The following is a 57671-nucleotide window of genomic DNA, read 5'->3' on the forward strand; positions in this document are numbered from 1 at the left end:
TGAGCACATATGCGGACTTTGGCGCTGTTCGACAGGCGATGCGTTATGGAGCGAGCGATTATTTAATTAAGCCTGTCAAAAGAGAGGACGTCCAGCGGGCATTGGAGCGTGCAGAGCGCTCGGTCCATTATTTCTGTTCTGCGCATCAGAAGTTGGCGGGAGTGCAGATCTTTTTTACCCGATTGGAGCGCATGACTCCGAGCGAGCTTCTGAAGGAGCAGCATGAACTGATTCAATCCTTGCTGCTGTCGCAGGGCGATGCGCACGGGATGCATATGGATGGCTTGCGATTCTTCGCAGATAAGTGGCGGCAAATGCTCGGCGCCTCCGCGTTGCCTGTCTGTACGAGTCCGTGGCCAGACACCGACCATGACAGAGCGGCATTTGTTTCGCAGCTGGCTGAAGTGTGGATCGCACATACATATACTTCCGCGTTGGGGAACCGAAACGTAAAGCTTCTTTTTAAGATGGCTTGCGATTACATTCACGAGAACTACCGCAAGGAAATAACGCTGCCTGACATGAGCAGGCGATTCGGGATGAGTGATTCGTATTTCAGCACCCAGTTCAAACGGTGGACAGGATATTCCTTCGTGCAATATGTGAACCGGATTCGCATCCAGAAGGCGAAGGAGCTGCTGTTGGAGCCGGACCTGAAAATATATGAAGTGGCTTATGAGGTGGGCTATACGACGCTGCAGTATTTCAACCGCGTATTCAAGCAGTCGGTATCTGTCAGTCCGATCGAATATCGGAGGATGCTGGGCATGTGAAGAGGTTCTTGAAAAGTTCCCTTTGATCACGAAATATCTTGCAGTGCGGCTTTATCTGATCTTTATATTTTTTGTTAAGAGAAAAATCGGCGAAGAAATCGAAAATCCGTTTCATTACATCTCGCAATCTCGCATCTATACTAGTATTTGTCAGCAGAAAGGAGTGTTGACAGTTGCAGGTATGAAGCTGGTCATCCCGATAGCATATCGGCACGGCTTGCTGCATACACATAGCATCTTAAGAGAGCTCTCTGAAATTTAATTTTAGGAGGAATCGATTACGGATGAAATGGAAACGTCAAAGGCCGGCCTTTATTTTATCTCTGTGTATGATATGGTCGCTGTTGGCTCCGGCTGGACAGGCTGTTGCGGCAGATTTGCCGCAGCCTGTGTTCGGACAAGTGCTGGATAAGCGAAGCATGGAGATCGGTCCCGGGGCGAACTACACGTGGTACAGCATGAACCTGCCGCAGGGATTGCAGAAGGTTCACTTTTTGGAATTCAACCCGAAAAATCAGGCCTTGGATATGCAGCCAGGCATGACTGACGGAAAAGTATACGGCATGCAAGGCGTTACGAAAATGGCGGACGATGCCGACAAGGAGGGCAATCGGGTCATCGCAGCTATAAACGGTGACTTCTACGATATGACGACTGGCGTGCCGCTCGGGATGTTCATGGGCGGCGGCGAAATATTGGTCAGTCCGCCTGCGCCTACTGATTGGTATGCGTTTGGACTGAAAAATGACGGCACGACGATTTACGGATTAAGTCCCACACTCAAGCGAACGCTCCAAATCGGTCGGAAAGACATTGAAATTTCCGAGATTAACCGTATGCGGGAAAATAGCAGCAAACTGAATCTGTACACATCCTCTTTTCATACGTCGACGATGACGAATAATCTGGGTGACGAGGTCGTGCTGGATATTGTGTCCGGCGAAGTGAAGAGCGGCAGCACCTTGAAGTTGAAAGTAGCCGAAATCCGCAAGGATAAAGGAAATGCGCCGCTGTCCCCAGGGAAAGTCGTGCTGTCCGCATCCGGTACTTATCGTGATGCGCTGCGAGGTTTGCAGGTCGGCGATGAGGTGACGGCCCAGTTCGAGCTGGAAGATGCGTGGAAGGACGTCAAGATGGCGATCGGCGGCGTGGCGCAGCTGTTGAAAGACGGCGAGGTGCAGCCGCAGGATGATAAGGCGCTCTATCCGCGCGTGGCGATCGGCACGAAGGCGGACGGCTCGATCGTCATGATCGAGATTGACGGCCGGGCGCCAGGATTTAGCGAAGGCGTGTCTTACGACGACTTGGCGAAGGTCATGAAGGACATCGGCGTAGTCAACGCGCTCTGCCTCGATGGAGGCGGCTCGTCGACCTTCGTGGTGAAGCTGCCGGGCGAATCGGTGCGGAAGATTCTGAACCGTCCGTCCGACGGCGGAGAGCGGAAGACGGCGAACGGCATTCTGCTCGTGAATAAAGCGCCGGAGGGTGCCGCATCCAAGCTGGTCGTCCAGCCGAATATGGAGCGGGTGCTTGTCGGCTCCTCTTATTCGCTCAAGACGGCGGGCGTCGATGCGAACGGACATCCGGCGTCCATTACGGGAACGCCGCAATGGAGCGTCGAATCGGCGCTGGGCACGTTCGATGCGAACGGCGCATTTACGGCGGAGCAGACGGCGGGCGAAGCGGATGTGACCGTTACCGCAAACGGCTTGACCGGGAAAGGACGTGTCGAGGTTGTGAAAGACCTGACAGAGCTTCGCTTTCCAGATGCGGTGAATTCATATGCACCTGGCGAGAAGGTGGCCATGCAGGTAACGGCGCTGCGCGACGGACAGGTGATTGTGTCGGACAACCGTCAATTTGCATGGCGCGTGGAAGGCCCAATCGGCAGCATCGATGAGCAAGGTGTCTTCGTGGCAGCCAATGAGTCGGAGAAGAGCGGTAAAATTATGGTCAGCTACGGGGGGATTGAGGCTTCGATGGAAGTTACTGTCGGCCAGCCCCCTGTTATATTGGAAGACTTCGAGGACGGAGTGGGACGTTACAAGGAGGTTAGCGGCGCTCGTTACAAGAGCGTTCTAGTCAGCGAGGAGACCGGAGAAGATTTCGTCCGCTTCGGCAGCAAAGCGGCCAAGCTGGAGTATGATTTCACGGAAACGGTCGGCATTTCCGGTGCCTATCTGGAAGCGAAAGACACTGCTTCCCAAATCGAAATTCCGGGCTATCCAGAGAAGATTAGCGTCTGGGTATACGGTGACGGCAAGAAGCATTGGCTGCGCGGACAACTGCGGGATGCCAACAACGGAGCGGTTGATTTGAATTTTACGGATGAAAAGGAAGGTCTCGGATTCGTAGGCTGGCAGTACTTGGAGGCCGATGTTCCGAAAGGCAAACCGCTTCCGCTCCGCATGACGATGCCGATTCGTTATATGGAAACGAAAAATGACAACAAAACGGCGGGCGTGCTCTACATCGATCAGATTCGGGCGTTGTATGGTCCGGCCACTGACGATATGGATCCGCCGATTCTGAAGGATTTCTCTCCGGTGGATGGCAGCACGATTAACACAGCGACACCGGAAATTCATGTCTTCGGTGAGGATTATGGGTACGATCCTGTCGCGCATCCGGCAACGACGCTCATCGATCCAGATAAAACCCGCATGTATGTGGATGGTGTCCTCGTACAGCACGGCTTCTATCCACCAAAGGGCAAGATTCATTACACGCCGAATGTGCCTTTGGCGGACGGCGTTCATACGGTCAAGGTGAAAATACGGGACTTATCCGGCAATCAGACGGAGAAGGAATGGATGTTCATCGTTGATACCGATTCCTCCAAACTGACGTATGACGGCCCGGATAACGTGTATGCGGGCAATGCGTACACAGTAGACGTGAAGAGCGTGAAGGCGTCGAACATTAAGCGTGCGGACATCGCGTTCGCTTTCGATCCGTCCAAGGTCGAGAGTCTGGAAGTGGTGCATGGAGCTAAGCTGGCAGATGCGAACGTGCAGCCGACGATTGACGCAGGCACCGGCGCTGTACAGTTGAAGTTCAGCGGCCTCAACTCATTGTCGCTGACGGATGATGACGTGCTGGCGCAGATTAAGTATCAGGTGAAGACGAATGCCGAAAGTGAGATGAGAGTCAGCTTCACGTCCGGCTCGATTGCCTTTATGGATAAGGGCGAGACAGACTTCGGTTTCTTCGGACTGCCGCTTGTGGCGGCGATTCAGTATCATCTGCGATTGAATTGGAATCCAGACGGGGTGGCCGAGGGGCAGGAGACGGTATTTGGAGTCGTTGACGAGAAGGGCGCGCCGGTCGAAGGCGCCCGCATTATGACGGCGGATGGCACGGACATCGGCGTCACCGATGCGGACGGCAAGCTCGCCACGAAGGCGTTAACGGACGAGGTGAAGGAATATTCGCTGCAGGCAGTGCAGGCGCAGGATAACCGCTACAGTCCGGTAGTGAAATTCAAGGTGTCGCCGTTAGCAGGCAGCGATGAGCCATACAATATTGGCGTGTCGATGGGCGCGGATCCGTCGACGTCCCGCGGCTTCACGTGGCACACCCATGCGAACGTGGAGACGACGGTCATTGAAATGGCGAAGAAGGATGGATTCACCGACTTTGCTGCACCTGGCGTCAGCAAGGTGGTCGGCACGAGCAGCCTGTATCATACGTGGGATATTGGCACCGTGCGGGTTCACAAGGCAGTAGCTGATGGGCTTGAACCAGGCACGGAATATGTGTATCGCGTCGGTAACGGGGATGGAAAGCTCAGTGAGCAAGGCTCGTTCAAGACAGCGGAAGCGAATGGAGAACGGACAAAATTTTTATTCTTTGGCGATTCGCAAGCGTCGAATGAAGATGGATTCAATCTGTGGAGCGATATCGCTCATAAGGCCGTATCCGATCACCCGGATTTGGACTTCATTTTACAAGCAGGGGACATGGTCGAGGATGGGTTCAAGGAGAAAGAATGGAGCATGTGGTTCAAAGCAGCCCAGGATATCTTCTTGCAGACAACACTCGTATCGGTGGTCGGCAACCATGAGGTGACCGGCACGAGGAAGAATGATGATTTCCTCGCTCATTTCAATAACCCGCAGAATGGGTTGGATAGCTTGAAAGGCAGCAATTATTCCTTTGATTATCATAATGCGCATATTGTAGTGCTGAACAGCGAGTACGATTTCGAGGAACAGAAAGAGTGGCTGCGCCGCGATCTGGCCGCCACGGACAAAACGTGGAAGATCGTTACGTTCCACCGCGGACCATATGGCAGCCAATACGATTCGGAGCATATCCGCAAGGCGTGGACGTCCACGTTTGACGAATTCAACGTTGATCTGGCGATGAATGGACACGACCACGTGTACGTCCGTACCTATCCGCTGCGCGGTGGGAAGCCGGTCGGCGAAGGGGAAGGCACGACGTATGTCGTCGGTGGCTCGTCCGGTCCGAAGTTCTATCCCGTGACGCCGCGTGAGTGGCAGCTCAAGGTGGACGGCGAGCAGACGCAAATCTACGGCGCGATCGAGATTGTCGGCGGTGAACTCAAGTTCACGGTGAAGACGATTGGCGATCGGTTGGTAGACGAGTTCACGCTTCGCAAAGGAGATCCAGCGGTGCTTCCGGCTAAGGTCGTCATCGACCAGCCGGAAGTGAATTTGGCAGTCGGCGAGAGCGTGAAGCTGAAGGCCACCGTGCTGCCAGCCAATGCCGCTGATAAGACGGTAACGTGGTCCGTATACAGCGCTTCGGCGGACGGAACGGTGAAGGTGACTCGGGATGGAGTCGTCACCGCCCATGAGATGGGGACAGCGGTCGTCCGTGCAACGAGCGTGGTGGAAGCTGTTTATGCAGACAGCTTGATTACGATTGACCGTCTGCCAGACGTGAAGGTGGGCGAAGTCCGTCTGGACCGGACCGAAGGCAAGCTGAAGGAGGGAGAGACGCTGCAGCTGAACGCTACCGTGCTGCCAGAGGATGTCAGTAATAAGACCGTCATCTGGTCTGTGTACGGAGCAGCGCCGGACGGTGTGGCGACGGTGTCGGATAGGGGCTCATTGCAGCGGTGAAGCCGGGAACAGCCGTCATCCGCGCCTTGAGCAAGGCGGATGCCGATAAGTACGCTGACTTTAACTTGACGGTGGAGTCGGCGAGCAGACCGCCGGAGCCAGAGCGGCCGGGCTCTTCCTCTTCGTCGCCGGATGAGAGCGGCTATAAGCCAAGCGAGTCTGCGAAGCCAGCGGAGCCTTCCATGAAGGTGGAGAACGGCAAGATTGCCGTACAGGCGAAGCGGGAGCAAGGCAGTGCCGTGGCGAAGGCTGTCATTACGGCTGATGCATTGGATCAGGCGTTGAAGGAGGCGCAGCCGGATAAGCGCGGCGTGAAGAAGGTTCGCATCGAGGTCGCGGCGGATAAGGAAGCGACTGGCGTGGATGTATCCATGCCGGCAGCGGCATTGACAGGCTCTGGATTGCAGCAGCAGTATGAGATGGTGACGCCGCAAGCGATCGTGACGGTGCCATCCAACCTGGTGCCGAAGGATGGGGCGAAGGATGCGAAGACGATAAGCATTGTCATCGGACAGTCCGATCGCGGTTCATGGCCCGCAGCGCTGAGCGCGAAGGTAGGCGAGCGACCTGCGGTAACGGTGGAGCTGAAGGCCGTTGGCAAGCCGTTGAGCGGCATGCGGGCGGGAGCACCTATGCTCGTTGCGATTCCTTACAAGCCGACAGCGCAGGAGCTGGCACTTCCGCACAGCATCATTATCTGGGCAGTGGATACTAGCGGCCGTTCGGTTGCGGTGCCTAGCGCCAGATATGACGAGGCGACAGGTACAGTGCGTTTCGAAGCAATGCAATTCGGGACGTATGCGGTCGGCTTCAATAAGAAGGAATTCGCGGATACAGCCAAGCTGGATTGGGCGCAGGTGTCCATTGAAGCATTGGCGGCAAGAGGCATCATCGATGGTGTGGACGAGAATCGCTTCGCACCGCAGCTTGACATTACGCGAGGGGACTTCACTGTCGTGCTTGTACGGGCGCTTGGTCTTCAAGCTTCCGGCGTCGGTTCCGCCAGGTCAGGCGCGGACTCTGGCTTCGCTGATGTCAATGCAGACGCGAACTATGCCGAAGTGGTTGGCATGGCGAAGGAGCTTGGTTTCGTGAAGGGCAAGGGTGATAATGCGTTCGGACCGCGGGATAGCGTATCGCGTCAGGACATGTTCACGATGGCAGCCCGCGCCTTGGAGAAGACGGGCATGCTGAAGGTTGACGGCGATTCGGATGCGTTAGCGGCGTACACGGATTTGGCGCAGGTATCTGACTATGCGAAGGGTAGTCTAGCCGGTCTGCTGCAGGAAGGTCTCCTTCAAGGCAGCGGCAGCAAGCTGCACCCAGATAGCCGCGCTACGCGGGCGGAAGTGGCCGTCTTCTTGAACAGGGTGCACAACCGCGTGTATGAGTGAATAAAAGCGGTAAAGTGGTATGTATAGTGAAAGGGTGTTCTCTAAGAAGAGCGCCCTTTTTGCAATTAATTATGTGATTGGGAACGTGGGGCGGTCCCGGCGAGCATGTTGTCTGTAAAAGTGTATATGGCCACTCTCCCCCTCCTTCAGAAAGTGCATTGCGTTATGAGCCGATCAGCTTGTTGCGTGGATAAATTAGGTCTGGCTGAATCGTTCTTGCAATGGCCACTCGTCGTTAGTTGTTTAGTTACTTAGTCGTCTAGCTATCTGCCTTGAGCTGCTGTGTGAATGGTCGACGTTGAGATAGGAAGTGAATTTTCTGCTGGAAATAGTCCAATGAATGTTCGTGCTAAGTATTCTAATCATAGGTATCATTGGAAATCGTGCAGTAGAATCGCCTTCAAGGCGGCTATTCAGTGGAAAAACGGCCAATTGATTGGATGATTTCCAGTAGAACGTTGAATGGGCGCTGGGAGTAAGAGGTTCTGTTGGATGTTTTCCAACGGAAGGTGCATCACAACTCGACTGGGAGGGATATAACGATATAAATAAGCGTATACACATGAAACCTGCTATGGCTATGACAGGTAGAGCCGCTGTTACATGGCAAGGTATGATATGTCATAGTCTCCGCATGGACGAAAGATATGGCAGTCGGGTACACTAGAACAATATTGCTGCAAAAGCGGAGGGTGAAAAGTGCTCTCCTTTTACATATCAGGATACGGAATAAGGAATGGGGTTGAAGGCGGACAGATGTTTATTCAATTGGTGTGCGTAGGGAAGTTGAAAGAGAAGTATTTGGTGCAGGGGATTGCGGAGTATAGCAAACGATTGGCGCCGTATGTGAAATTTCAAATTACGGAGCTGCCGGACGAGCAGGCGCCGGAGAAGATGAGCGATGCCGAGCTGGAGCAGGTGAAGGAGCGGGAAGGGGAGCGCATTCTCAGCCATATTAAGCCCGATGCACATGTCGTGGCGCTTGCCATCGACGGCCAGCTCTGGTCGAGCGAGGAGTTGGCGGCGCAGCTTGATCGTTTGGCGACGTATGGGACGAGTCACGTCGTGTTTGTGATTGGCGGTTCCAACGGTCTGTCCGATGGTGTTCTGCGCCGTGCCCAGACGAAGCTGTCCTTCGGCCGCATGACGCTGCCGCACCAACTGATGCGCCTCGTGCTGACGGAGCAAATGTACCGTGCGGTGAAGATTAATCGCGGTGAGCCGTATCATAAGTAGGGCGAAAAATAGGGGGTGCCTGGCATTTCCTTTTTGCTGGTATTGTTCTCTCATTAAAAGAAATCTTCGCGTTTTTTCAATAAGGTGAACGAATGAAATGCTTATTTTCGGAGCGAGGCATTATATCGGTGAGTGTATACAAACCATGTAATGCTTGCTGTTAATAATGCCGACGAAATCAAAGCTGTAAGAACACTATATGTTTGCCAAATAAGTATCGTTGACCAATCTAATGCACAGCACATTATACACTGGACAATCGTAGCAATCAGCAAAATAGCTGTTACGATTATTCGCTTTTTTGTCATTGGCTGCCGCTCATTCGTTTTCCTTCTGCGTAATCCTAAGAGAAAGAACAGAACAGCCAATAGGCAAAGAATAATTGTGGTAGACGACAAAATGATGTCCAAAAGCTGTGTGCCGCTTATTCTATATGACTGCGTCAGATTGCCGTCTAATATATCTTTAACTTTTAGTACCATGCTTCTATTGATATTTGCGCCGTTGGTCAGCAAGCAGATGGCTGTTCGTTCATTTGGCAGTATGGCCACTTCGGTTCCGAAATTGGGATTGCCCCCTGGGTGCTCTATAATCGTTTGGTTGGCGTTTACCGACCAGCCCGCCGCATAATACATTTCGTTGACAGCCGGAACAGACATATCACCCTGATGTGATTTTTCGATAACCGTGTGGAATATTTCGGGTATGTCCTGCACAATACCCATCTGTATGCCCATCCAACGCGCCATATCTTTTGTACAAGAAATGATGTAGCCTGCGGGTTTATTCCCGGAATAATCCGGCGCGTTATATGGAGTTGTCATAAAAAAGGAAGAACGGTAGCCCTGTGCCAACTGTCCGGTGGCTTGAGCATCTTCTTTATAAACATACGTCTGGTGAAGACCCAACGGCTGAAATACCTGTTCCCTCATAAAGTCTTCATAGCTTTGTCCCGACACAATCTCAATAACCAGACCTAATACGTCATAATTAACAGTTCCGTAATTATACTGCTCACCAGGATAGAACGACAATTCAGAATCTACGAGCATTTCTACGGTTTTTTGCAACATATCCGGCGTATTGCCTTGTGGAATGTTTTGACTGTGACTGCCATTTGTTAAGCCGCTAGTATGGTGTAAAAAGTTATTGAGCGTAATACTTTGCATATCAACGTGTTTCCCCTGATACTTTAACGTAAACCAAGGCAAATATTTCTGGATAGAGTCTGTCATTGACAGCAGTCCTTGTTCTTCCATCAGCAGAATACCCATGCCGGTAAAAGCCTTACTTACCGAAGCCAGCTCATATAGAGTATTTTCACTTGCCGACAGTCCCTTTTCACGATCTGCGTACCCGGAAGAAAAGTAGAGCACTTCATTGTTCGCAAGTATTGAGATTGACATTCCCGGTACACCTGATATACGGCTTGCATCATCCAACAATGTTTGTATTGAATCAGATTGCGAATCTGATAATGCATAACTTGGTGTTGCGAATCCGGTGAACAGTATAAGTACTGCAATCATAAAGACAATAATTTTTTTCATAGTCTCTCCATTCCGAAAAAGCTCCCGTACGGAAAATATAAATAATCCGCAGTACGCCTTATCCCCCTAAAGTGTAATACGATATATATTTATGAAGCTTATTATTGCAAAATCTTATTGTATGTGAAGAATCATACGATATAAAAAATTAGATTGCTATCATAATCTTCTACTTACTACGAACTATTTTGCTAGGAACACAAAAAGCCCCTCTGCTTCATTAGCGGAAGGGGCAATAGTTTGGAAGTATTCCTCAATCTTCTCATCAAAGGTTAGCTCGATCTCTTTGTGATACACTTATTTACTGCTACAGTCAGATAGAAACACTGCATTTAGTCAAACTTGAATAGCTCAGAAGACTCCAATTGTGTTGATGTCGACCTTTTTCAGTGATATTCCAACTGTAAACAAGGTTGATAGTCAAGCATTTTGAGGCGATTTCCGAAAAACAATAATAATATGGGAGATTATTACCTTATGGACGAGTTCTTTTGATAGGAGTTAAGTTCGCTTTATAGATGATATGGTGAACCGTATCATAAGTAGGGCGAATTTTTTTGTAGGTAAAGTTTAGGTAATATTTATAATTATGGAATAATAAGGGTTTTTTATAAAGTGCGCATAAAATGGATCGGGCTTCGCTTCATTGAGAGATTGATGAGGGCGTTCTTGGTTATAGAATTGGACATAGCGAGCTATCCCTTTGCACAGCGCGCGAGGGTCTTCGAATTCATTCAAATAGATGCACTCGTATTTGAGCAAACGAAAATATCGTTCTGTGCGACTGTTATCCGTCGCACGCCCCTTACCATCCATTGATACCTTGATGCCTTCCTTTCTCAAGAGGATTAGATAAATTCGTAATCGATCACTTTACGGCTGTACCAATCGATGATATTGATCAGTGTACCCCCAAATATTCTTTAATGGTAGAGAACTATTATCTTTGATTTTCGGGGAAAGGAAATCTGTTGATTATATTATTTACTAGACATAAATCGACATGTTGTTATGGAAATATGTGCATGAAAGTGTAATAATAATTATAGGAATGTATGAATAAGATTCGACAACATCTATATGTATTGAGCTAGTGCAATGACGGGAGACATACATATGAAAACTAGTGAACATTTTAACAGCTATGAAGGGCTATTCATGTATCAGTTAATGGAAAAGTTATATCCAATTTGCCGCAGCATCACTGGCAATGGTGTTAGGGAAACATTGAGAATAATTCAAGAAGAAATCCCTTTGACCATTCATGAAATCCCTACCGGAACAAAAGTATTTGATTGGGAGATTCCCAAAGAGTGGAATGTTAGAGATGCTTATATAATGGATAGCAACGGGAATAAAGTAGTTGATTTTCAAGAAAATAATTTGCATTTGGTTAGTTATTCCATTCCAGTAAACAAGGAGCTTACCTTGGACGAACTGCAAAAGCATTTATTCTCACTGGAAGAGCAAACAGATGCAATACCATACATAACTTCATATTACAAGGAACGCTGGGGATTTTGTATAACCCATAACCAAAGGAAGCAACTTAAAAATGAAACATACCGAGTATACATTGATAGTGAATTGAAGGAAGGGAACTTAACTTATGGCGAGTTAATTATTCCTGGAAAGTGCGAAAAAGAGGTATTCTTATCTACATATGTATGCCATCCATCTATGGCTAATAATGAGTTGTCGGGACCTGTTGTTAGCACATCACTAGCCAAGTGGATTTTGAGTGCTGAAAGAAAGTATACTTACCGGATTGTTTTTATCCCTGAAACTATAGGATCCATAGCTTATCTAAGTAGAAATATGGAAATTATGAAGGCGAATATTATTGCCGGATATAATATTTCGTGTGTCGGAGATGAACGCGCCTATTCTTATCTTTGTTCACGAAATGGTAATACGTTAGCGGATCGAGTTGCATTAAATATATTAAAATCGTCTCACCCGGAATTTATAAGCTATTCGTATCTTGAACGTGGAAGTGATGAAAGGCAATATTGCAGTCCTGGCATAGATTTACCGGTAGCGAGCATTATGAGGTCAAAGTTTGGAGAGTACCCTGAATATCATACGTCATTAGATAATATGGAACTTGTTACGGCGAAAGGCTTACAGGGAAGTTTTGAAATCTATAAGGAATGTATTGAATTAATTGAAAAGAACTCAAAATATAAAATCAAATGTTTTGGAGAGCCTCAATTAGGAAAGAGGGGATTATATCCAACTCTCAGTACTAAAGAATCAGGTAAAATAGTTCGGGATATGATGAACTTTATTGCTTTTGCAGATGGGGAAAGGGATTTAGTTGAAATAAGTAATATTATACAAGTAACGGCAAAAGAGCTCTATCAAATTGTCGATAATCTATGCGAGCATGATTTGTTATCATGTGATGATTAATTCCTACTAGAGATACCTTAACTCTCCTGAGAATTGTTGATTTTATCGGTGCGTTATTCTTGTAACGAGAAAGGACGATACAATGAGTCAAAACATATCATGTTTAGGTTCCAAAGATTGGTTAGGAGCTGGCTTTTGGCGATCAGTTGAACACTTTCATGACAGGCCTGCTTTAGTTGTGCAAGATCGGGTTTACACATATACAGAACTTGGTGACAAGGCAATACAACTGGCGCGATTGATCGAAAAGGTTGAAGCGAGGGAGAAGCAAGAAATGGCGGCCGTGTTTGCTACCCGCAGCCTAACTGCTTATTCAGGGGTTTTGGGAATATTAACCTCAGGACGCGGTTATGTGCCGCTCAATCCTAAATTCCCTCTGGAACGAACGCTTTATATGTTGGAAGCTTCAAAAGTGTCAACTATTATTGTGGGAGTCGAGGCATTTGAACTCCTTTTGAAATTGTTACCCTTGGTAAATCGTCGTCTTAACGTCATTGTACCCGTAAAAGATAACAAAGAGATCCCAATTGAAGCGTTGGACTGCAAACATCGATTCTTCGGTAAAGAGGATTTGGAGGAAGGCAATGAGCTGTGGAGCCCGTTACCATGCCAACCTGAGAAGGCAGCCTATCTGTTGTTCACTTCAGGGAGTACGGGAAATCCAAAAGGTGTGCCAGTCAGCCACCGTAATGTAACTTCCTATTTGCAGCATTTTATTAGAACGTATCATTTCAATGAAACTGACCGCTTCTCTCAAATGTTTGACATGACTTTCGATCTCAGTGTACATGATATGTTCGTTTGTTGGGAGAGTGGGGCCTGTCTACATACGGTTCCAGAACAAGCGGTAATGTCACCTGCAAAGTTCATCAAAGATCAGGAACTGACAGTTTGGTTTTCAGTCCCATCAGTCCCTATATTCATGCAAAAACTAAGATTGCTTAAAGATGATGTGTTCCCATCTCTTCGTTATAGTTTCTTTTGCGGCGAAGCTCTTCCTCAAAGTGTTGCCGAGGTTTGGCAGGAAGCGGCAAACCACTCGGTTGTCGTAAATTTGTATGGTCCTACTGAGGCAACTATTGCGATATCACAATATCGTTGGGATTCGAGATACTCACCTAGTGAATGTGTACAAGGACTTGTGCCTATTGGACACGTTTTTCCAACACAGGAGTGGAAAATTATTGGTGAGGACCTTCGCGAAATGCTAGTTGGTAAAGCAGGTGAATTACTTTTATCTGGAACACAAGTTACCAAAGGATACCTCAACGACGATAAGAAGACTAAGCAAGCATATATAACGTTACCGAATGAAAACGGAAAAATTTGGTATAGAACTGGCGATATTGTGATACGTGACGAGTCGAACAATCTATATTACCTAGGGCGTATAGATAATCAACTTCAAATATTGGGCTACCGTGTAGAAATTCAGGAAATCGAACATGTTCTTCTTACAACTGGAGTCACATTTGCAGTTGTGGTTCCATTGCTGCTAGATAATGGCAAAGTTGAAGGGGTGTATGCCTTCTTACCAAAGGAAGAAGAAGTAAATCACTTAGAGATACTCAACTATTGCCATAAAAAATTGCCTGATTATATGATTCCTAGGAAGTTGTTTTTTGTGGAAGAGCTCCCCTTAAATACAAATGGAAAAATTGATCGCAAACAGTTGATTAAACAATTGGAGGTATTATGATGACCGTAAAATACGAAGAAGTTGAAAATTATTTGTATAATATTTTACAAGACAGACTAGAACTTTTTGGGGTTACTCGTGGGGATTTCACCGATTCGTTTCAGCTACTACCGGGTGTTGTTGACTCAATTGGTTTTTTAGAGTTAGTCGCTCAAGTAGAGCAAAACTTCGAAGTGGAAATGGACTTTGAGCATTCTGATCCCGAGCAGTATACAAAACTCGCAGGATTTATACAATGCATAAAGGGATTTTAGTCACATGGAGAACATACAATATTTTGAGCTTTCAGCTGCGGGTCCATTATTAGAACAAACTGAAATTTTATTTGTTTGTATGTACAAGTATATGAATGAGAAGGGATTGCTGCTTCCACTTGTACCAGGCGGTGAGAAAATGTGGTCAAAATCTATTTTACCAATGTTAGGGAAGTTTGGTGTGGTTTGGATAGCACATAATGGGAAGGAGTCAATTGGATTCGCACAAGGGATGATCAAAGTGCTTCCTAACTATTTAGGCGGGAAAAAAGTCGGTATTATTTCACATATTTTTGTGAACTCGGATATGCGCCAATACGGTATAGGTAGCGAGCTTGTAAGAAAAATCGAGGAATGGTTTGTTGCGAAACAGGTAGATTCAATTGAGCTCCAGGTACTTTATCAAAATGAAAATGGACGTGACTTCTGGGATAAGATTGGTTATGAATATGAGGTATACCAAATGCGTAAGTTTATAACGGGAGCTTCCAAATGAAAAAATTTACGAACGAGGATTTTCTGCAAGCCCTAATAGCGGCTAATGTTTACCCCGGAGATATGGTGTTTGTCCATAGCTCTTTGTTTCAATTTGGTAGGATGGAAGGCTGCCAGCCTCAGGAGATACCAGCACAGTTAGTACGTCTGTTACTTGACTATCTAGGGAGCGAAGGTACAATTGCAGTCCCGACTTTTAACTTTGGATTTATACAAGGATTGCCATATAATCGTCAGCAATCTTCATCCGAAGGAATGGGAGTCTTCTCAGAGACTGTACGTCAACTGCCTGGAGGTATTCGAAGCTGTCATCCACTACAGTCAATCGCAGCGGTTGGACGACTTGCTGAGACAATTACTACGCCTGATACTAGTTCCTCATTTGACACCAATGGGCCTTTCGGCATAATGGTGAGTCTTGGTGCGAAAGTACTCTTGCTTGGAGCATCGATTCAGGCTGCCTCTCTTATCCATTACGTTGAGGAACGGTTAGAAGTCCCTTATCGACAATGGAAAACTGTCAGCGGTATCTACGTTAATAACGGAGAGGAAACGAAGCGTACGTATAAATTCTTTGCACGCGATCTAGAACTCGATCCTCGTTTAAATTTAGATCCCATAGAAACATGGTTAACGGAACGGAATCAATTTTATAAGGTACCGGTGGGTAATGGACATGTATCACAATTTGCTTTTTCTGACTTTGTGGACGTGGTTACTGAGCACTTAATGGATAATCCTTATTGTTTAATTACCTCAATGAAAACGAATCGCTAGCACGAGATGGCGTTAAATGATGAACTGCATAGACTTCTTTACAAAAACCACGGCTGAACCGTATCATAAGCCTGGAGGGGACTATATACTTAGCAGTCAGCTTTCAAGTATGGTCCATATAACCTTAGCCATGATGAACAAATGAGAGAAGGAATGAGTTTTATAGGTCATCTAATATCCTGACTATTGACATGGTACACAATAGCACGAGACAAAACTCCAGAACCAGATAAGGGTTGGTAACTGCCGTATTGGATTCAAATAGATAGGATTAAAGCATGTTTGAGTTTCGGAACTTTTCCAGACAAAAGAAAAGCGGACCGTCAGCTTTTTCCAGAGTGAACTGAATGCTGTCCTCACCCATCGTTACAAATATATCTGTGCCTTCATTTCGCTCTACTTGTGTTACGGAGAACCGTATCACAAGTAACGGTGAAAAATTTTTGTTGTGAGAAAGCTGGAAGTATGTTGTTGGACATGTGGAATAATGGGCATTTTAGTTATAGAGACATTATCATTTCGCTGAGGGTGATAATAAGCGGTTAGAGATACGGCCGTCCTGTAAAAAGGATGGCCTTTCTTTAAAACTTGCCGTTACAGAAAGTATGGCGAACCTTATTTCAAATAATGGTAAATTGTGAAGTGGAAATCGTTATCGTTTAGATTCCTTGGCGATGTATATCTCTAACTGATCCGCTGCATGAAACACAGAGTTTCCATGACAAACTTCCAATCTGACAGGGCGCAGCTTGCTGACGATTGAACTGCTTCGAAGAACTTCTTCCATAGCAGGAGTAAAGAGGGGTTTGCGCAATTTTCCATTCTTAGAAGAGAACAAATCCCCGGCGAGCAGTACCTGATCTTTCTCATGATAATATACGACATGTCCTGGGGAATGTCCGGGTGTATAGTAAGGCGTTAAGCTACCTATCGATTGTAATTGCCCGTGTCTGTCCTCGAGCAACATTTGGGTCATTCCCTTCTCCATGGTATAGACAGCCTTTTTTCCAGGACGGTAAGGGAGTTCTCCTTCGATATAAGGTATTTCGGTACGGTGAGCGAATACGGGAACCGGATTTGCTCTTAGAATGCGCTTGAGAGCTCCTACATGATCAGGATGACCGTGCGTCAGTACGATTCTTTGCAGCGGACCAGCTTGTAACCGATCAATGAATTTCACAATTCCGTTCGCCATCATCGGCATCCCTGCATCTACTAAGGTGACCCCTTCTTCTTCCGCAACTACCCATACGTGGATCGGGATCAATAACCACATTTTTAAGCTCCAGATATGCTCCGAGACTTGCGCGATTTTCATTTTCTATCAGCCTCCATTGGAGATTTTTTGTTGAAAACCGATGAGAAGTGCTTCGAATGCAAATATCCCCTTCAAGTTCACTCGTTTCCTCATGATAACCTGAGGTCTTTTTTGAGTGTCTACTTGAAGGGGATAGTGCCAATTCGAGAATGAAAGTCGTCTTTACATATTATCACCAGAAATACGATCAGGTATTTTGGTAACATTCTGGAGGCCGAAATCCAAGTTTCTCGTCATATACTTATTAAAAAAGTTTGGATCAATTCCTGTCATATGATGAAAGAAGGATACTTCCACCTTCCAATCGTTTTCGATCATTTGACCAATGTCCACAATCCCCTTTTTTGAAACAAAATCAGTGATTGTTTTGATTTTCATTGGTTTCTGAATCGGAAAAACATCATCGAGCGGTTCAATTTTTAAATAACCTTTCCGGTGCATTGCCGCGTAAAAGTTCCGATGATCTTTTGGTTCGATGATCCCAAGATTAGCAGCCCTATATCCTAACACTTGCAACGAAGTTTTCCATTTCTTTTTCAAATCTAAATAATCATCTGGATTCGTGATATGGGAAACATCCTCCATATCAAGTGTGAATTCATCTTCCGGTAATAATAATGCTCCGGCAAATAGATTCGCTTCATTCTCAATCATTTTGTGCTCTTTTCGATCTAAGTTAGCGAACTCAAGGCGATAATGAAGCAATAGATGACCCAGTTCATGTGCGATATCAAAGTTCCGCCTAACAGCCGATCGTTTCATATTCCCTAAAATGATATAGGGTCGATCATTTCGGGTCCACAGGCTATAAGCATCAATCTCCTCGCCAATTGCCTTCTCAAAAACGAACACTCCGCTCTTTTCGATCAGGAACATGAAATCATCATTATTTGTTTTCGATAAATCGAGTCTTTTTCGCGCTAAATGGGCGACATTATTGATTTGAGCAGCTCTGTCGTCCTCTGTATGATTTAAATACTCAATAACCTCGTCCCTTAACGTAATGATTTTTAGGGTAGGAAGGCTAACTTTGGCTGTTATATAGTTGACAAAAGTATCTAAATATTCAATATGCTTTGCTTCTGCCTGCGTCTTCGAGATGACATTCAATATTTTTGACCGATACGCAATATTCATTACGTCGACATTAGCAGGCGTCATGTACCGTGCAAGCATGTCTTCCGAATAAAAGTATTTACTTTTTACGCTAAAAACTCGTTTCAACTCGTTCACGATCTGCATTTTCGGTGATGTATAAGCGTTCTCGTACTGCCAGACTGCTTGTTCGGTAACACCTAACATTTCGGAGAGCTGCTTTCGCGAATATCCGTGCATGATCCGTAAATTGGCTAGGTTTTTACCAATGAACATGCCTGCTCCCTCCTTATTTCACTAACACCATTTCTGTTTGTTTATGAATTTTGCTGTTCCTCTTCATAAATCCCGATATCAAATGCGGCTGGATCCATAACATCATCGTTCATTTCAGGTGCCACGACATCGCGATCCTCTTCAGTTAATTCAGCTCCGGAGATAAAGTCAGAGAGATCTTCTACGAGGTAAGCGTAGTTATCATTTGGATTAGGCAAATAGTGCATGATTTCAGATATCTGATATGCCTCATCAAGTGCGTATGTGAGTATATGAAATTGATTGTAGGATGATGTGAAATTTTCTAGCTCATCTCTCACCCGGCTTTCTAGAATGAACCAGGAAAGCTGTTCAACCGTTTCTGTTTTTTTCTCTCTTTTTGATGATTGCCGAGTGGAGGGAAATGCTAAGACCTTATTGATTTTCGAGAGTTCATGAAGATAGGTGCGCCGCGGGCCTTTCTTTCCACTATTATTAGGAAGCTTTGCTTGTGAAAAGCAATCTTCATTAAAATAAGCAGCATTCTTAATAAGAAAAAGAATCTTGAAGTCTCCATGGATGAATTGTAGATAATCCCATGTTAAACCTGCTTTTGACTTCTTGTATGTGAAGCCGTGACCAATGCACTCCTCAGCAAGTTTGCTTTCAATAAAATTACCCTTCGTCCAGGAAAAAGCCGAGCTAATCTTCATTTTTGATTTGCGATCTTTACGATGTTCAATATAGTCACGATAACCATCAACAATAGCATCAACAATCATTTTATTGTGTTCAGGACTAAACTTGTATTGATCCATATCAAACACTCCAATTCGATATTATGAAGACAGTTTATATTCTAATCGAAATTGGGGTATATGGAAATGATTATTTTTGTTATTTTTAAAGTTATATTATATATCTTCATTAATTTTTATAGTTGTAAAGGGTTTTGCTGGATGCTTAGTTTGAATTATTCTCTTCTTTCCAAATGTTATTCATCATACAAAAATGACGGTGAAGCTTATTTAAGTTAAACAAGATAAGTCATCCGAGTATATCTTTACGTGTCTGGAAGACCCCGTATTGGTCGTTGGCGACCTCGCCGTTGAAAAGGACATGTATCACAAATACGGTCAATTGGAATCCATGACACGCACGATGATCGAGGAAAAGTTCGGTCAAGTCCAAGATGAATATGTTGCGTTTATCGCTTCGACGCCAGAAGAACGCTTCAAGGCACTATTACGGAATCGGCCGGATTTAATCGATCGCGTGCCTCAGCACCAATTGGCAAGTTATCTCGGAATTACCCCAGAGTCATTAAGCAGAATCAAGAAGCGAGTTCATAAAGACAATGATGTAGCGGATATCAGGCCGTTATAGGGGCTTTCCCGCCTTTGAACAGCATGGTTGATGACATGATGTTATGAAAGGTGGCGCCGGCATCTCCTTGTACCACAAGGCCTGCATGGACAAAGCCATACAAAAAAAGGAAGCAAGCGTCATGATGATGAGCGATATGCCCGCAATTAATGCAGCCTTTCGTTGATCCGTTCGTTGTATTTTTGCGGTAACCATCAAACAACCTCCTGGTATTCTGTATTAATCTCATTGCAGTTCTCCAAAATCGGCTTGTATGAGAAAACGATCGCTTGCTATGAAATTGCGTATGGAAAATGCTATGTGCTTGATCGTCTATCAAGGGGTTCCTTTGTGCTGTATGACGTATTGGGACCATTACGCGCAATCCTCTTGCTTCCGCGGGCACGCTCGGGATTAATGCCGGAGTTTATTTTTGGCAGCAATGGGCTGCGGGAAATCGACTATTCTTCGTTCCTTGGCAAGGCTGCTGAAACCTATAGCCGGTACGGTATATTTGAATGAGAAGCCGGTGTTTTCGCAAAAAAGCAAAGAAATCGCCAAACAGCTGTCGATCTTGCCGCAAAGTCCGCAGGCGCCTGAAGGTGTACGGTTAGGCAGCTCGTTAAGCAAGGCCGCTTCCCTTATCAAAGCGTAATACGCAATAAATGGTCGGTACACAACGAAGAAGCCGTCGAGCAAGCACTGCATGCAACAGGAGTGAAAGCATTTGAGGATCAGCCAGTATCTTCCCTCTCGGGAGGGCAGCGGCAAAGAGCCTGGATTGCGATGACCATTGCCCAGCAAACCCCGATCATTCTCTTGGATGAGCCTACGACTTATTTGGATATGGCCCATCAAGTGGAAGTGCTTGATTTGTTGTTCAAGCTCAATCAAGAAGAGGGACGCACCATTGTCATGGTGCTGCATTATCTGAACTTGGTGTGCAGATATGCCGATCATTTATTTGCAGTAAAGGATCAACAGGTTTATTGCGAAGGAAAACCGGAAGATATTATGACTCCTTTTTTGATGAAAGAAGTGTTTGGCTAGGCTTGCGAAGTGTACCCTGACCCGATTTTTGGAACCCCTTGTTTTTGTCCCTATGGACAAGGTCGTATGCTTAGCCCGATCAAAGTGGTGCGCGCAATGTCGTAAGCGGCGGGGAGTGTAGGTTTGAGCTTTCTTATCGCGCATAACAATCAGCATCGGCTGCCTCTCGGGATGATCCGGGAGGCAGCCGATTGTGGGTTAGCGGTTCTTCTTGCCTACCGTCACAATGGTAATACTTTTGATTACATTTGCAGGCTGTTCCTTGTTATACAGCCAGTAGGACGGCGTATCTGTAACATGTTGAATCCGCAGGCAAAATTCCTTCCGCGGGAGCTGATTCGATTGGATCACCAGCATATTGCCGTCCACGGTTATATAATCGGGAGGAATAGGTATCGCACCCTTCTTGGTTAAGATGTTCAGACTGCCGGGGAGCTTGGCGGATGCCTCATCAATTCGCTTCTGAAATGAAATCACTACCTTATCATGCTGCGGTCGGGTGATCGCGGTCGGAACGGGGGCTTCCTCGTACATATATTTTCCAAGATGATATTCATAGGCCGTCCAGGTGTCAAACCCCATGCCCCATGCCACTTGGCCAAATGTGTGATACCAATTGCGGTCCTTCACCATCGAGAGATTCGAACCGATATCGGCCTGCACGCCAAGCGGAATATCCGGGTGAACGGCGCGTATCTCATCGACGAAGTTCTGGTAGCTTCGAATATACTGTGGCGGAAGCTTGTTTTGGGGCTTCATCCAATCTGGCCAGTGTGTCTGCAGAAAGTGAAGGTCAGGCCGGACGGCCGATATCATCTCTGCGGCATCGAGACCCTGCATCTCGCGCAGTTTATTTACAGAGTCCCCACCGGCGTCTATTGCAAGCGACCAGGTCGCGACGAGAATATTACATCTGGCGTCTCGCACCCCGCCCCTCCCGTTAATCAGCTCATTCAGGAAGCTATTTACGGCATCGACCCGGAACTCGACCCAATCTTTATATAACGCTTTATTCGTCAGGTAATAGTCAGGATGGCGCGGATTTGTGAAATTTGGGATGCGGGGATGACCGTATTGCCGCTGGAACGCCGCTTGGGCAAGCGGACCGACATCGCCGTACACGCCGCTATGAATGCCATCCCATTCCGGAAAATAGGGCTCCGCAACTTCGATGCCGTCGAACGGGTAATCCCTCACCAATTGGGCCAGCTTCAGCTTCTTCCATTGCACATAGTTCTCACTATGCGGAGAGAAGCGGTAATACCCGTCATTCACTGGCTTCAGCAGCTTCATCTGCCAACTCGGCCAATCCGCAGGGAAGCCTTCAACAGAGTAAGATCCATTTCCGAGGACAAGCGCCCAGACAGGCAGCCCCCTCTTCTGGAAAGCCTCAATGAGTTCACGATTGACAATATTCTCGTTGACGACAAAATAGTGGACGGAAGTGTACCCGTTCTGAACAATCTCATCAGCGATGCTCGCTGCCGAGCGATTCTGATAATAGGCGAATGACGGATCCACCTGAATTGTAGGTCCTGACAGAGCGGAAGCCTTGTGTTTGCCGACACATGCACAAGGATCCCCTTGCTTCTCGGCATGCATCATTCTTGCAGAGGGCAGTGTATGTATGCCAGAGGTGCCGGACATACGAAGTTTGCGAGACTTGAACATAACCGCTACCTCCTATAATGCTTATTCAACCCTGAACTCCAGTAACCGACGTCTATCAAAAGTGGAACTCGCTTGCCAACGAGACGATTCTATCGTTGTCTGATGGCAAACAGAAGCAGATCTTGGATACGGTGTTCGTATCAAGAGAAGAAAAAGAGGGGAATCGAAAAATAGCGCGCAGTTCCACGGCAAGTCTTCACCATACATAGTGAAAATTGACACCGTATCCTGCACGATAAACCAAAAAGGCCGAATTCAAGAGCAAATGGGAATCCTGACTCGACCTTTTTGGCAATTAAAATTTCAGCAACCTCTATTATGACTTTAACGGCACTACGTTCTGCTCGATCTGCTTCATCGCTTCTTCCCCAATGAGCCCCAATCTCCAGATTGCCGTGCCCTTCAACTGATAGCGCTTGGCAAGCCCAATGACACTTGAGATGGACTTGCTGTTCTCGCTGCCCATCGACAAGCCTAATAGAAGCTTATGTTTTGGAACTTCTTTCAACGCCAGCTTAATCGCTTCGTTCACTTTATCGAGTGGTTCCGGCGCTTTTTCACCCGCGTAGGCATACGCCATAATCATAATATCGTCCGCTACAGAAGCAAGCGTCTTATAATCATACCCCTGATAAGCGCCGTTCAGCGGATGCAGCGCCAGCGTCAACTTCAAATTGGCGGCTCTCGCTTTATTCGCAAGCTGAGTGACAAAGAAGTTGTAATCCTGCTTCGCCTTAGCCTTGTCTCCGGATAATCCCAATCCTTCAAAATCAAGCACAATGCCTGAAAAGTTCTTATCCTGTGCGAGTTGAATGATATCTTCTATCGCCTTATCCCGAAGTGTCTCATCTTCCAGCATTTTCGTCAGCTCGCCTTTGCTATCCGAGGAGAACACCATCAGGTAAGGAGTTGTTCCCGCCTGCTTCGCTTCGGCAACAATAGATTCCGGCGTAATATCTCCCGCTGGCTGCGGCCAATAGAAGTCCTTGCCTTCTGTCGTAATCGTCCCGTCTTCCTGAAGGCGAACCCATCCGAATGCGGTCGCATCGAACTGCGGAATAAGATTCCGCTCTTTAAACGACGAAATAGCATAGAACGCCATATTATACATCTTCTTCGGCGGTGATTGGATAGAGACAACTTTCGCAGCCGAATTCCAGGACACTTGTGCTCCGAATTGTCTGCTGAAAAAGCTGAGTGGAATATACGTTGTACCTGCTTTGACGAAAGGCGCCATTGAGAGTTGGACAGATTGGCCATTAACCTTCGCCGTCTTCTGGTTCAACTGCAGAACAACGACCTTCTTCTCTTGAACAGCCGTCTGATTCGCCGTTACGGTCTGATTCTTTGGATTCCACAGCACTTCTATATTCAGCGCTTCAGCGATTCCGCGGAACGGAACCATCGTATTGCCTTGCACAATGATTGGCTCTGCTGAGAATTCGAGCGCATATTCATCCAGCATAATCTTCGTTCTACCAGTCGTATTTGGCTTACCTGCCGCTTCCACCGTCTGTTGCGGGAATAGCAGTGTAATCGTCAACAACATTGCTAATATAGAGCATACATAATGCCGCTTACTCAATAAAACTACCCTCTTTCTTTCGTGCATAGATTCGAACCGAATCTATTACTCTCTTATCGATATCTATTTTACTTATATAAAAGGCAATATTCTACAGGAATGATCTACATGATGATAGAATACAAAGATACAAATACTTCCACAGAAAGAGGGTGGATCCATGGAATTATCCGAATGCCAGTTGCGATCGAACTGGAACGCTATGGCAGCTCTACCCATTCATACGGCTGCTTAACCGCTTTTAGACCATATTCGATAATCGTAATGATGGCGATCGTTTGAGCGGAAGGAACTGATATGCGCCCGGTCTCGAAGAAGGCAACAAGGTCATGAATGAACAGGTTGAAAAAATTCGATTCCGGCTTCAGAATGCTGCAACTACTCGAATCATACTTTACTGCCATCGTAAACGGACACTCGTCGCCCAGGTGATGAATCATCGCTTGCCGTCCGTCTTTGAATTCGATCAGCAGGGCTGGAGCTGTCTTCGTTCCGATGAACATGACTCGCTTCGCATCTGCCCCCATCAGCGATACGATCGGTTCGATCTGATGGATCGAGTAGTTCTCGAACGCGCCGGGACCCCAACTGGAGATGGCCTCAATGCCATTGCGCTCCGCGTCGCCATATTCGGTCGCGAATCGCAGGGCTGACGAGGAATATAGCGGCGTGCTATGCTGCGCCGCCCGCTCGAACAGGCGAAGCGCGGCTGCTCGGTCAGGGGCAAGTGTCTTATCGATGTAAGTCGGCTTGCCCGATGCCAGCGGCAGATAAGCGAGCGCCTCATGATGCTCCGGGTGATCGGGTGAAAGCACGATCAAATAATCGCTCTTTTCCACGACCTCTTCAATCGTGTTCAACAGCGTAACGCCATGACGCTCGCACCACGCCGCGTTGCTCAATCCCTGCTCGGCATCCCTCATGCCGTATGCATAAGTGACTTCTATACTTCCGCCGGATGCGTTTCGAATCCATTCCGGGTATTTGTTCGCATGCCATTCATCCAGATAATAATCGATAAAGCCTATTTTCTTCATGCTGGCGCTCCCTCTTTCACGAAAGAGATCTCTGTTCTTTGCTCTGAAGATTGATAGATGGCCTGAATGATTTTGGCTGTCAGGATGACGGTATCAATGTGTGACGGCAATTTTTCCCCCGACTTAACGCAGGAGAGGAAGCTGTCGATCTCGTTCTGGAATTGATCGGTCTTCGTAAACTTCGGCTTGCTTTCCAGCAATGCGCCATGCTTGGCGCTGTAAATGGTGAAATCCGCCCCGTACTGCAGCCGAATTCCCGCTTTGTCTCCCAGAAAGTCAATGTACATCTCGTCGACTCCGATATTTTGCGCCCAGGCTCCATTTACCGTAATCGAAGGACCTGCCGTTCGAATCATGGCTGTAACGAAATCATCGACATCGTACGTACCCTCATAGTTGGGCGGCCCCGCCCACATATTGATATAGGAGTAATCCTTCATATCCTTGCCCAGCTTGGAGTACGTCTGTCCCGTAACCGTCTTCGGATCCGGGTCGCCTGCGCAGTACATCACGATGTCGAGAAAGTGCACGCCCCAATCAATGAGCGCGCCGCCGCCTGCGACAGCCTTGTTCGTAAAGTCTCCCCCCAGTCCTGGAATCGAACGATGCGAGCGGAAGCTGACGTATACGTGGTACAGATCGCCCAGCTCTCCATCTTCGATCATCTTTTTAATGATGTTTACACCCGTATTAAAGCGATTTACGACGCCGATGTTCAGCGTCTTCCCGGTCTCATGCTGCACCTTCTGCATCTCAAGCGCTTCCTCATATGTTCTGGCAGCCGGCTTCTCGCAGAGCACATGCTTGCCGGCACGCATACATTCGATAGCGATCAAGGCGTGGCAATTGTTCGGCGTACATATTGAGACGGCTTCTACTTCCGGATCTTCCAGAATGATGCGGTAATCTTCAATTGCCTCCCCGCAACCGTACTGGTCGACCGCTTTCTCTGCTCTTTCCTTGCGGATATCGCAGAAATACTTGATCTCGGCTTCTGGATTGGCCAGATAAGCAGGAATGTGGGCGCTGTTGGCAATCGTCCCGCAGCCGATGATGGCTACAATCGTCTTACTCATATCGAATCCCTCCCATTTTTTAAATCCTTTTGAGGCTGAGGCGTAATCCACTTGGCAATGAAGTGCAACAAGTACTTATATGGTATCATGTATGCGCTTTATTTTATTTCAGTTTCGTGTGCAAAAGTAGGATTATCGTCCGATTGTCGTTCCCCTATTTGAAACGCTTGTTTGCGAACATGTTGACAAATTGCCCGAAATCGTATATTTTGATAGTAACAAATAGATAATAACAAATGGTTACGAACAGGTGGTGGTGTAATGTCAATAAGGGACCGTAATGGGCTTACCGAGCAAGAGTTTCTTGAACAATATACCGCAGGAGATTACGAACGTCCGTCTGTGGCAACAGATATGGTCATTTTTACGGTTACCGATACCGAGGAAAGTAATTACCGCAAGCTTCCGAAGAAGGAACTGCGGGTGTTGCTTATTCGACGCGGCGGGCATCCCTTCCTTGGAAGCTGGGCGCTGCCGGGCGGATTCGTCCGTCCTGTGGAGACGACGGAGCAGGCGGCACAGAGGGAACTGCAGGAGGAAACGGGAGTGGACAACGTCTACTTGGAGCAGCTGTATACATTTAGCGAGCCGGGGCGGGATCCGCGGACTTGGGTCATGAGCTGTTCCTATATGGCGCTGATCGATAGCTCTAAGGTGCATATCGAGGCCGGAGATGATGCAGATGAAGCCTCTTGGTTCAGTGTCTCCTATCGTCTCATGAGGGAGCAGAAGGAATTGCTGGAGGACGGAATAATCAAGACGAAGCAGTACGAGCTAAAGCTAACGGGGGGGCAGGAAACATTAACCGCCGTGGTGGAGCGCAAAATGACGTCTGCGGAAGCATCGTCTGCAGTGGAATATGTCATTCTCTCCAATGAGGGGTTGGCCTTCGACCATGCCAAGATTATCAGCTATGCCATCGAACGCCTGCGGGGGAAAGTGGAGTATACCGACATTGCTCTGCATTTGATGCCCAAGTTGTTTACACTGACGGAATTGCAGCAGGTATACGAAGTCATTCTGGACAAGGAACTGCTGAAGGCGGCTTTCCGCCGTAAAGCGGCCCCGCTTGTCGAAGAGACGGATCATTACACGGAGAATGCCGGGCACCGCCCGTCGCGGCTATACCGGAGGAATCGCGAGGGGATATGATGGTTTACAATATTGAAGACTTGCAGAAAGCGTATCAAGCGGGAAAGAAATATAAGTTTTTATTTTTCTGGGGACATACGCCTCCCGCTGACGGGAGCGTCAATCAGAGCTGCTTCAGTCAATGGTGGAAGTGCCAATTTACCGTAGACGGGAACAGATATAGCTGCACCGAGCAGTACATGATGGCGGAAAAGGCGCGGCTGTTCCACGATGACGAGATGCTTGTGGAAATTATGAATGCGAAGCATCCGAAACAAATGAAAGCCTTTGGACGGGCGGTTAAACACTTTAACAACGACGTATGGAATAACAACTGCTATGACATTGTGAAGCGGGGCAACTTGGCGAAATTTTCGCAGAATCCGGAGCTCTGGGCGTTTATGAGATCAACGAAACAGCGGATTCTGGTGGAAGCGAGCCCCACTGATCGGATGTGGGGTATTGGAATGGTGAAGGAGAATTCCGCTGCGGACAATCCAATGAAATGGCGAGGGAGAAACCTGCTGGGCTTTGCGCTGACTGAGGTGCGGGACCAGCTTCTAGAGAAAGAAGGGGAGTAACATGAACCGAAAGGAGCTTGCGCAGGATACGCTTCGCTATATCCGGCAGGGATATTATGAATGGAACGGGCAAAAGGTGGACTTCTCGGCTCTACAGCAATATTCGGAGGACAACAGCATTCTTATTGCGCCTGAACAGGGTATGGAATTGGTAAAGAGCTGTAAGCTGCCGCCAAATGGGAACCAGGCACAACAACGCGCAGCCAACGAGGCCACCGTTAAAGCGATTCTGGATGCCGCCCAAGCGGGGATTCGCGGCGTCGGGGTGCTTAACTTTGCAAGCGCGAAAAATCCGGGAGGCGGATTTTTAAACGGTGCGATGGCACAGGAGGAAAGTCTCGCCGCTTCAAGCGGCCTGTACGGAACGCAGCTGCGCAACGAGGCCTATTATGCGGCTAATCGCGCCTGCCGCTCCATGATGTATACCGATTATGCCATCTATTCGCCGAATGTTGTATTTTTCCGAAATGAACGGTTTCAGCTTCTGGAGCAGCCGGTGACTGCTTCGGTTCTGACCTTGCCCGCCGTCAACTATGGCCAAGTGCTGTTGAAGGGCGAAGACAGCGAGAAGGCGAAGCGCGTGATGAAGGATCGCATGCGTATGGCGCTGGCGATCTTTGCGGATAGAGGAGATAAATACTTGGTGCTCGGTGCGTATGGCTGCGGCGTATTCCGCAACAATCCGGTTGATGTGGCAGAATGGTGGAAACAACTGTTGGAGGTCGAGGGCTACGGCACGCTGTTTGATGAAATTATATTTGCTGTGTTGGATAGTTCCCGAAGCGGTTCATGCATCCGAGCCTTTGAAGACGTCTTTAGACCCGTTAAGTTGAGAAGTATCATAAATAACGGCTAAATCTGGTGCAGACTTTTATATCTGACAAATAGGTAAGCGTCTGATTACAGGCGCTTTTTTGATGCCTAATTGAATATTCGGGTATTTGCAGGAAACACTTGTGCACGGTTTTTTCGGCGATGAGCTGAGCAAGGGGCTATTTGTACGGAAAACCATCAAATTCATGGATGGAACCTTCATGACGGTATTTGAGTTGATCGAAACGAAGACGGGGAAGAAAAAGAAATACCAGTATGATTGGGAATATCAGCGGGGAAAGTTGTGGAAGTGGCATAACGAACCCCATAGTCATAAACAGCATCAAACCAATTATCATATTAAGTGGATTCATCGATTAAGAACAAATATATAGTAAGACGAAGGTTTGCCAATATGAGAAGACTATGACAGTATATAAGCATATAAGGAACTCTTATATTAAAACGGACAATCACGAATGGAGAAAATGAAACTATGTCTAATTTACCAAATTGCCCAAACTGTAATTCAGAATACACTTACGAAGATAGAGCTCTTTTTGTTTGCCCGGAATGCGGCCATGAGTGGTCTTTGGAATTACAAACCGAAAACAGTGAAGATAACAAGATCATCAAAGACGCAAATGGAAATGTCTTAAACGACGGTGATTCTGTAACCGTAATCAAAGACCTGAAAGTAAAAGGAAGTTCATTGGTTGTAAAAATAGGCACAAAAGTAAAAAATATACGTTTGATTGATGGAGATCACGATATTGATTGCAAAATCGATGGTTTTGGAGCCATGAAATTAAAGTCTGAATTTGTTAAGAAGATATAAATGCGGTATTAATGAAACAGAACGAATCTGTATTGGAAGCCCTCTGGCATGGAGGGCTTGTTCTATTCTTGCTTTGAGATCCTGAGCTGTGACTAGATTATTCCCCTTGATGAGAACTCCCACAATTGCTGTTTCGTTCTAGCTCTAAAGGCAAAAAAGCATATGTTCCATCTTTAATGATCTCACATCTGCGAACGGGAATAGGATGTTTGAAAATGGGCCCATCTATTACTGTGGTATGGAACTCTCCACCTTCTCCGCATGGGTCAATACCGCGAGCTTCAAGCTCCTTCACATATTCATGGGTTAACATTCGCCCTAAATCGTCTTCCCTCATTCCTAATGATAAATTTACGGTTACAAGGATCGTTACAAATCCTAGATTGATGAACTCTTGGACAGCTTCAAGATGATTCATTTCCCATAGAGGCATCCCAAGCTTTAATCCGGCATTTTTCGTAACCCTGTCATGCCAACAACCATGAGCAGGCACATCCAAATCTCCAGTTACTAATACTTCTGCTCCCTGATTTTTAGCTTGTTCTAAAAGGCGTATAAAGATTGTTTCATAATCTGTCCAACTCGCAGCCGCAGTATATACAGGTAATCCTATCGATTCAGCTTGAGCGCGTATTAGCTCTGGAGGCATTCCATGGGATCGGGAACGTTTCCCTTCTTCCTCCAACATCACGATTAGTCCAACTGCTTCTCCAACCTTCATTGCTTTATATAGAGCTAACACACTATCCTTTCCTCCACTAAAAGAAGCAATGAATTTATGCCCGCTAGCTCCATTTTTCCAATCTATTATTTCTGTCATTCATCTCTTTCCCCTCTGTTGTTTATGGCTTTTGCACGATGCCTGTGGGCTAGATCTAATGGTTTCATTCTATCACTAAAAAGATCGAAGCAATATGCGCAGTATCATCATTGAAACGAATAAAGCTAACCGTTCCCCAGATCCAGGTGTAAGATGAGCAATTCACCTTTACGGCCGTCTGCACGAAGGCCTTTATCTTCAAAACCACATTTTTTATATATGTATTGCGCTTGCGCATTCGAGTGATTTACGGCTAATATAATCTCATTTTTATTCGGAAAATGTTTTCGAACAAAGGTTGGCAGCAGCAACAGTGATTTTTTGGCAATCCCCTTTCCCTGCATGGATGAATCGACTGAATAGGCTCTTAGCAGAATGGCGTCTTGGTTGTCACTATAGTTCTTAACTCCTTCCCATCCATGAAGCACAAAGAAACCAACTGGAGTATTATCACTCAAGATTAGAATGGGGTGCCGATCATTTTCTTGTTCACAGGTTGCTATAGCCTCCAGCGGCAGTGCCGTAAGGTTTTTTTGTTCCTCTGACAAGTGATATTTTTCAAGTTGTGATCGATAGATTGGTTGGTAGAAATCGAGGCTTACGATATCTTTCTGAACGGTCTGAGATAACATGAATGTCCACCCTTCTTTTTTCGGTAATCATTGAAAGAAGCTTGTCTGAAAGGAATTTGCAGCGGGCACAAAGAATAGGATAGTACAAATACGTTTACAAAAAACGGAAGATGCAAAAAATTGGAGTGTTTTTGCTAAAAACAATGAAATGAAAGGAGCGATTCTTTTTGATCAAGTATGGGCTGCCCGCACTCATCGTTGTCATGAGTATCCTCTATATTTTCATTATTCCTGGCGAGCCGCAAGCGGCCAAACTGCTGTTTAAATTAATTCCGATGTGGCTTATTATCGCTTACGGATGCCTTCAAATGCCCTCCAATAGAAAGAGTTGTCATTGGGTTATCTGGATCGGGTTATTTTTCTGCATGCTGGGCGACGGGCTGCTGGTCTGGTTTGTCGTTGGCCTGTCCGCATTCCTTATCGGGCATCTGTTTTATTTGACCGGTTTTATTGGCAGATGGCGCTATTCAAAAATGCGCTTCAGTGCGATCGTTCCGATCCTATTATATGCTTCGTTCATGAGTTGGCAGCTCATTCAAGCGTTGATTCGTAACGGCGATGCTTCCTTAATCGCACCTATTCTCGTCTATATTCTCGTCATCTCCCTAATGACTTGGTCGGCCATCATGACCGGCAACAAGCTGGCGGCTGCCGGAAGCATTTTGTTTGCGGTATCGGATTCCATTTTATCCTGGAACATGTTTGTGTCTGAAGTCGCCTTCGCGGAACCGTTAATTATGATAACGTATTACGCCGCCCAATTTTTCATTGCTTCCAGCCTGAGGACAATCGTACAGGACAAGAGCAGCATTATAATTAATTCGGTTCACCGCGTCTGAGGGTTAGGCCTTAACCAGATCGCAATCGCCATCTTCTCTAAATTCAGAGTTTTAAGAAGTTCACATGCTCTTTCCATCCGATGTTGGATAACAAAGTCGATTGGACGAGAGCATTCAAACAACCTCTTTCGTAACTTCCCTTTTCATTAAACTAAATCTTTTATCTCCATGAATATTAGACATTCCACATAAATTTAATCCAGCAACTTATGCTCCCAACAGCACAGGAAATTTTCCTATCCGCGATATTGCTGTTAGTGTCGGCTACGGTAATCCGCTATATTTCAGCAGAGCGAAGAACAAAACGCGGATAGATTTGATAATAGTGTATGTTGCATTTGTTATTTGTGTATTTGCATTTAGAGGAGTCCTTGCTACACTACTAAATGAGAATGATTATCGTTATTATTGGGTTTGATAATGAACAATATTCGTTCTCATAAATGTGCATCCGATTAGTAATTTCTGAGCGGATGACCATTTTATCATACCGGAAAGGGCGGTAGCTGCAAGTGAATGCAAATAGGCAATTATGCATCGGATTTTCTTTATCGGCAACCTGGATGAAAGGACACAGCTGGAGGCGTCCGGATAGCCGCGTGGAGAAGATGAAGTCGATTGATTATTATATTGAATTGGCCAAACTGGCGGAGAAGGCAAAGCTCGATTTTCTGTTCAGGGCAGATTATCTTTATATTAGTCCGCAAATGCTAGGTGATTCTGCTAATTTTGGCAGTCCTGACCCTACGGTCATGTTTGCGGCGATTGCTCGTGAGACGAATCGGATCGGACTGGTAACGACGGTTTCCACGACCTTCAATCCGCCGTATGTTGTAGCCAGGCAGCTTCAGTCTTTGCACTGGCTTAGCAGTGGACGTACCGGTTGGAACATTGTAACTTCGATTGAAGGAGCGGAAAATTTCAGTGATTCGCCTATGCCTTCTCCGCAAGAAAGGTATGCGAGAGCAAGAGAATTTACTGATGTAGTGCGCGAGCTTTGGGCAAGTTTCCCGCGTGAAGCGATCCTAATTGATCGTGAGTCAGGCAAATTTTCTGATCCGGATCAAGTTTCCTCCATCAATCATTCAGGTGAGTTCTTCAGTGTCAAGGGACCGCTCACTCTACCCGCCCATAAATCAGGAACCATTCCTTTATTTCAAGCAGGCGCATCGGATATTGGACGAGATTTCGCTTCTTCAGTAGCGGACGCCATTTTTGCGGCGATGCCTGATCTTGAGTCGGGGGTGGAGTTACGGAGCGATCTGAGGAGAAGAGCGGAGGAGCATGGACGTCATCCGAACTCGATCAAGGTTTTGCCGGGACTATATTTTTTCTTGGCCGATACTCGCGAGGAAGCACAGGCATTGTTCGAGGCTGCGAACGCGCACTTCAGTATCGAACGTAGACATGCAGCGCTTAAATCTGTGTTGGACCTTGATTTAAGCAATTTTGAATTGAATGATCGCGTGACCGCCGATATGCTTCCCGATCCGAATCAACCAGTCCGCAGCCGAACGCATGCTGAACTGCTTCGGAGATATATTATAAACTATCAGCCTACAGTAGCAGAGGTTTTGTCAAGGCCGGAGGTCTTAGGGTCTGCACACTGGGTTTCGGTTGGAACAGTTGAAGACGTGCTGAACGATATTATGGAACGGTTCGAAGCAGGCGCGATCGACGGTTTTATCGCTCTTCCGGGCGGGTCGGAACAATCGATGGAGTTATTTTTTGAAAAGCTGATGCCGCAGCTGGTAGAACAGGGTTTGTTCAGAGGCGAATATACAGGCTCGACCTTGAAAGAGCATTTAGGCATTTAACATCTGGTATGTAGAATATGCTAATCAGCTGTATCCATATAAAGTGAGGAGACTGTACGATGCATGATAAGGAATTGTTTGATGTCACGATTGTAGGTGGCGGGCCTGCAGGGTTGTTCGCCGCATTCTATAGCGGTTTGCGTGAAATGAAAACGAAAATCATAGAATTTCAGCCTTTTCTGGGCGGTAAGGTGCATGTCTATCCGGAGAAGATGATCTGGGATGTGGGGGGATTAACACCTGTTCCCGGCTCGCAATTGATCGAACAAATGGTTGCTCAAGGATTGACGTTCCAGCCAGAGGTTGTACATGGGGAAAAGGTTGTATCCATATCCCAAGATGAAGAAGATTGTTTCGTTTTGCATACCGCTTCCGGCCAGACACATCGTTCAAAGACGGTAATTTTAGCTGTTGGCGGAGGAATTCTAAAACCGATTAAACTGGATATCGAAGGCGCAGAGCGATTCGAAGTCACTAACTTGCATTATACCGTAAAATCGCTTTCACGTTTTAAAGAGAAAACGGTTTTAATTTCAGGTGGCGGAAATTCAGCCATTGACTGGGCCAATGAATTGGAGCCGATAGCCGAGCGCGTTTATTTAACGTATCGGAAAGATACATTAAAAGGCCATGAGGCTGAAATATCACGCCTTGAGAACAGCTCTATTGAGTGCATGCTAAACACATCGATCGAAAAGCTGATCGCGGCAGCGGATCACGAAAAAATTGAAACCGTTGTGCTGAAAGGAAACGATGACGGAACGACATTTGAGCTGGCAGTAGACGAGGTTATTATTAATCACGGTTATGAACGCGACAAAGATTTGCTGGCCAACAGCGAGGTTAAAATCGAGCTGAAGGATTATTGGATTGCAGGCTCATCAATGAGCGAGACATCAGTGCCAGGCATTTATGCAGCAGGGGATATTTTACACCATGAAGGAAAGCTGCATCTGATTGCGGGAGCATTCCAGGATGCAGCGAATGCTGTGAATAAAGCTAAGCAATATATCTCGCCTGATGCCAATGCGTATGGGATGGTATCCTCGCATAATGACCTGTTCTCACCAAAAAACCGTGAACTGATGAAGCATTTGTATACCTAAAATTGAAACTGTGTTGGAGGAAGCGACATGAATAGATGGATTTGCTTGGTTGTCCCGCTTGTAATACTGATCGGAGCGCTGACCGGATGTTCCGGAACGTCCGCAGGGAACAAGCCTTCGACAAACGCTGCCAATGTGCATGAAAATGGGCAGCCAAGCGGGGCAAGTATGCCTGAAGCGGGCATGCCCGAGAAGGGCGTATGGCCAAGAACGATAACGGACGCCGCCGGTAATAAGATAGTATTTAAGGAACGGCCAGAGCGTATAGCAGTGCTCCATCCCTTGTATTTGGATTATTTTTTCGCGTTGGACACGCCTCCAATTGCCTCGGGCAACGCAGCGAATGCGATGAAGGAATTCGCCACTTTGCAGCCTTATGCCGAAACGGCCGAGATAGCAGATTTGGGCAGCGGAAGGGACTTGAATATGGAAGCAATCATTGCTGCAAATCCTGATGTGATCGTAACCTTCAAAGGCCATATTGATGCGAATTATGATGAGTTAAGCAAGATTGCTCCTGTTATCCAAATCGACTACAGTGATTCTTGGGAAAAGACAACGATGATTTGCGCCCAGATTATCGGCAAAGAGAAATTGGCGGAGCAGCTTATCAATGAGACCAAAGAAGTTATTGAGAAAACGAAAGAGCAGTTGGGTGATCTGAAAAATAAAAGCTTCGCCTTACTGAGGGTTGACGGCAAAGCCAATTTTACTGCTCAAGGGACTAAAAACACAATGTACTATAACGAAACAGCGGGATTTGGGCTGATGAAGCCAGATAGATATCCTGAAGACAATGCAATGCTTTCCCTGGAGGCTTTGTCGGAGATGAATCCGGATTACATTATTATCCAGCACGATCTTAACGTTGCAAAGGCAGCAGTCCAAGAAAAAGAGGCTTTAGCTGTGTGGAACTCACTGAAGGCCGTGAAAAACAATCATGTTCTATTTTTCGATAATTCCCTCAATACAGGAAGCGTCCTGGCTATCCGCCTGGCTGCAGAGAATTTTATGGGATTGGAGAGAAAAGCTATAGATAATAAATAAAAAACGGAGCAATGAAAGCCGCCAAGTAGGCGGCTTATTTGTCTAGTGACACAAAAGTGTCTACATTGTGGGGAGAATGTTGCGGCATTGATCGGTAGACTGGGATCACACAAATCGTTCAACTGCCAGCTCGATCATGAAAATAAGCGGGGATCAATTCTTTGGATCCATGAGAAATTCTGCTCTTACTCCTAATCCAGCCGTTGCTAAGAGGCAACTGAAACCATGGATAGAAAATCATATATATTGAGTTTCTGATTGATGTATTCCATTGAAGAAGGCAAGTGCAAATATGGGCTAGGCTATATTCGAGTCCTGATTATCAGCTAAATAATCACTCAGCAAGTCTGGATTAGATAATTATACATATAGCATTCGTGATTGGTGCATTTGCATTTGTTTCAGTCCTTGCTACACTATATATTGATAATGAGAATCACTATTAATGACCTAGCCGTAAAACTATTTTTATCATGTAGGAAAGGTTGATAGAATTGACTGCAAATAGACAATTGTGTATTGGATTGTTCTAATCTGCAACTTGGATGAAAGGCGGGATATCGTATGCAAGCTCCGGGAAAATTTTACAAATAAAGTAATTGTGAATTGAACGCGAGTCGGGAGTGGAGTTGCGAAATGATCTGAGGAGAAGAGCCGAGGAGCATGGGCGCAAACCAAACGCCATCAGAGTTTCGCCTGGATTTTTTCTTGGCTGATACTCACGAGGAAGCGCATGAATTGCATAAGGCTGCACACGCACATTTGAGTATGGAGCACACCAAGTTCCAAAAAGAAGTGCTGAAGAAGTTGCAATTAAAGATTAATCTGCCCGGACTAACGACAAGCTTATAACAAAATAAAATTTAAGGTGGATTATTCATGTCATCAACAGCAGAAACACAGCAAACAAAAGTGATTAAAACTACTCCAATATTAATTTCTTTCTTAATTGCTGGTTTCATTGGATTGTTCAGTGAAACGGCTTTAAACATGGCTCTCGGGGATTTAATACAAGTATTTTCTATTAGTTCTTCCACGGTTCAATGGCTGACAACAGGTTATTTATTAACCTTGGGGATATTAGTTCCTGTCTCGGGTCTCTTACTTCAATGGTTTAGTACACGTCAAATATTTATTGTGTCATTGATTTTTTCAATTATTGGAACACTGGTCGCAGCTCTTGCACCAAGCTTCGAAGTATTAATGTTTTCTCGAGTGATTCAGGCTATAGGTACGGGATTATTGCTGCCCCTGATGTTTAATTCGATCTTATTGATTTTTCCCATCAATAAGAGAGGTGCAACAATGGGACTAATAGGGTTAGTCATTATGTTTGCACCTGCAGTTGGACCCTCAATCTCAGGATTAATTCTTGAAAAACTGACTTGGCATTGGATTTTCTGGGTTTGTTTACCGTTTCTAATTCTTGCGTTGGTATCGGGTATATTGTATATGCAGAATGTTTCGACCATAACTAAACCCAAAATTGATATATTATCTATTATCCTATCTTCGATTGGTTTTGGCGGAATCGTCTATGGCTTTAGCAGCGCGGGTGAGAATGGCTGGGGAAGCACAATTGTGATTACGATGATTATTATAGGCCTTGCTGCACTTACCTTGTTTTCTTTGCGACAATTAAAAATGGATAAACCGATGCTTGATTTACGTGTATTAAAATATCCAATGTTTACTCTAGGTTTATTGGCCGTATTTATTTGCTTCACGGTAATAATGTCCACGATGATTTTGTTGCCATTATATTTGCAAACAGGGCTAGCATTGACTGCATTTACCGCGGGGCTTGTTTTGTTGCCAGGTGGTGTGCTGAATGGATTAATGTCCCCGATCACAGGTCGTATCTTTGACAAATTTGGACCAAGAGGACTTGTTATACCTGGATTTGCGATCATGCTTATCATGTTATGGATCATGTCAAACGTCACCATTGAAACGCCGGTTAGTATGGTGATTGTGATGCACTCCATTCTATTTATAGGTGTATCGATGGTTTTGATGCCTGCTCAGACAAATGGACTAAATCAATTACCGAAAAATCTTTACCCAGATGGTACTGCTTTAATGAATACATTACAGCAAATGTCGGGAGCAATTGGCACTGCAGTTGCGATTACGATTATGTCCGCTTCTCAGAAAAGATATATGAACAATATGACTGATCTATCTGACCCTTCTTCAATTGGAGCTTCATTAACAGCGGGAGTACAGGACTCCTTTATATTCACTCTAATTATAGCTATGGTTGGTTTAATTATTTCCTTCTTCATCAAATCTTCTCGCGTTAAATAGGGCTTACTGAATAATTTAAAACTCTTATTTCACGGCTCAAAACAAAAACCAGTGGTTGACATCATAATGCGAGGATAAAATAGAAAAACATCTGCAAATTCTGTATTGTTGTAAGTCCTAACCGAACAACAAAAGGATATGACAGATGCGACTCCAGTATATTAGTCGGACAGGTGCAGAAGTAGAAGTAGGGCGATCAAAAACTAATTTTCTTTCTGAGGTAGAGGATTATCAAACAAACGTTTTACAGTCAGCATGGTGAACCTTACTATAAATAACTGCTAATAGATAAGACGCCACTCCCTTTTTCATTGAAAGGAATGGCGTCTATTTCACATTTTATTAAAAATCAAAGTTATCCGGATCGGGACCGACTCGAAGATTCTGATTCAAATCATCAATCTGGTCCATATCTTCTTGGGTTAGCTCAAAATCGAACAGGGCTGCGTTTTCGATAATGCGATGTTCCTTCGTAGATTTCGGTATGGTGATAACGCCATGCTGCAAATCCCAACGCAGGATGACTTGCGCCACAGACTTCCCATGTCTGGCCGCGATCTCCTTCAGCATCGGATTATCCAACAGCCCGCCTTGCATTAATGGTGACCAAGCTTCCAACTGAATGCCCTGCTCCTTGCTGAATCGGAGCAATTCTTTTTGAGTTAGACAAGGGTGGAATTCCACCTGGTTTACCATAGGTCTAATGTCAGCGTCCTTCATCAGGTCTTCAAGATGGTGGATTTGAAAATTGCTTACCCCAATGGCCTTGACACGTCCTTCTTGATATAGGGTCTCCAAAGCTCTCCACGCCTCTTTGTATTTGCCCTGTACAGGCCAATGAATCAGGTATAAATCAAGGTATTCCAAGCCCAATTTTTCTAAACTTGCTTCATAGGCAGCCAGTGTCGATTCGTATCCCAAATCGGCATTCCACACTTTTGAAGTTATGAATAGGTCCTCTCTAGGGATATTAGTCTCTAGCATAGCCTCCCGAATCCCCTGCCCTACACTAATCTCATTCTCATAAATAGCAGCGGTATCGATACTGCGATAACCATGTGCAATGGCTGATTTCACAGCCTGTACCAGCCCTGGCCCTTCTTCTACTTTGAACACGCCAAGCCCGAGCCAAGGCATTTTCATGCCGTTGTGCAACGTTACTGTATCTTGAAGATTTTTAGACATCATAGTAATAGCCTCCTGAATCTTGTTTTGAATGGCTTAAGCGCACTGTGAGCCAGGGTTCACTGTATTTGTTTCGCTGGTTTGGGCGGGTGCATCTTTCCTTTCCAGGGCACGCGCCCAGCCTGTCAGCAATACGGCTCCCATCACCATTAATGCTCCTACCCATGTGGTATGAATTAGCCCGATCGTATCCGTAACGACACCGCCCAAGTAGGCCCCGATCGCAATTCCTGCATTAAACGCGGCAATGTTGACAGCAGAAGCCACATCTTTCGCTTGCGGCGCGAAACGTTCAGCCAGCATGACGACATATACTTGCAAGCCGGGAACATTCATAAATGCAAACAGCCCCATAAGGAAGATGGTTATCAAACCGGCTGTTTTAAAAGGTGCGGTGAACGTTAACAGGAAGAGCACGATGGACTGTATAAAAAACATATAGAACAAGGCAGTAACAGGTTTTCGGTTGGCGGCTTTGCCTCCGATAACATTGCCGATGGCAATGGCAACTCCATATATAAGCAGAATGATTGCTGCCGTTTTTTCCTCGAATCCGGTTATATCGTGAAGCAGCGGGGATAAATAGGTAAAGACGACAAAGGTCCCGCCGTATCCCAAGGCAGTGATGGCAAATGCAAGCAGCAATCGTCTGTTCGTGACAAGTTTAAGTTGATCGCGAAGCGGCGTTTTCGTTCCTTTTCGTAAATTGGAAGACACTAAGGTCATGTTGGCTATGAAAGCCAGAATGCCGATTGCAACGATCACGAGAAAGGCTGCTCGCCAACCGAATTGTTGTCCAATTAAGGTGCCCAAGGGAACGCCGGTAACGGTCGCGACAGTAAGTCCAGAGAACATAATCGCGATAGCGCTGGCTCTGCGGTTCTCAGGCACGAGATCGGCCGCAATGGTAGAGGCAATCGACATGAATACGCCATGTGACAACGCGGAGATTACGCGCGCCGCCAACAGCACGACAATTCCACTGGCAGCGGCAGCCAGCATATTGCCTGCAATAAAAACAACCATAATCCAAAGCAGCAACGATTTACGTGAGATGTTAGAGGTCAAGGACGTTAGAACGGGAGCCCCGAAGGTTACCCCTAACGCATATAAAGTAACGGTTAAACCTGATGTTGTGACAGATATATTTAAGTCTTCAGCAATGAGGGGGAGCAGTCCCACGCTGATAAACTCGGTTGTGCCAATCGCAAAGGCACTAATTGCTAGCGCCAGCAGCGCCAAAGTGCTCCGCTTATTCTCCAATGTCATTCGCCCCACTCCTACAATATTGTAATGTCCGGCCGGTAAATGCTATTATCAATTATTAGGATGAAATTGAATAGTACGTACTTTGAAGTGATATAGGTACTTAAAAGTTCCTATAAACTCATTTGGAGGGAAAAGGCTGTGATTAAAAAGAAATATAATATTTCAGTAGAAGCAACTTTGGAAGTTATTGGCGGGAAGTGGAAGTGTGTAATCCTGTGTCATTTGACTCGCGGGAAGAAAAGAACAAGTGAATTAAAACGCCTTATGCCCGGAATTACGCAAAAAATGTTAACGCAGCAGTTAAGAGAATTGGAGCAGGACGGCATCGTGAATCGAATTATCTATAATCAAGTGCCTCCGAAAGTGGAGTATGAGCTTAGCGAATACGGGTGGAGCTTGAAATCGATCCTGGATTCCCTATGCGCTTGGGGGGAAAAGCATATTATTAAAGAATACGGCGATAAATTTACCGTATTGGAAGATAACGTCTTGAACAACAAGGCAAAAGATATACAAACAGTTGACGAGGAGCGGTATGCGCTTGATTAATTAAAACCGATAATTTTAACCAACCTGTAATTTATATAAATATGAACATATGATAATATAAATAAAACAACGATTAGGAGGTCATTTTTTGATAGGTCGCAGCGGAAATCCGACATTGAATGACAATACTTTTGAACAGAGTGGATTTAACTCCGCACAGGAGCCTATGACGATCGGCGGGACGGTCAACAAAGCGTTTATGACGCTAGCCTTGCTCGTAGCAGCCGCTATCGTCTCGTGGACCATGTACTTTAACGGGTACAGCGTGGTATCTTATGCCTATGGCGGGGCGATTGTTGGATTCATCCTTGCTTTAATCATCAGCTTTAAGCCGACGGCGGCTCCGTATTTGGTTCCGATCTATGCCATTGCGGAAGGGTTATTTCTCGGTGCTCTCTCGGCCAGATTTGAAACGTTCTACTACGGGATTACGATGCAGGCGGCCCTGCTGACGATGTGCGTATTCATCGGTATGCTTGTTGCTTATAAAAGCGGAATGATCAAGGCAACGGAGAACTTCAAGCTTGGCGTATTCGCTGCCACGGCTGGTATTGCCCTTGTCTATCTTCTGAGCTTTGTACTTGGGCTATTCGGTGTAACTGTCCCTTATCTGCATGATAGCACCTTAATCGGTATTGGTATTTCAGTTGTCATTGTCATTATCGCCGCGCTGAATTTCGTTCTTGATTTTGATTTCATTGAAAATGGCGCACAGCAGGGAGCTCCCAAATATATGGAATGGTATGGAGCGTTTGGCCTTATGGTCACTTTGGTGTGGCTGTATATTGAGATCATCCGTCTTCTCTCCAAGCTGTGGAGCCGAGACTAAGTCATGCAATCGTAATAATAGACCATCCCTTGAAGGAGATGGTCTATTTGCTATGCACATTCCGTTGACCTCTCCTACTCAAATAAGTGAAGGAAGGTCTTCAGTTATGTCGCTACTTTTTCAACAACAAATACACGAAGTATGGGGCGCCTATCAACGCGACTACAATGCCAGCCGGAATTCCGTCAGGGTCCAGCACATTGCGTCCAATCGTATCTGCGAACAATAACAACCATCCGCCAATCAGAATCGCGATCGGGATAAATAATTGGTGTCTGGGTCCGACCAGCGCTTTGGCAATATGCGGAGCCATGAGTCCAATAAAAGCGATTCCTCCCGTGACGGAGACGGCGGAAGCCGCCAGCGCAACCGCGGTCAACAGCAGCGTGATCCGCTCCTTGTCAACCGACACGCCAACGCCGATAACCACATGCTCGCTGAGCGCAAGCAGATTCATGCGATGCGCCTTGTACATGGTGAAAGGAATCAGCACGGCTAGCCACGGCAGGATGGCCCATATAAATGGCCAGTCCGTCCCCCATATATTGCCCGCCAGCCACTTGGCGATAAAATCTACTTTCGAACGCTCAGCCGATGAAATGAGGACAATCATGGTCCCGGACAGCGCCATGGAGAATCCCACCCCGGTGAGCACCAGCCGTACAGGCTGCAGGCCAACCGTTCTGTTGTACGAGAACACGTAAATCATACACGTCGTAAGCAGCGCGCCCGCAAATGCTACAAGAGGCAGCATATATGCAAATGAGCCTGCGTCTATCGGGAAAAACAAGAAGAAAACAGCAATCGCCACGCCTGCCCCGGAATTGACGCCCAGAATGCCGGGTTCAGCCAAGTCATTGCGCGTGATGCCCTGCAAGATAGCGCCAGATAGGGCGAGTGCCATACCAGCCAACAGCGTGATGATGATTCGCGGCAGACGAACGGAGAACAGAACAAATTCTTCTTTGAACGTTCCTTGCCCGAACAGAGTTGGAAGCAGCCGATCATACGACAGAGAGGAGTACCCCAATCCCATACCGATTACGACTGTCAGTGCAATAAGCATGAGCAAGGCACCCACGATGAGCCGTTGTTTTTTCAATAAGGCAGATGGAATCATGAGAATGCTTTGCCTCCTTTATGAACGATGAACAGGAAGAAAGGCAAGCCCAACATCGCCACAATGGCCGCTACAGGCGTTTCATATGGGGCGTTGATCATTCGGCCGAGAGTGTCGGCCAGCAGCATAAAAGCAGCCCCTGCAAGCGCAGACATCGGCAAAATAAAGCGATAATCTGTCCCGACCATGGCACGCACGATATGAGGCACCATCAAGCCGATGAATGCCATATTTCCGACCAGCGCGACAGAAGCGCCGGCGAGCAGAATAATGACAATGAATAAGATCGTTTTCACAAGAATGGTCTGTTGGCCCAATCCAACGGCAACCTCTTCATTCAAGCTCAGAATGGTTAGTTGTCTTGAAAGCACAAGCGCAATAACAATACCAATAATGATAAAAGGCGCAATGACCTGAAGCTGGCTCCAAGAAGTGCCGATGACTCCGCCTGCCGTCCACATGGACACATCTTTCGAAATCTTGAAATAGAGCCCGATTCCTTCCGCGATGGCGTACAGGAATGCCGAAACCGCAGCGCCAGCCAATACAACGCGAAGCGGGGATAATCCGCCCTTTTTCAAGGCTCCAATACCGAATACCATGATGGCTCCGACAGCCGCTCCGATAAAGCAAGCGATCGTAATATGGAAGTAGTTCGCTGATGGAATCAACGCAATCGTTAGGGCGAGCGCTGCATTAGCCCCGGCAGTCAAGCCAAGCAAGCCGGGATCGGCAAGCGGGTTCCTCGTCATTCCTTGCATGATTGCGCCGGATACGGACAGCCCAGCGCCAACCATAATGGCGCCGATTTCGCGCGGCAGGCGAATTTCACGGAGCAGGGAAATGTTGTCGCTGGTGGCGCGGGAAGTCAGTGCCAGCCATACTTCTCTTACTGTGGTGTCAGCAGCCCCAAATACCATGGCAACAACAAACGCAGCTATAAATACAACAATGCCCGCCATCAGTTTATATGCAAATGGGATGAAACGTCGCTTTTCTTTCGCCATAGTCCCTCTTCTTTTCCGTTATAGAATACAGGAAAAGGAATTCTTAGATCTAAGAATTCCTCCTCCCATTACTGTTACTGGCCCAGAAAGCTTTTGATAAAGAAGTCCAATTGGAAATCCAGCGTGACCGGGTCGTTAAAGTAGAACTCTTTCGCATTGACTTCGAACACGCGGTTGTTTTTCACCGCAGGAATATTCGTGTACGTATCGGTTTTCTGGAAAGAATTGTCCGTATCTTTGTTTTTGCTGAAAATCAAATAGTCACCGGCGAACTGTGGAAGAACTTCTAGCGATAGAGCGTAGTAGCCATCTTTCAGCGCCATTTCCTTCACTTTGTCAGGCATCTTCAGCTTCATTTCCTGGTACAAAATTTCGGTGCCGCGGCCCCAGTTATCGCCGAACACATAAATCTGCTTGTCAAAGTTCTCGATGACGGACACGGTTGTGTTTTCGCCGATTTTGGCTTTAATATCTTTTCCGGCTTGCCCAGCGCGTTTTTTGAAATCATCGATCCACGCTTGCGCTTCTTTTTCCTTGTTCAACAGCTTCCCGATTTCCAAGTGCTGCGTCAGGTAGTCTACTTTTCCGTAGGTGAACGTTACCGTAGGCGCAAGTTGCTTCAATTTATCCACGTTCTTGATGGAGGACAGACCGATGATTAGGTCAGGCTGCAGCTCTATGATTTTTTCCAAGTTTTCATCCGATACTTCGGCCACATCTTTTAATTTATCTTGGAAACGCGGATTCATCTTGGACCAAGAGTCTACACCGGCAAGATTGACGTTCAGCGCCATGACGTTGCCGGCAAAGGAAGACAGTACGACAACGCGCTGCGGATCGGCAGGCACTTCAACGGGGCCATTTTCCGACTGATATGTGATCGTGCCTGATGTGCTGTCCTTGGCCGCGGAGTTGTCTTTGTTATCTGCTGGCCCGCTGCTGCATGCGCTAATCATAAGCACGAAAATGAGCATGAAAGGAATAAATAGCTTTTTCATGTGGGTATGCTCCTTTTACTGAATGGTGTGTGGCACACATTGGTTTATAGTTTCAAAGGTAAATGATAATGATTATCAACCTCGATTTCATTCCATATAATAAAGATCTCTTTTTCTCGTGTCAATAGTTTTCTGGTTGTAAAAAATGAGGAAAACGCTTATATTGATAATGATAATCATTAACAATATAAATCCAAGGAGTGAACACGATTGGATCAGGAACAACTATTTGATGTCACGATCATTGGTGGAGGTCCGGCAGGGCTGTTCTCCGCTTTCTATAGTGGACTACGGGAAATGAAAACGAAGCTGATTGAGTACCAGCCTCGTCTGGGCGGTAAAGTTCATGTCTATCCTGAGAAAATGATCTGGGACGTGGGCGGTCTGACCCCCATAACCGGAGCCCAATTAATTGAACAGATTACCGCACAGGGGTTAACGTTTGACCCGGAAGTCGTGTTGAATGAAAAGGTGGAGTCGATCGCGCGGAACGAGGAAGGCATTTTTGTATTGCATGCGGCTTCGGGCCGGAAGCATTATTCAAAAACAGTCATTGTTGCGGTGGGTGGCGGAATATTAAATCCGCAGAAATTGGACATCGAGGGCGCGGAACGATTTGAAGTGTCCAACTTGAATTATACGGTGAAGTCTCTGCAGAAATTCAAGGATAAGACGGTTGTGATTTCCGGCGGGGGCAATTCGGCCATTGATTGGGCGAATGAGTTGGAGCCGGTTGCCAAGCAGGTGTATTTGACCTATCGCAAGGATAAGGAATCCCTATCCGGTCATGAAGCGACAATCACGCAACTGATGAATAGCTCTATCGTGTGCCACTTCAATTCATCCATTACGAAGCTGATTGCCTCAGACAATCACGAAGTTATTGAACGTGTAGAGCTGACTAATCAGGCAACTGGCGAGGTAACGGCGTTGACGATTGACGAAGTGATTATTAACCATGGCTATGAACGAGATTCGAGCCTAATCGGGAACAGCGAATTGAAGATCGAGCAGGTGGATGACTTTTACGTGGCAGGGAATGCAAGCAGCGAATCGTCCATTCCCGGTCTGTATGCGGCGGGCGATATTTTGCATCATGACGGGAAGCTGCACTTGATCGCAGGCGCCTTCCAGGATGCGGCCAACGCAGTGAACAAGGCGAAGCAATTTATTCAGCCGGATGCCAATGGCTACGGAATGGTGTCCTCCCATAATGATTTGTTCAAAGAGCGCAACCGCCAACTCGTGAAACAAATGATGAAATGATGGCAAGACGAAAGCGAGACGCTCCCATGTCCCCGTTCTGGGCATGTGGAGCGTCTCGCTTGTTGTCGTTATTTATTTTGCAAGTATAACATGAGTTCAGTTCGTCTGTTCAGCTCAAGCCTGATCAGGATATGGGGCACAAACAGTTACGAAAAAGGATTTTGACGTTTGACGGGAAATAGTTTATTGCCCCATAACGTTGGAAGCAAAACTTCGTTTTTCTCATACAAAGATGAGATTACGATATCATGATTCTCCAACTCATGCTCCATGCTCTGGACTAGTGTGTCAAAGACACGGACAACGTTCTCATAGTCATGTTTAAAATACAGCTTCCCAGAGCGTCCAATAGCTGCAACGGCAGGATAGTAATATCCTGATTCCCCCAAGCAGAAGCAGTCCTCCTGTGCAAAAGTCAAAATTTCTTGATAGTCCTCGGGATATGAAATTTCTTCAAGTGCGTTTGGAAGAAAATTAAACGTGTAATCATACCATGAATCAGCACACTGGCTGTCGGGTATGTCATGATGGTATTTTAAAAAAACCATATCGTCTATGCCCGAGAACTCTTGAAGAAACTTCTTCGCACTGTCGAAGAGATCCGTGCCCTCTTCTCTGCAGCGTAATTCAAAGCATGAAATATCAACGTGTCTGCCCTCATACCAGCCTGCTTTTTTCAGCAACAATACCATTTGTTCTTGTCTGGTGAGTTCCTTTTCACCCTGCTTCATCCAATCATTCCTGCCTTATAAAATAAAAAACAAACTACAAAAGCGAAGATTTCACAGCTATATTTTCAGGAAGTCCAAGAAACTCGTGCATGAATAGCTTGTTGTATTATCAATCGTACCGTTTAAACCATGTACTGCCCTTTGTAGAGGGAGATGCTTGTAACAAAAAATCGGCCCTTGGACCGATCTCAAAGTTTATTTATTGCTCATTTACTTCACATACATTCCGATAAATTGGGCTACCTCACGGTCATATCCTTCCGGATCGGTTTGTCTGGCCATACCGTGACCCGCGCCGGGCACGATCAACATTTTTTTCTGCGCAGGACCGTTCTCGTACAATTCGTAAACCATTTCGGTCGGCACGAACAAATCCGCGCCGCCGTGAATAAACAGCATCGGCGTTTTCGATTTTTTTATTTGCTCCAAGGCCGAAGCTTCTCCGAAAGAGTACCCCGCCCGAATTTGGGTCAGCAGACTGGTCGTTTGGACGATCGGAAAAGACGGGAGATGATACATTCGTTGCAGCTGGTAAGTCAGCTCATCTGTAACCGATGTATACCCGCAATCCTCCACGATCGCCTTGACGTTAGGAGGCAGATCCTCACCGCTGGTCATCATGACCGTCGCTCCTCCCATGGACACGCCATGAAGGACGATTTGCGCTTGGTCGCTTGTATGTTCGATGACTTTATCGATCCATTTGATGTAATCCTTGCGTTCCGGCCAACCGAATCCGATATAATTCCCTTCGCTCTTCCCATGTCCGCGGGCATCTGGGAGAAGTACGTTATAGCCTAGCACATCCCTGTACATTTGAGCCAGATTGCCCATCTGTTCGGCATGTCCGGAGTATCCGTGGGCGATAATTACGGTTTTGTCCGTCTGTTGAGCGGCTGCCAGATAGTAGGCGTGCAGCTTAAGCCCATCTTTGGACGTCATGCTCCATTCCGTAAAAGCTTGTTTACCCCACCACTCTTCATTGTCATCGAACGGATTCGCGACGCTCGCGCTAACCGCCAGATCGGGATTGCCTTTCAAGAAGCTCTTGTCGGCGCGTGCAATGGCGACGTGGTAGAAATAAAAGCTAGCAGACGTGATGATAATCAATAGCAGTGCTAGAATGGTAATGGACACGATCAACACTCTTTTTTTCAATAATATCCTCTCCCTTCATGTAGGTGCGTGCTTCTATGGCTGTTAAGGAAAGAATATGCCAGTTTGTTACCTGTTGTTATGAAGAGCATAGATTCCACATTGGACAAAGCTTGTCCTTTCTATGCTAAGTATACCGTATTTTTTTGCAGCGTGACCAGTTCCCGGGACTCGCCGCATCCAGATGCATATTGCAATGAGGCAAAGGAACATGACTGTTTCCTCCCCCTTGTATATATTTAATAAGTAGGACAATAATAAACAGATTGTGTGCTGCGCCAGCTTTAGTATAATAGGGCAGAGTGATAAAGTTTGTGAAATGAGGATATCGGAATGAATAAGGAATCCATTTATGGATTAACAATGGAGCAACTGACGGCATGGTTGGCTCAATATGGGCATAAAAAGTTTCGGGCAGCGCAAGTCTGGGATTGGCTTTATAGAAAGCGGGTAACGAATTTCTCGGAAATGAGCGATGTCAATCAAGATTGCATCGAATTATTGGCTGAGCATTTTGCCATCAGGACGATGGCCGAGCACGTGAAGCAAGAATCGGCGGATGGAACGATTAAGTTCCTGTTCAAGCTGCAGGATGGCAATCTGATTGAAACGGTATTGATGAGACATAAATACGGACTATCCGTATGTGTCACCACGCAAGTTGGCTGCAATATCGGGTGTAGCTTCTGCGCAAGCGGGCTGTTGGCGAAGAGCCGGGATTTAACCAGCGGCGAAATCGTGGAACAGATTATGCAGGTCCAATTGCATCTGGATGAAGCGAAGCAAGACGAAAAAGTGAGCCACGTTGTGGTGATGGGCATTGGAGAGCCGTTCGATAACTTCAATAACTTGGTAGACTTTCTCAATGTTATCAAGGATCACAAAGGATTGGCCATTGGTCCAAGACGCATTACGGTATCGACGAGCGGCCTTGCGGATAAGATTTACGAATTTACCGATATGAATCTGCAGGTCAATCTGGCGATTTCCTTGCATGCGCCCAATAACGAGCTCCGCACGCGAATCATGAAGATAAACCGAGCCATTCCAATCGAGAAGTTAATGCAGGCCATTCAATACTACTTGGACAAGACGAAGCGCAGAGTTACGCTTGAATATATACTGCTTAAGGATGTGAATGACCGCAAGGAACATGCCCTTGAGCTTGTTGATCTGATTCGGGATATGCGGGATCTCGCAAGCGTTAATTTAATTCCATATAACCCTGTGGATGAACACAGTCAATATCAGAGAAGCGAGCCGCAATCGGTGCGGGAATTCTATGACATATTGAAGCAGCATGGCATCAATAGCAGTGTCCGCCTTGAACATGGCACGGATATCGATGCCGCCTGCGGCCAGCTAAGAAGCAAACAGATCCGGGTATCATAAACGGGATGGCACGTTGGAAAGAAGCATCAAAGAACCTTTCAAATTCTTGATGCTTCTTTTGCTCTGTTTTTCTCGGGGTTACTGTCTCTTAATCTGAGCTCCACTGGAAAATGTGCAGTGAAAACAGGGCTTGAGAGACAGAACGGTGTGCAGACTGTATTTGATCCAATAGAAATCGGCTATTGGTCGGCGAATAGTACGTTATAAATGAAAAAGCATTAAATCACATTGGATACATTCCAATGAAGCTTAATAGGAAGAGGTTTACGTGCTGTTTTAACTGGATATCATCCAATGGATGAGACAAAAGGTGCGGTCAACCATCAATTAAAAAAGGCTTGCCTTATCTTTTCCGCAGCTCTTGCCTCTACGCGCTTGCAAGCGAATGCCGTACCCCAATATGACCATAGCGCCTATACAAATGAACACGTTGACTTCGAACACGGCCTTGAATGCTTGGAACAGAGGCGCCTGTCCTTGTCCAATCCCTCCATTCATGACCCCGAGCCCCAGAGCAGCGCCTAACACCATGCCAGCGTTACGGGTTAACGCAATCATTCCCCCGATAGAGCCGGCCTGTTCCGTTGGAGCATGCTGCATAATAAAGCTGTTATTCGGGGATGCAATGAGCCCCATTCCCAGTCCGATCACCGCAAGCGCGGAAACAATCCATACCGTCGGCAACTGCTCAGGATAAAGAGCAAAAAAGGAAATTCCACTTCCCATCGCAAATAATCCGAAAAACATAAAACGTCTGGAACCGTAACGGTCGGACAAATAGCCCGCAACCGGACCCGTAAAGGCTAACAGGACCGGATAAGCGGTCATGAAATATCCAGCGGTTAACGGAGAAAGCCCGGCTGTCCCGGTTAAATAAAATGGCATTGCAACCAAGACGGTATTGGCCATCACGAAAGAAGCGCAGCTTACAATCAATCCGAAGGACACGGCTGGATTACGCAGTGCCTGAAGCGGCAAAAAGGGGAACTCTTGACGCAGCTCCCACAGCAGTAACGAAATCAAAGCGACGATGGCTAGCGTCATGACGGCAATCGTTGCAGAAGATGTCCATCCCCACGCAGTTCCATTCGATATTCCGTATATGACGGTGGCGATCGATATGATGAACAAAAGCGCGCCGACTCTATCGTGAGGAACAAGTTTTCTTTCCGGTCTGCGAACCGGAATGTAGCGGAAAGCCAGCCATGTGGCGATTAGGGCCGCGGGAACATGAATTAAAAACAGCCATTGCCAACTGAGCCATTCCGCTATAAAGCCTCCCGCTATCGGTCCGCTCATCCCCCCTATGGCTACGGCGGTGCTTACCATGCCAAGCGCCCGGCCTCTTTTTTCTTTTGGCAAATAAATAGAGATGATTGCAATATTGGTAGCCTGAAACATGGCTGCGCCTATAGCCTGTACCATTCTGAGAATAATCATCACGGATATATTGGGTGAGAATGCGACCAGTATGGAGCTGACGCTGAAACATACATATCCGAGATTATGAATAAGCCGATAGCCATATCTATCGCCCAGTTTGCCCATCACTGGAAGCAACGAGGCGATAACGAGCAGGTAGCCGGTCGTAACCCACTGTACCATGCTCAGGCTTGTCTCAAATATGTTGACAAAGCGAGGCAAAGAAACGTTCACGATACCCGCCGTAAAATGGGATATAAATGCCCCCATGCATATGGCCATCATCATGAACATCCGATGGGTGCTTGTAAAAGCTTGATGGTCCAGTTTTGATGGGCTCATAATCAACACCAGCTTCTCTTTATAGTATAGTTACTAAACTAAATACTCAAAAAAAATTATTGCTGCAAAAAAACGTTTAATTTTTCTATGCATGTCTCGAATATCTCGATCTCCTGCTCGCTGAGCTGAGAACGAAGCTGATCGTAGAAGCGGCGGTGCACCTCTTCGTGGGCGGCATTAGCCTCCCTACCTGTTTCGGTAAGTGAAATCACGATCGCCCTCGAATCATTCGGATGCGGTGAACGTGTGACAAGTTCTTTTGCTTCCAAGCGTGCGATAAGCTGTGTGACCGCACCTTTTGTTATTCCGAGGCGACCCGCGAGCTCGCTCATGAGAACGCCTCCCTCGAAACCGATGGCCTCGACCGTATGAATCTCACTAGGCGTTAAAGGTCCAGCTGTGCCAAAGGAATGAGGTTGGCGTTCGAGCCGTCGCAGCTGCATAATCAGTCGTCCCAGATTGCGGCTGCCGCTATTGTTATTGTCAGATTGGGTATACATTTTTTTATCCATGCATTTAGTATAGTTCCTAAACTTAATGGTTGTCAATTACATTGGAGGCTCTGCTGCCGGGCGAACTATCTTTGCGAAGCCTTCAATTGAAGATAAGCTTCGGCCATTTCCCGCCCATTGATCGCAATAAATATACGATGCTGCCCCTCATAGTGAGTTCTCGTTGAAAGGTCTTTAAAGGAATGCGTTCTGTGAAACGCCACCTCACCGTTTTTATAAGTGTTCTCGGTAATCTTAAATAGTTTTCTGGAGGTCGTGCCGTTTGCTTTGACAAAATTAATCCCATATTCGATACGCAGCTTATGGATATCTGGCGACGGATTAACCAATACAAACTCGAACGCAAGCGTGTCGCCAATGGACAGCTGATCATTCGACAATAACAGATTCTTGATTTGAACGTCCGGCCCGGTATTGAATCCAAATAAACTTAGCACTTCAGGATCTGCTTTTCTTAATAGGGTTCTGCAGCCGTGTTTAATAATCCAGTCCGTATGGGGATGCTGTCCTTTCCATTCTGAGCCTATCTTTTTCACCAAGCCGGGGTGATCCTTGGAAATGTCGTTTAAGTTATTGGCGACGCTTTTGCGGACATATTCACTTTCATCCTCTTTCAAGAGAGACAAAATAGGCAATATTGGGGCCGGATTATCTTTAAACATTTTCAGAGGGGCGGCCCAAGGAAGTCTGGGACGGCAGCCTTCACTAGCTAATCTGCGCACATGATGATCTTCGTCCCGGGCCCATTCCTCCATGATGGACATCATCTTGATCGGATCGGCTTCAATAAAAGGACGAACCGCAAATTCCGAACTAGATGATGCAGTGAACTGCTTCAGTGCAGAGATCGATACGTCCCAATGGGCAAGGCCATATTCCTCTACAAAATCAGGGAAAAATAAATACTCAAACCCTCTGCATTGCGGAGTTATTTTCATTAAAAGCTCTATTGCTTCTGGATAAGAAGGAGGCAGAGTTGCAGACAACGCATGTGTAATGTGTCGAAACCTTTGTTTTAACTCTCTATTTCCCCACTCTTGATCGAATATCAAGTTCATAAACAGCCGGTCATCGAATTCTGGATGTGCTTGTTTTACAATCGCGCAGAAATGCTGGAAAAAGGATGGATTGTACATTTCTTTGAGTGCTTCAGCCATGAGTTTGTTTAGCTCCTTTGTCGACCCATAATACACCAATATACAGCATTTGCCCGCTGATTTTCCACTTCGTTATGCAATGAGCTGCAGTATCGGCACCCTTGCGGGCTAAGGCGCAAACAGACGGGTAAAGTAACGGCCAAGCGAGGGTGAGCTTATGGAGGTTCTGAGAACAGGGGGAAGGCTCGTGAGCGCCGCACCACCTAATCGCATCGTGGCCAGTCTTCTGGACCTGTGCGGCGCCGTGAACGTAATATCCAAGTTGTCTAAGGTTGCTTTGGCTTGTAGTTGAGATCTTTAAACAATTGATTCTGTTCTTCTTTGGTCAGGTCCCGCCAATGGCCCACGGGCAGACCTTGCAAGTGAATGTTCATGATCCGGATTCGCTGCAGACGGCGCACCTCATAGCCGAGGGCGGAGCACATGCGGCGAATTTGGCGATTTAGTCCTTGGGTGAGCGTGATTTTAAAAACAAAATTGGTCATCTTGGTAAGTTTACAAGGAAGAGTCTTCGTGCCTAAAATTTCCACACCTGCAGCCATTGAGTCCAAAAACCAAGGAGTGAGCTTCTTGTCGACAGTTACGATATATTCTTTTTCATGCTTGTTTTCGGAGCGCAAAATTTTGTTGACGATGTCGCCGTCGTTCGTCAGCAGGATTAAGCCTTCCGAGTCTTTATCCAGTCGCCCTATATGAAAAATCCGCAGCGGATGATTGACGAAATCAACAATGTTCCCCTTCACATGGCGTTCCGTTGTGCTGGTAATGCCTACTGGCTTATTGAGCACAATATAGACATGTTTTTGTTCCGCTATAATGGGTTTGTTGTCAACGCGAACATCGTCCCCTGGTTCTACTTGACTCCCTAACTCGGCTACGATTCCATTGATTGTCACTCTTCGAGCGGCTATCCATTTGTCGGCTTCTCGTCTGGACGTTATGCCGGATTCGCTAATGTATTTATTTATTCGCACCCTATACACACCTTTGATTGTAATATTTATGTCTGTACGATATTAATGTACCAAGTTTTTATATATGAAATCAATGTATAAGGCGGTTTACTTGTGTTGACTTGGAAATAAGACATCAAATGTCGTACCAACGCCTGGCTCGCTTTGCACGGCAATAGTGCCATTGTGTTTTTCAATAATTGTTTTCACGATGGAAAGCCCTAATCCGGAACCGCCGATGTCGCGTGAGCGTGATTTATCAATACGATAGAAAGGTTCAAATATATGCGGGAGCTCTTCATTCGGAATACCTATGCCTGTATCGGAAATGTGGATAATCGTATTATATCCGCGCAGTGAAACGGCTATTTGAACTTTGCCGCCGTGCTTATTGTATTTCACCGCGTTTTCTAGCAGATTGAACAAGGCCCTATATACAAGAGTCTGATTGCCGAATATAGCATGACTACATTCCCCTACTACTTGTATTTGGATATTTTTTTGCCGGGTCATCGGTTCTAATTCCTGCGCAATATGTTGGAGCGTGTCGGATAGAGCAATCGTATCCGCAAACTTCGCCTTTTCCTCCGAAGTCAGCTTCAATAAGTCATCCACGACATCGATCAGCCGTTGCGTGCTTAATTCCGTAATGTCCACATTTTCTTTATAGTCTTCGATAGAAGGGGATTTGTCCAATTTCAGCACTTGAATTCCCGCTTTTATGGTCGTAAGCGGTGTTTTAAGCTCGTGGGCCGCATTGGCGGCGAATCTTTTCTGTCTGGCGAAGGACTCATCCAGTCTGTTCAGCATCGTATTGAAGGAGCCGGCCAGGCTGCCGATTTCATCCTTTGTCTGAATATGGTCAATGCGATGGGATAAATTATGCTCGTTGATGTTTTTAATCGTTTTGCTGAGTTGATTAACCGGCTTTAGAGCTCTGCCCGAGATTACATAGGTTGCAGCCATCCCCAGGATAATGATGATAAACATATAGATGACACTGGTATCGACAAACTGGTCTTTGGCCTTGATAGCTCTTACTTCGACTGATATATTACTTAGTTTTTCCTCATTCGCAGCTGGTCGAGCACTGGCTGCATGGTCTAGCGTTATGCTGGAATTCAGTGGCACCGTCTTATTCATGGTGGCTATGGCTGCTTCTAGAACGATGGGCCGGACAATTTTGCTTTCCGCATTGTGAATGGAAGTCAGGGTTACACAAACGGCGGTAAGAATGACAATACACCCGGTAAGCAGCGTCAACCGCATACGCAAAGATAGTTTATTTAACATCGTGCTCCCCCGCAGAATCAGACATAATGTATCCCTGTCCTCTTATGTTTCTTATTACGTCTTTCTCCCCTAGCACTTCGGCAAGCTTTTTCTTCAAAGAATAAATATGAAACTTAAGCGAATTGGAAAATAAGTCCGTATCGCTGTCCCATGTATGTTCAATCAGCTGCTCGGCGCTGATTACGCTGTTCTTGTTCATCATGAGATACTGGAGCAGGGAGTATTCCTTTTTGGTCAACTCAACAAGCCGCTCGTTGACATACACACACTTTTGGGCCGTATCGACGCTTATAGGGCCGCAAGTCAGAACGGTATCCTGCTGTACGAAGGAGCGCCGCAGCAAATTGCGGATTCTCGCTTCCAGCTCTTTAAAGTCAAAGGGTTTAATCAGGTAATCATTTGCGCCGGAATCCAATCCGGTAATGCGATCCTCGATTTCGGAGCGGGCCGAAAGAATCAATATATTGATTTCTTTGTTCTCGTCCCGAATTTTTTTCAGCACCTCCATGCCGTCTATTTTAGGTATATTTAAATCCAGAACAATTAAATCATACTGATTGATTTCATGCAGCTCGATGGCTTCTTCGCCGTCCATCGCCCTGTCAACCGCATAGCCGCATTTTTTAAGTCCTTTGGCTATGATGTTCGAGAGTATGGATTCGTCCTCGACTAATAATAGCTTCATTGTGCTTTCACTCCTTGTGTGCCACAAACATGGCCAAGCAGCCATGCTTTCTGGCTGCTTGGCTGCTGCATCATACAGTTGCAAGAAGATGATTTTCTTGAATGAAATGGCTTATATAAGATTTACTTGTTTTCTACAATTTCTTTTTTTAGTAAAACTTGACCGTCTTTCAGTTTCAATTGCTGAGCGGCATTCTGGTCAGCGGGAGAAGTATGAATTTCAGCTTTTATGTTTACAGTTTTCACGTTGCCCTGCGCTTCCGCTTCAATGATTTGTTGCTCAAGACTAAGATCTGCAATCGTTTGGTTCAATTTCTTTTCCGTTTGTTGATCAAGTTTGAGGCTTGCAATCACTTCGTTCAATTTTTTTCCGGATAGTTGATCAGCTTTGAGGTTTGCGATTAGTTCAGTTGCTTTTTTCTCCGTTTTTTGATCAAGCTTCAGATTTTTAATTTTTTCGGTGATTTGTTTCTTTACTTGAATTTGATCCTTATTGGTCAGTTGGTGAGTAGCCTTAATTGCATCCAATGATTCCATTTTAATTATTTTGGAATCTGCCTTTGCCACGGGAACCCCAGTTGCTGCAAAAGCGCTAAGCGGTAGTGCGGCCACCATTGCGGCAACCATTAATCCTGTTTTTAACATCGTAACCTTTTTCATCGTAATTCCTCCTGTAGTTAGCTTTAATTGTTTTGGTGCATGACTTGCAACTGTGACTTCAGTTTACAGGGAGGACGGTTAGATAAAGGTTAGTTTTTAAGGGTATAGAAATTATTTTTTCTTTCATTTTATACTTATTTTATCATATTTTAAAATTACTGATAGAATAGCCGTTCACGATACGCCGCCAAGTCCTTTTCTCCACTCTCCCACTCATTCAGAAGCCGCATTACGGTATAAATGCAGTTGGAGACGATTGTTTTTGCTGACCGAAGGGGAGAGTGAGTGGAAGCTGGTTGGGGAGCCTTCTTGTTGAATCCGCAATAAGAAAAAAGGATTAGGTCGCGAATTTCGCGTGCCTAATCCTTTGAGTGTTTTTACGCCTGAATATAAAATATTAAATCCTGCCCGTTTTTGACAGGTTCCTGTGCGAGCGTATAGCCGTGCTTAACGACTTCTTCCGGCACGTTGCGGAAGGCCGCCGGACAGTCGGCAATGACCTGCAGCAGCTGCCCCTTCTTCATGTCGCGCAATGTTTCCAGCGTATAAATAACCGGGTATGGACAAGGTTCCCCTCTAAGGTCCAACGTGAAATCAACTTCAACTGACATTTTTATAGTCCCCTTTCTTGAATCCAACGCCGAAGCGGTAGTTTTTTTGCCAGTATACGGCTACAGCATATCCGATTCCTAACAGGATCAGCGTCACCGCCAGCGCGCCGGCAGGCCCCATTATCGTGAGCAAATTGATTTTGGCTCCGCTCTGTACGAGAACGTTATAGACACCGAGATGATCCCACGCATAGGCGAGGGCCGTGGCACCGATGATGTTGCCGATAAATACGGGCAAGAAGACGATTTGCCCTTCCATCAGCCGGTACATCATGCCTGTCTCGCAGCCGCCGGCCAGTACGATGCCGATGCCGAACAGCACGCCGCCGACAAATGTGCTTGGCGCGGCAATTTTGGTAATCGGGTCCAATCCGTAAATCAAGATGATGAGCAGTGTCGCCACGGAACTAATGGCCATGCCGACCGTGATTGCTTTCGTCATGGTGGCCCGGCCGCTAATCCAC

General features: G+C 46.2%; 50 protein-coding genes and 3 pseudogenes (2 of these 53 cut by a window edge). 26 read left to right on the forward strand and 27 right to left on the reverse strand.

Annotated features, from left to right (window positions below; translation table 11 throughout):
- The 4 genes from A372_RS0123095 to rlmH all read left to right on the forward strand — a co-directional run.
- A protein-coding gene (locus A372_RS0123095) for a helix-turn-helix domain-containing protein (protein ID WP_019423282.1) crosses the window boundary here: on the forward strand, positions 1-773 show its 3' portion. Its footprint begins 241 nt before the window's first position; only the last 773 of its 1014 coding nucleotides appear in the window; its start codon lies beyond the left edge, outside the window; its stop codon occupies positions 771-773.
- A gap of 284 nt (positions 774-1057) precedes the next feature.
- Positions 1058-5866, forward strand: a complete 4809-nt coding sequence (locus tag A372_RS34595; protein WP_019423284.1) for a phosphodiester glycosidase family protein — start codon at positions 1058-1060, stop codon at positions 5864-5866.
- The gene (locus tag A372_RS38785) at positions 5863-7260 is read left to right on the forward strand and encodes an S-layer homology domain-containing protein (RefSeq protein ID WP_019423285.1); all 1398 of its coding nucleotides are present in this window, start codon (positions 5863-5865) and stop codon (positions 7258-7260) included. Before A372_RS34595 ends, A372_RS38785 begins: the two co-directional genes overlap by 4 nt.
- Positions 7261-8016: 756 nt before the next feature.
- Positions 8017-8496 carry a 23S rRNA (pseudouridine(1915)-N(3))-methyltransferase RlmH gene (gene rlmH / locus A372_RS0123110; protein ID WP_026011248.1) on the forward strand — a complete coding sequence of 160 codons (480 nt, stop codon included), beginning with the start codon at positions 8017-8019 and terminating at the stop codon, positions 8494-8496.
- A gap of 101 nt (positions 8497-8597) precedes the next feature.
- On the opposite strand, the gene A372_RS0123115 is transcribed toward rlmH, so the two are convergent.
- Complete coding sequence (locus A372_RS0123115) at positions 8598-10046, reverse strand: serine hydrolase domain-containing protein (protein ID WP_019423287.1); 1449 nt, start codon at positions 10044-10046, stop codon at positions 8598-8600.
- Between the two features lie 570 nt (positions 10047-10616).
- Positions 10617-10889, reverse strand: a complete 273-nt coding sequence (locus tag A372_RS34600; RefSeq protein WP_443146847.1) for an integrase core domain-containing protein — start codon at positions 10887-10889, stop codon at positions 10617-10619.
- Between the two features lie 273 nt (positions 10890-11162).
- On the opposite strand from A372_RS34600, the gene A372_RS0123125 reads away from it, so the two are divergent.
- The 5 genes from A372_RS0123125 to A372_RS0123145 all read left to right on the forward strand — a co-directional run bounded on the left by A372_RS0123125 (position 11163) and on the right by A372_RS0123145 (position 15686).
- Positions 11163-12461 (forward strand): DUF4910 domain-containing protein, encoded by a 1299-nt coding sequence (locus A372_RS0123125; protein WP_019423289.1) that lies wholly within the window; start codon positions 11163-11165, stop codon positions 12459-12461.
- An 82-nt stretch (positions 12462-12543) separates the two neighbouring features.
- Positions 12544-14160 carry an AMP-binding protein gene (locus A372_RS34605; protein ID WP_019423290.1) on the forward strand — a complete coding sequence of 539 codons (1617 nt, stop codon included), beginning with the start codon at positions 12544-12546 and terminating at the stop codon, positions 14158-14160.
- Positions 14157-14414, forward strand: a complete 258-nt coding sequence (locus tag A372_RS0123135; RefSeq protein ID WP_157259666.1) for an acyl carrier protein — start codon at positions 14157-14159, stop codon at positions 14412-14414. The genes A372_RS34605 and A372_RS0123135 overlap by 4 nt, the downstream gene beginning before the upstream one ends.
- 4 nt (positions 14415-14418) lie before the next feature.
- Positions 14419-14910, forward strand: a complete 492-nt coding sequence (locus A372_RS34610) for a GNAT family N-acetyltransferase (protein WP_019423292.1) — start codon at positions 14419-14421, stop codon at positions 14908-14910.
- Positions 14907-15686 (forward strand): AAC(3) family N-acetyltransferase, encoded by a 780-nt coding sequence (locus A372_RS0123145; RefSeq protein ID WP_019423293.1) that lies wholly within the window; start codon positions 14907-14909, stop codon positions 15684-15686. Before A372_RS34610 ends, A372_RS0123145 begins: the two co-directional genes overlap by 4 nt.
- A gap of 652 nt (positions 15687-16338) precedes the next feature.
- Here the strand turns inward: A372_RS0123145 and A372_RS0123150 are convergent.
- The 3 genes from A372_RS0123150 to A372_RS0123160 all read right to left on the reverse strand — a co-directional run bounded on the left by A372_RS0123150 (position 16339) and on the right by A372_RS0123160 (position 19172).
- On the reverse strand, positions 16339-17004 hold the full coding sequence (locus tag A372_RS0123150; protein ID WP_019423294.1) for an MBL fold metallo-hydrolase: 666 nt from the start codon (positions 17002-17004) through the stop codon (positions 16339-16341).
- A gap of 162 nt (positions 17005-17166) precedes the next feature.
- Positions 17167-18375 (reverse strand): spr1629 family repressor/antitoxin, encoded by a 1209-nt coding sequence (locus A372_RS0123155; RefSeq protein ID WP_019423295.1) that lies wholly within the window; start codon positions 18373-18375, stop codon positions 17167-17169.
- Positions 18376-18416: 41 nt separating this feature from the next.
- On the reverse strand, positions 18417-19172 hold the full coding sequence (locus A372_RS0123160; protein ID WP_019423296.1) for a spr1630 family ClpXP-sensitive toxin: 756 nt from the start codon (positions 19170-19172) through the stop codon (positions 18417-18419).
- 217 nt (positions 19173-19389) lie between these two features.
- On the opposite strand from A372_RS0123160, the pseudogene A372_RS34615 reads away from it, so the two are divergent.
- Positions 19390-19740: pseudogene (locus tag A372_RS34615) on the forward strand (Crp/Fnr family transcriptional regulator); the annotation flags it as partial.
- A 403-nt stretch (positions 19741-20143) separates the two neighbouring features.
- A pseudogene (locus A372_RS34620) lies at positions 20144-20874 on the forward strand (ABC transporter ATP-binding protein); the annotation flags it as partial.
- A 93-nt stretch (positions 20875-20967) separates the two neighbouring features.
- Here A372_RS34620 and A372_RS0123185 read toward each other — a convergent pair.
- From A372_RS0123185 to A372_RS0123200, 4 genes are all read right to left on the reverse strand, one after another.
- Entirely contained in the window at positions 20968-22374 is a 1407-nt protein-coding gene (locus A372_RS0123185; protein WP_051004534.1) for a hypothetical protein, read from the reverse strand.
- A gap of 382 nt (positions 22375-22756) precedes the next feature.
- Complete coding sequence (locus tag A372_RS0123190; protein ID WP_019423301.1) at positions 22757-24025, reverse strand: stalk domain-containing protein; 1269 nt, start codon at positions 24023-24025, stop codon at positions 22757-22759.
- 200 nt (positions 24026-24225) lie between these two features.
- Complete coding sequence (locus A372_RS0123195; RefSeq protein ID WP_019423302.1) at positions 24226-25062, reverse strand: hypothetical protein; 837 nt, start codon at positions 25060-25062, stop codon at positions 24226-24228.
- Positions 25059-26138 carry a Gfo/Idh/MocA family protein gene (locus tag A372_RS0123200; RefSeq protein ID WP_019423303.1) on the reverse strand — a complete coding sequence of 360 codons (1080 nt, stop codon included), beginning with the start codon at positions 26136-26138 and terminating at the stop codon, positions 25059-25061. Before A372_RS0123200 ends, A372_RS0123195 begins: the two co-directional genes overlap by 4 nt.
- A 261-nt stretch (positions 26139-26399) precedes the next feature.
- Between A372_RS0123200 and A372_RS0123205 the strand changes: the two genes are divergently transcribed.
- The 5 genes from A372_RS0123205 (at position 26400) to A372_RS0123225 (ending at position 29501) form a co-directional block, all read left to right on the forward strand.
- Positions 26400-27290 carry an NUDIX hydrolase gene (locus tag A372_RS0123205; RefSeq protein ID WP_019423304.1) on the forward strand — a complete coding sequence of 297 codons (891 nt, stop codon included), beginning with the start codon at positions 26400-26402 and terminating at the stop codon, positions 27288-27290.
- The gene (locus A372_RS0123210; RefSeq protein WP_036705135.1) at positions 27290-27850 is read left to right on the forward strand and encodes an NADAR family protein; all 561 of its coding nucleotides are present in this window, start codon (positions 27290-27292) and stop codon (positions 27848-27850) included. Before A372_RS0123205 ends, A372_RS0123210 begins: the two co-directional genes overlap by 1 nt.
- Before the next feature lies 1 nt (position 27851).
- The gene (locus A372_RS34625) at positions 27852-28706 is read left to right on the forward strand and encodes a TIGR02452 family protein (protein WP_019423306.1); all 855 of its coding nucleotides are present in this window, start codon (positions 27852-27854) and stop codon (positions 28704-28706) included.
- A gap of 163 nt (positions 28707-28869) precedes the next feature.
- Positions 28870-29058, forward strand: coding sequence for a toxin-antitoxin system TumE family protein (locus tag A372_RS39650; protein ID WP_443146848.1), 189 nt, complete (start codon positions 28870-28872; stop codon positions 29056-29058).
- Between the two features lie 101 nt (positions 29059-29159).
- Positions 29160-29501, forward strand: coding sequence for a zinc ribbon domain-containing protein YjdM (locus A372_RS0123225; RefSeq protein WP_019423308.1), 342 nt, complete (start codon positions 29160-29162; stop codon positions 29499-29501).
- A 97-nt stretch (positions 29502-29598) separates the two neighbouring features.
- Here the strand turns inward: A372_RS0123225 and A372_RS0123230 are convergent, their stop codons facing one another.
- Both A372_RS0123230 and A372_RS0123235 read right to left on the reverse strand, forming a co-directional pair.
- Positions 29599-30321, reverse strand: coding sequence for a diphthine--ammonia ligase (locus A372_RS0123230; RefSeq protein ID WP_019423309.1), 723 nt, complete (start codon positions 30319-30321; stop codon positions 29599-29601).
- A 125-nt stretch (positions 30322-30446) separates the two neighbouring features.
- On the reverse strand, positions 30447-30953 hold the full coding sequence (locus A372_RS0123235) for a GNAT family N-acetyltransferase (protein ID WP_019423310.1): 507 nt from the start codon (positions 30951-30953) through the stop codon (positions 30447-30449).
- A gap of 167 nt (positions 30954-31120) precedes the next feature.
- Here A372_RS0123235 and A372_RS0123240 point away from each other — a divergent pair, with 167 nt between their 5' ends.
- The 6 genes and pseudogenes from A372_RS0123240 to A372_RS0123265 all read left to right on the forward strand — a co-directional run bounded on the left by A372_RS0123240 (position 31121) and on the right by A372_RS0123265 (position 38072).
- Positions 31121-31792 (forward strand): lysoplasmalogenase, encoded by a 672-nt coding sequence (locus A372_RS0123240; protein ID WP_019423311.1) that lies wholly within the window; start codon positions 31121-31123, stop codon positions 31790-31792.
- 512 nt (positions 31793-32304) lie between these two features.
- Positions 32305-33609, forward strand: coding sequence for an NtaA/DmoA family FMN-dependent monooxygenase (locus A372_RS0123245; RefSeq protein WP_026011251.1), 1305 nt, complete (start codon positions 32305-32307; stop codon positions 33607-33609).
- 59 nt (positions 33610-33668) lie between these two features.
- On the forward strand, positions 33669-34715 hold the full coding sequence (locus tag A372_RS0123250) for an NAD(P)/FAD-dependent oxidoreductase (protein ID WP_019423313.1): 1047 nt from the start codon (positions 33669-33671) through the stop codon (positions 34713-34715).
- Positions 34716-34883: 168 nt separating this feature from the next.
- The gene (locus A372_RS0123255; RefSeq protein ID WP_237728586.1) at positions 34884-35762 is read left to right on the forward strand and encodes an iron-siderophore ABC transporter substrate-binding protein; all 879 of its coding nucleotides are present in this window, start codon (positions 34884-34886) and stop codon (positions 35760-35762) included.
- A gap of 614 nt (positions 35763-36376) precedes the next feature.
- Positions 36377-36527 (forward strand): annotated as a pseudogene (locus A372_RS37585) (LLM class flavin-dependent oxidoreductase); the annotation flags it as partial.
- A 114-nt stretch (positions 36528-36641) separates the two neighbouring features.
- Positions 36642-38072: a DHA2 family efflux MFS transporter permease subunit gene (locus A372_RS0123265; RefSeq protein WP_019423316.1), complete on the forward strand. Its 1431-nt coding sequence runs from the start codon at positions 36642-36644 to the stop codon at positions 38070-38072.
- A 342-nt stretch (positions 38073-38414) separates the two neighbouring features.
- Here the strand turns inward: A372_RS0123265 and A372_RS0123270 are convergent, their stop codons facing one another.
- Positions 38415-39257 (reverse strand): aldo/keto reductase, encoded by an 843-nt coding sequence (locus A372_RS0123270; protein ID WP_026011252.1) that lies wholly within the window; start codon positions 39255-39257, stop codon positions 38415-38417.
- 36 nt (positions 39258-39293) lie between these two features.
- Positions 39294-40526, reverse strand: a complete 1233-nt coding sequence (locus A372_RS0123275; protein ID WP_019423318.1) for an MFS transporter — start codon at positions 40524-40526, stop codon at positions 39294-39296.
- A gap of 141 nt (positions 40527-40667) precedes the next feature.
- Here A372_RS0123275 and A372_RS0123280 point away from each other — a divergent pair, with 141 nt between their 5' ends.
- The gene (locus A372_RS0123280; protein WP_192813631.1) at positions 40668-41075 is read left to right on the forward strand and encodes a winged helix-turn-helix transcriptional regulator; all 408 of its coding nucleotides are present in this window, start codon (positions 40668-40670) and stop codon (positions 41073-41075) included.
- 88 nt (positions 41076-41163) lie between these two features.
- Positions 41164-41904 carry a Bax inhibitor-1/YccA family protein gene (locus A372_RS0123285; RefSeq protein WP_019423320.1) on the forward strand — a complete coding sequence of 247 codons (741 nt, stop codon included), beginning with the start codon at positions 41164-41166 and terminating at the stop codon, positions 41902-41904.
- A gap of 112 nt (positions 41905-42016) precedes the next feature.
- Here A372_RS0123285 and A372_RS0123290 read toward each other — a convergent pair whose 3' ends face one another.
- The 3 genes from A372_RS0123290 to A372_RS0123300 form a co-directional block, all read right to left on the reverse strand.
- Positions 42017-43024: a FecCD family ABC transporter permease gene (locus A372_RS0123290; protein WP_019423321.1), complete on the reverse strand. Its 1008-nt coding sequence runs from the start codon at positions 43022-43024 to the stop codon at positions 42017-42019.
- Positions 43021-44031, reverse strand: a complete 1011-nt coding sequence (locus A372_RS0123295) for a FecCD family ABC transporter permease (protein ID WP_019423322.1) — start codon at positions 44029-44031, stop codon at positions 43021-43023. The genes A372_RS0123290 and A372_RS0123295 overlap by 4 nt, the downstream gene beginning before the upstream one ends.
- 74 nt (positions 44032-44105) lie before the next feature.
- Positions 44106-45029, reverse strand: a complete 924-nt coding sequence (locus tag A372_RS0123300) for an iron-hydroxamate ABC transporter substrate-binding protein (RefSeq protein WP_019423323.1) — start codon at positions 45027-45029, stop codon at positions 44106-44108.
- Between the two features lie 210 nt (positions 45030-45239).
- On the opposite strand from A372_RS0123300, the gene A372_RS0123305 reads away from it, so the two are divergent.
- Positions 45240-46295 carry an NAD(P)/FAD-dependent oxidoreductase gene (locus A372_RS0123305; protein ID WP_019423324.1) on the forward strand — a complete coding sequence of 352 codons (1056 nt, stop codon included), beginning with the start codon at positions 45240-45242 and terminating at the stop codon, positions 46293-46295.
- Between the two features lie 146 nt (positions 46296-46441).
- Here the strand turns inward: A372_RS0123305 and A372_RS0123310 are convergent, their stop codons facing one another.
- On the reverse strand, positions 46442-47026 hold the full coding sequence (locus A372_RS0123310; RefSeq protein WP_019423325.1) for an SUKH-3 domain-containing protein: 585 nt from the start codon (positions 47024-47026) through the stop codon (positions 46442-46444).
- A 210-nt stretch (positions 47027-47236) separates the two neighbouring features.
- Positions 47237-48184: an alpha/beta hydrolase gene (locus A372_RS0123315; protein WP_019423326.1), complete on the reverse strand. Its 948-nt coding sequence runs from the start codon at positions 48182-48184 to the stop codon at positions 47237-47239.
- Between the two features lie 330 nt (positions 48185-48514).
- Here A372_RS0123315 and rlmN point away from each other — a divergent pair, with 330 nt between their 5' ends.
- The gene (rlmN, locus tag A372_RS0123320) at positions 48515-49573 is read left to right on the forward strand and encodes a 23S rRNA (adenine(2503)-C(2))-methyltransferase RlmN (protein WP_019423327.1); all 1059 of its coding nucleotides are present in this window, start codon (positions 48515-48517) and stop codon (positions 49571-49573) included.
- A 327-nt stretch (positions 49574-49900) separates the two neighbouring features.
- On the opposite strand, the gene A372_RS0123325 is transcribed toward rlmN, so the two are convergent.
- From A372_RS0123325 to yedE, 9 genes are all read right to left on the reverse strand, one after another.
- On the reverse strand, positions 49901-51337 hold the full coding sequence (locus A372_RS0123325) for an MFS transporter (RefSeq protein ID WP_157259668.1): 1437 nt from the start codon (positions 51335-51337) through the stop codon (positions 49901-49903).
- A gap of 56 nt (positions 51338-51393) precedes the next feature.
- Positions 51394-51837 carry a MarR family winged helix-turn-helix transcriptional regulator gene (locus A372_RS0123330; RefSeq protein ID WP_237728587.1) on the reverse strand — a complete coding sequence of 148 codons (444 nt, stop codon included), beginning with the start codon at positions 51835-51837 and terminating at the stop codon, positions 51394-51396.
- 77 nt (positions 51838-51914) lie between these two features.
- A complete protein-coding gene (locus A372_RS0123335) occupies positions 51915-53006 on the reverse strand; it encodes a DNA alkylation repair protein (RefSeq protein WP_019423330.1) in 1092 nt (363 codons plus the stop codon).
- Positions 53007-53272: 266 nt separating this feature from the next.
- Positions 53273-53980, reverse strand: a complete 708-nt coding sequence (rluF, locus tag A372_RS0123340; RefSeq protein WP_019423331.1) for a 23S rRNA pseudouridine(2604) synthase RluF — start codon at positions 53978-53980, stop codon at positions 53273-53275.
- An 87-nt stretch (positions 53981-54067) separates the two neighbouring features.
- Entirely contained in the window at positions 54068-55252 is a 1185-nt protein-coding gene (locus tag A372_RS0123345; RefSeq protein ID WP_019423332.1) for a sensor histidine kinase, read from the reverse strand.
- Positions 55242-55937 (reverse strand): response regulator transcription factor, encoded by a 696-nt coding sequence (locus A372_RS0123350; protein WP_019423333.1) that lies wholly within the window; start codon positions 55935-55937, stop codon positions 55242-55244. The genes A372_RS0123345 and A372_RS0123350 overlap by 11 nt, the downstream gene beginning before the upstream one ends.
- Before the next feature lie 122 nt (positions 55938-56059).
- Positions 56060-56596, reverse strand: coding sequence for a hypothetical protein (locus tag A372_RS0123355; RefSeq protein ID WP_019423334.1), 537 nt, complete (start codon positions 56594-56596; stop codon positions 56060-56062).
- Between the two features lie 377 nt (positions 56597-56973).
- Complete coding sequence (gene yedF, locus A372_RS0123360; protein WP_019423335.1) at positions 56974-57207, reverse strand: sulfurtransferase-like selenium metabolism protein YedF; 234 nt, start codon at positions 57205-57207, stop codon at positions 56974-56976.
- On the reverse strand, positions 57197-57671 hold the end of the coding sequence (gene yedE, locus A372_RS0123365) for a selenium metabolism membrane protein YedE/FdhT (protein ID WP_019423336.1). It continues 734 nt past the right edge of the window; 475 of the gene's 1209 nt are visible here — the last part of the coding sequence; the start codon falls outside the window, past its right edge; the stop codon is at positions 57197-57199. The genes yedF and yedE overlap by 11 nt, the downstream gene beginning before the upstream one ends.

Origin of the sequence: Paenibacillus sp. OSY-SE (assembly GCF_000283315.1) — a bacterium.
GTDB lineage: Bacteria > Bacillota > Bacilli > Paenibacillales > Paenibacillaceae > Paenibacillus_B > Paenibacillus_B profundus.

Coding starts and splice junctions, on each gene's coding strand:
- A372_RS34595 (WP_019423284.1), top strand. CDS start 1,058: ATGAAATGGAAACGTCAAAGGCCGGCCTTTATTTTATCTCTGTGTATG.
- rlmH (WP_026011248.1), top strand. CDS start 8,017: ATGTTTATTCAATTGGTGTGCGTAGGGAAGTTGAAAGAGAAGTATTTG.
- A372_RS0123115 (WP_019423287.1), bottom strand. CDS start 10,046: ATGAAAAAAATTATTGTCTTTATGATTGCAGTACTTATACTGTTCACC.
- A372_RS0123125 (WP_019423289.1), top strand. CDS start 11,163: ATGAAAACTAGTGAACATTTTAACAGCTATGAAGGGCTATTCATGTAT.
- A372_RS34605 (WP_019423290.1), top strand. CDS start 12,544: ATGAGTCAAAACATATCATGTTTAGGTTCCAAAGATTGGTTAGGAGCT.
- A372_RS0123135 (WP_157259666.1), top strand. CDS start 14,157: ATGATGACCGTAAAATACGAAGAAGTTGAAAATTATTTGTATAATATT.
- A372_RS34610 (WP_019423292.1), top strand. CDS start 14,419: ATGGAGAACATACAATATTTTGAGCTTTCAGCTGCGGGTCCATTATTA.
- A372_RS0123145 (WP_019423293.1), top strand. CDS start 14,907: ATGAAAAAATTTACGAACGAGGATTTTCTGCAAGCCCTAATAGCGGCT.
- A372_RS0123150 (WP_019423294.1), bottom strand. CDS start 17,004: ATGAAAATCGCGCAAGTCTCGGAGCATATCTGGAGCTTAAAAATGTGG.
- A372_RS0123155 (WP_019423295.1), bottom strand. CDS start 18,375: ATGTTCATTGGTAAAAACCTAGCCAATTTACGGATCATGCACGGATAT.
- A372_RS0123160 (WP_019423296.1), bottom strand. CDS start 19,172: ATGGATCAATACAAGTTTAGTCCTGAACACAATAAAATGATTGTTGAT.
- A372_RS0123185 (WP_051004534.1), bottom strand. CDS start 22,374: ATGATGCATGCCGAGAAGCAAGGGGATCCTTGTGCATGTGTCGGCAAA.
- A372_RS0123195 (WP_019423302.1), bottom strand. CDS start 25,062: ATGAAGAAAATAGGCTTTATCGATTATTATCTGGATGAATGGCATGCG.
- A372_RS0123200 (WP_019423303.1), bottom strand. CDS start 26,138: ATGAGTAAGACGATTGTAGCCATCATCGGCTGCGGGACGATTGCCAAC.
- A372_RS0123205 (WP_019423304.1), top strand. CDS start 26,400: ATGTCAATAAGGGACCGTAATGGGCTTACCGAGCAAGAGTTTCTTGAA.
- A372_RS0123210 (WP_036705135.1), top strand. CDS start 27,290: ATGGTTTACAATATTGAAGACTTGCAGAAAGCGTATCAAGCGGGAAAG.
- A372_RS34625 (WP_019423306.1), top strand. CDS start 27,852: ATGAACCGAAAGGAGCTTGCGCAGGATACGCTTCGCTATATCCGGCAG.
- A372_RS39650 (WP_443146848.1), top strand. CDS start 28,870: ATGGATGGAACCTTCATGACGGTATTTGAGTTGATCGAAACGAAGACG.
- A372_RS0123225 (WP_019423308.1), top strand. CDS start 29,160: ATGTCTAATTTACCAAATTGCCCAAACTGTAATTCAGAATACACTTAC.
- A372_RS0123230 (WP_019423309.1), bottom strand. CDS start 30,321: ATGACAGAAATAATAGATTGGAAAAATGGAGCTAGCGGGCATAAATTC.
- A372_RS0123235 (WP_019423310.1), bottom strand. CDS start 30,953: ATGTTATCTCAGACCGTTCAGAAAGATATCGTAAGCCTCGATTTCTAC.
- A372_RS0123250 (WP_019423313.1), top strand. CDS start 33,669: ATGCATGATAAGGAATTGTTTGATGTCACGATTGTAGGTGGCGGGCCT.
- A372_RS0123255 (WP_237728586.1), top strand. CDS start 34,884: ATGCCTGAAGCGGGCATGCCCGAGAAGGGCGTATGGCCAAGAACGATA.
- A372_RS0123265 (WP_019423316.1), top strand. CDS start 36,642: ATGTCATCAACAGCAGAAACACAGCAAACAAAAGTGATTAAAACTACT.
- A372_RS0123270 (WP_026011252.1), bottom strand. CDS start 39,257: ATGTCTAAAAATCTTCAAGATACAGTAACGTTGCACAACGGCATGAAA.
- A372_RS0123275 (WP_019423318.1), bottom strand. CDS start 40,526: ATGACATTGGAGAATAAGCGGAGCACTTTGGCGCTGCTGGCGCTAGCA.
- A372_RS0123290 (WP_019423321.1), bottom strand. CDS start 43,024: ATGATTCCATCTGCCTTATTGAAAAAACAACGGCTCATCGTGGGTGCC.
- A372_RS0123295 (WP_019423322.1), bottom strand. CDS start 44,031: ATGGCGAAAGAAAAGCGACGTTTCATCCCATTTGCATATAAACTGATG.
- A372_RS0123300 (WP_019423323.1), bottom strand. CDS start 45,029: ATGAAAAAGCTATTTATTCCTTTCATGCTCATTTTCGTGCTTATGATT.
- A372_RS0123310 (WP_019423325.1), bottom strand. CDS start 47,026: ATGAAGCAGGGTGAAAAGGAACTCACCAGACAAGAACAAATGGTATTG.
- rlmN (WP_019423327.1), top strand. CDS start 48,515: ATGAATAAGGAATCCATTTATGGATTAACAATGGAGCAACTGACGGCA.
- A372_RS0123325 (WP_157259668.1), bottom strand. CDS start 51,337: ATGAGCCCATCAAAACTGGACCATCAAGCTTTTACAAGCACCCATCGG.
- A372_RS0123330 (WP_237728587.1), bottom strand. CDS start 51,837: ATGTATACCCAATCTGACAATAACAATAGCGGCAGCCGCAATCTGGGA.
- A372_RS0123335 (WP_019423330.1), bottom strand. CDS start 53,006: ATGGCTGAAGCACTCAAAGAAATGTACAATCCATCCTTTTTCCAGCAT.
- A372_RS0123345 (WP_019423332.1), bottom strand. CDS start 55,252: ATGTTAAATAAACTATCTTTGCGTATGCGGTTGACGCTGCTTACCGGG.
- A372_RS0123350 (WP_019423333.1), bottom strand. CDS start 55,937: ATGAAGCTATTATTAGTCGAGGACGAATCCATACTCTCGAACATCATA.
- A372_RS0123355 (WP_019423334.1), bottom strand. CDS start 56,596: ATGAAAAAGGTTACGATGTTAAAAACAGGATTAATGGTTGCCGCAATG.
- yedF (WP_019423335.1), bottom strand. CDS start 57,207: ATGTCAGTTGAAGTTGATTTCACGTTGGACCTTAGAGGGGAACCTTGT.